Raw genomic sequence first — 57,671 nt, 5'->3', positions numbered from 1 at the left:
TTTGCAGGTTTTTAACATTAAATAAATTCCTGGAGCCCAATGTAACATCAAACCTGTTTTTAAAGAATGATTTTCTTACTGAGGCGTCCATCATGCTGTAAGCTTCAATTTCCGTGAGGAAAAAGCCTACATCACCACTATCAAGCGGCTCCTCCCTGAACTGCTGGAAGCGGCCGTTATATTTATAGTATAAAGAAAATACAGTATTCCATGATGGTACATTATAGGATATATTGGAATTTAGCTGGAAAGAGTATAAAAACCTGTCATCGGAAACCACGTTGGAAGCGGCCAAGTCTATTTTTTGGGAAATACCCACCAAAGCAGCACCTACCTTTGCTTCTATATTTTTATAGGCAAGCTGGTGGCTTGTTGAAATATTCCACATTTTATATTTATCAATATTCTGGTACCTGTATTGCAGGTTAGGCTCTGTAGCAGCAAGCACCTGGCTTATGCGGTCGTCCACATCCATATAGCTAATAATGAGATTATTACTAAGATTAAGCCCCGAGTCAAAAAAGGTTGATTTTTTTATACTTGCCTCATAGGATAAGCTGGTTTCGGGAACTAGGCTGGCATTACCCCTAAGGTCATGGTTGCTGTCAACAAAATAAGTGTAGAGTTCATCAAAATTAGGTGTTCGGTAGGATTTACCCACTGATGCCCTTGCCTCCAGCCCATAATTAAACAGATAGCGGAAACCTGCGGATATTGCATTCTGGTCGCTGAATTTAGACTGGAACGAATAACGGAAACCCGGGCGTATGGAAAACCTTTCGGTACATTTAATTTCTGCCGAGGCATAAACATCATAATTTTCAAGGGTTTGGTTTACATCCTGTGCATTGGCATCCTCATTCCTGAATGTGCCTGAATTGGCCGAGGCAAACCCTTTTTCATGCACAGCTTCATACCCTACCTGAAGGTCGAACCTTTGTGTATTGAAAAAGTTTGTAACGTTACCTGTAGAGTAAATAATTTCTTTAGACTGGTACGTTTGCCTGTCATTGTTAGTTTCGGTGTCTGATAATATCTGGTAAGTATATTTTTCTTCATCCCTGCGTTGCTTTTGATACGATGCAGAAACATTATATACCAGCTTAGAAAAAAGATGCCCGTATGAATTCAAATGGTGGTAGTACCTGTCGGTAATTATGCGCTTATCCTCCGATTTATAAGTATCGGGGAAAGGATAATTGTCAACAGGCGTTACAATAGGGTTATAAAAATCAATATTTTCGTTATAATAATCAAATTTGTAAAACAACCTGAAAATACCCTTATTGTAACCAATTATGGCATTTGTGGCAAACTGTTGCTTAGGCAGCCAGCTAAAGCCGCGCAAACCATCATTTTCTTTATATTCTTTGCCTTTCATGTTGTCATAAAACCCGGCAAAGTCATTGCGGTTGGCCCCTACTGATGCATACCAGTTATCAGTACCATGGGAAACTTTGAAGGATTGTATGTGCCTGCCTTTATCAAAAAATGCAAACTCCTTACCTACAGTTTCCTCTTGGGCAGTTGCCGATATTTCCCATTTATTTTTAGTGGTTTTTTTGGTTATGATATTTAGTATCCCGGTAACTGCATTGGCACCATGTGTAACCCCCATGGAGCCTTCAATTATCTCTATACGCTCAACATCATCAAGATTAATCTGTGTAAGGTCAATATTATTTCCAAGTCCGGTATCGCTTACAAGGGGTATGTTATCTAAAAGTATTTTAAAATACTGGGCATCAAGCCCAAACATAGAAACTGTAGAACGGCCATCGCTGCCATTAGGCCTAACCGTAATATTTAAATACTGGTTTAATACATCGGCAAGGTTATTAGCCGCCCTGCGCTGAATGTCTTCGCTCGTAATAACGCGAACGTTAAAAACTGATTTTTTTATGGATTGCGGTTCAAACTGGCCCGTTATAACTACCTCTTCCAGATTGGTTTTTATGGTGTCATTTTCGGTGTCCTGTGCCGATAGTGCTACAGTAGTGAATAAAAAAGTATATAAAAGCGATTTGGTAATAACCCGCATTACAATTGTTAGTTAGATTAATTCTAAATTGCAAAGCTATAGTTACCCTTCGAAATATGCAAATTATTTTTATTAATTCTAAATAAAAGAAAAAAGCAGGCTTAATAAGCCTGCTTTTTTCTTTTATTTATATTAGGATATTATAAGTCAAAACCGATGTTTACACCCAATTTAGCAGCTATAATTTTTGTTATCCTGTTTTTAAGTTCAGGTATTTTAATACTTTCAATCGCTTCATTAGAAAACGCATACATTAATAATGCTTTAGCCTCTTTTTGCGGGATGCCGCGCGACTGCATGTAAAACATTGCACTTTCGTCAAGCTGCCCAATTGTACAGCCGTGAGAGCATTTTACATCATCAGCAAAAATTTCAAGCTGGGGTTTAGCATTAACCGTAGCCTTTTCACTAAGTATTATATTATTATTATTCTGGAAGGCATCTGTTTTCTGCGCTTCCTTTTCAACATAAATCTTTCCGTTAAACACTCCGGTAGAACTTCCGTTAAAAATACCCTTGTAATTCTGGTGGCTCACGCAATTAGGCTCGGCATGGTTTACCAGTGTATGATGGTCAACAAGCTGCTTATCGTCAATAATCGTTATCCCCTTAAGTGTACTTTCCACATGCTCCCCCTGATGATAGAAATTAAGGTTATTCCTGGTTATATTGCCCCCAAAGGAAAAAGTATGTACAGAAGCTATACTATCCCTTTTCTGGGCTATATATGTATTATCTATAAGGTTTGCATTGTGCGAATCGTTCTGTATCTTGTAATAGTCGGCCATTGCCCGCTCATCGGTAAATATCTCGGTAACAGAATTGGTAAGTACAGGGTTGCTGTTTAGGCTTTGGTGTCGTTCAATAATCTGTACCTGTGCATTTTTACCAACAATTATAAGGCTGCGCGGCTGTACCATGAGTGCTGCCTCATTTCCTGTAGAAAGGTGTATAATCTCAACCGGCTTATCGGCTACCTTATTATTAGGAATATTAATGTAAGCTCCCTCAAATGCAAAGGCGGTGTTTAAGGAGGTAAGGCTATCATCCCTGTTGGCTATTCTATTAAAGTACTGGTCAATAACAGCTTTGTACTTAGGCTTTGTAAGTGCTGCCGACATGAGGCATACATCAAGCCCGTCATGTGTTGTGGAAGACAGGAAAGAACTGAATTTTCCATCAATAAATACTATTTTATAAGTATCTATTTCATGAAGGAAGTATTTTTTTACATCGGCATAACCCAGGGCGTTATCGTGTTTTGGAAACACACTGAAATCATTTTTCAGTACGCTGTTTAACGATGTATATTTCCAGGCTTCTTCTTTTTTGGTGGGGAAGCCTTTATTTTCAAAATTCTTTATGGCCTGTGTGCGTACATCGTGCAGGTCTGAATGAACATCAACACGCTCTTCAAAAGCCATGAAAGAAGATAATAATTTTTCTTTAAGATCCATTGTATGGTTTTTAAAGTTTGAATGTTGGAAGTTTTAAAGCCCGTATAAAGACTTTAAAACTTAGCAACTTTTAACTTTCTAACTCTGTTAATTTTGCGCTTTGATCCAGTCGTAGCCTTTTTCTTCAAGTTCATAGGCGAGTTCCTTGCCACCGGATTTTACAATTTTTCCATTGTAAAGCACGTGTACATAATCCGGCACAATATAATCCAGCAGCCTTTGGTAATGTGTAATAACAATAACAGCATTGTCTTTACTGCGAAGCTTGTTTACACCATTTGCAACAATACGTAAGGCGTCAATATCAAGCCCTGAATCCGTTTCATCAAGAATGGCAAGTTTTGGTTCCAGCATTGCCATCTGGAAAATCTCGTTACGTTTCTTTTCACCACCCGAAAAGCCTTCGTTTAATGACCGTGAAAGGAATTTACGGTCAATTTCCAGCAATTCGCTTTTTTCACGTATTAATTTCAGCATTTCATTGGCCGGCATTTCTTCAAGTCCTTTAGCCTTACGGCTTTCGTTAATGACCGTCTTCATAAAGTTGGTTACAGAAACGCCCGGTATCTCAACAGGATACTGAAAAGAAAGGAAAACACCTTTATGTGCCCTTTCCTCTGGTGCCAGTTCGCCAATATCTTCACCTTCAAGCACTATTTCCCCATCAGTAACCTCATAGTCTTCTTTCCCCGCAATTACCGAGGAAAGTGTACTTTTACCCGAACCGTTTGGTCCCATTATGGCGTGTACCTCACCTGCTTTCACTTCGAGGTTTATACCTTTTAAAATTTCTTTATCTTCAACACTTGCGTGCAGATTTTTTATTGATAACATGTTTATGCTTATATTAAATTCAAGATTATCCTACGCTTCCCTCAAGGCTTATTTCCAATAGCTTCTGCGCTTCAACGGCAAACTCCATAGGCAGTTTATTCAATACTTCCTTACTAAAGCCGTTTACAATTAATGCAATGGCCTTTTCGGTGGGTATGCCGCGCTGGTTGCAGTAAAACACTTGGTCTTCGCCAATTTTGCTTGTGGTTGCCTCGTGTTCTATTTTAGCCGTGGTATTTTTAGATTCTATGTAAGGAAATGTGTGTGCTCCACAGTTATTGCCCATAAGCAGCGAATCGCACTGGCTGAAATTACGTGCATTTTCTGCGCGGCCGCCTATTTGAACGAGTCCGCGGTAGCTGTTTTGGGATTTCCCTGCCGATATACCTTTAGAGATAATGGTACTTTTAGTATTTTTTCCCAAGTGTATCATTTTAGTACCTGTATCTGCCTGTTGGAAATTATTGGTTACAGCAATGGAATAAAATTCCCCAACCGAATTATCTCCTTTCAACACACAGCTTGGATACTTCCATGTAATGGCAGAGCCGGTTTCCACTTGCGTCCATGATATTTTAGCATTCTTTTCGCAAAGTCCGCGTTTGGTTACAAAGTTATACACGCCGCCTTTACCCTCTTTATTGCCGGGGAACCAGTTTTGCACTGTGCTGTATTTAATTTCGGCATCATCAAGAGCTATAAGCTCTACTACTGCGGCATGCAGCTGGTGCTCATCGCGGCTTGGTGCCGTACAGCCTTCAAGGTAGCTTACATAGCTGCCTTCGTCCGCTACCACCAGTGTACGTTCAAACTGTCCTGTTCCTGCCTGGTTGATACGGAAATAAGTACTTAACTCCATAGGGCAGCGCACCCCTTTAGGGATATAGCAAAAGGAGCCGTCACTAAACACTGCAGAATTAAGGGCAGCATAAAAGTTGTCTTTTTGCGGCACTACAGTACCCAGGTATTTACGCACCAGTTCCGGGTGCTCTTTAATCGCTTCGGATATAGAGCAGAAAATAATGCCTTTTTCAGCAAGTGTTTTTTTAAAGGTTGTTGCAACCGAAACAGAATCCATCACAATATCAACCGCAACACCCGCAAGTTTTTTTTGCTCGTCTAATGATATGCCCAGCTTTTTAAATGTATCTAAAAGTTCCGGGTCAACCTCATCAAGGCTGTTATATTTCGGTTTCTTTTTTGGTGCAGAGTAATAGGAAATAGCCTGAAAATCAGGTTTTGCATAATGAATATTAGCCCATTCCGGCTCAACCATCTGTTCCCATGCCCTGAAAGCTTCAAGGCGCCATTCCGTCATCCATTCCGGCTCTTCCTTTTTTGCAGAAAGCGCACGGATAATGTCCTCGTTAAGCCCTACCGGGAAGGTATCTGATTCTATATCTGTATAAAAGCCGTACGCGTATTCTTTATTCTCAAGTTCGACTTTTAATTCTTCTTCTGTATATTTACTCATCCCTTTTTATTTAAAGATTTTAAAATTTTAGATTTAAAAATCTCTCTCAATCTTAGATTTTAAATACTCTATAAATTTTGATAAATTCTTTGATATTTCTAAACTTAACATTGTTGCTTTTTTTGTATCATCGTCACTGCATAAATCTAGTGCTACAGCAAGCAACAGCATACTCCTTACTTCCGCACAACTCCCTTTAGCATGACTAAGAAAGCGTACAAACTGCTTGTTGTTATTGTACTCAGAGCCTTCTGCAATATTGTTACTTATAGAAACTACCGCTCTTTTAATCTGATCTTTAAAACCATACTCTCTTTCAAATTTTGAACTTTCCATTAAGCTAAAAACTTCTTTTGCAAGCAAAATCGCTTTTTGGTAAACTTCAAATTCTGTAAAGTTTTTCGTCATGGTTGTAAAAATCTTTTAATTTTTAAATCAACAATCATTCAATTTATAGCGAAAAACTTTCCCCGCAGCCGCATGTCCTGCTGGCATTAGGGTTGTTAAACACAAAGCCTTTGCCGTTAAGCCCGCCGGAATATTCCAGCGTAGTACCCACCAGGTATAAAAAGCTTTTTTTATCAACCGCAATTTTTATATTATTATCTTCAAATAATTTATCGTTTTCGCCCAGCGCTTTGTCAAATTTCAGTTCGTATGACAAGCCTGAACAACCTCCGCTCTTTACCCCTACCCTCACATAATCGGTAGCAGCATCAAAACCGTCATCCTCCATGAGGTTAACGATTTTCTTTCTCGCTGTATCAGACACTTTTATCATAATGAATTATCTTTAAATCTAAATTTACTGCAAAGATACCCACAATTTTAGAGATTGCAATAAAAGGCATCTTTATTTGCATTATACCTATATAAGCAATACTTATGCCAGCCCTTATATTATTATATATGCCCTAAATTTTATACCTTGGCACCTCTTTTAAATTTCAAAAAGATGAAATTATACCCTATTGAAGCCGGTAACTTTAAGCTTGACGGCGGTGCCATGTTTGGTGTAGTGCCCAAAACCATTTGGAACAGAACCAATCCGGCCGACAATAATAATCTAATTGACATAGCCGCAAGGTGCCTGCTAATTGAGGACGGCAACAGGCTTATACTTATAGATACTGGAATGGGAACTAAACAGTCCGATAAATTTTTTGGGTATTATTCCCTTTGGGGCGATCATTCTATTGATAAGTCGCTTGCAAAATATGGCTTTCACCGCGATGATATAACCGATGTTTTTATGACACACCTGCATTTTGACCATTGTGGCGGCAGTGTTCAATGGAATAAAAACCGCACGGGTTATGAGGTAGCGTTTAAAAATGCAAAATACTGGACAAACGAACGCCACTGGGAATGGGCTACCAAGCCAAATGCCCGTGAAAAGGCTTCGTTCCTGACTGAAAATATTATGCCTATGCAGGAAAGCGGGCAACTGCATTTTATTACACGACCCGAAAATGATTTCCTTGAGCAAAGCGAATTGGGCTTCGGAATTTTTTTTGCTGACGGGCATACTGAAAAGCAAATGATTCCGCATATTAATTATAAGGGTAAAACCATTGTATTCATGGCCGACCTTTTACCAACAGCAGGGCATATACCGCTGCCGTATGTTATGGGCTATGACACCCGCCCTTTGCTGACACTTGATGAAAAAGAAAAGTTTATGAATATGGCAGCCGACAAGGGCTATTACCTTTTCCTTGAGCATGATGCGCATAATGAGATTATAACCGTTCAGCATACTGAGAAAGGCGTAAGGCTTAAAGATGTTTATACGTGCAATGATTTACTAACGTAATGTTAATATTTCTGATTTATGTAACAAATCGAATAATTTTAGACCTATTTTTTATAAAATAAATATTTTACAATGAAATTCAGATCAATTTACCTGTCGGCCGCACTGGCACTTTTCCTTGCCGGTTGCAGCGCCACAAAAAGTATAAAGGCAGAACCTCTTGCCATTACCAAGCCGTTAACGGCTAAAAAAGCAGAACTTACTGAAAACCAGCTTGAGCGCTGGAGCCACCTTGACCTGTTGAGGGATACCATTCCGGGTATGAGTGTTGACAGGGCTTATGAGCTTTTAAAAGACCGCAAAAGCACTAAAGTGATTGTTGGTGTGGTAGATTCAGGTGTAGATATTGAGCACCCGGACCTGCAAGGTGTTATATGGACTAACAGCAAGGAAATTGCCGGAAACGGTATAGACGATGATAACAATGGCTATATTGATGATGTGCATGGATGGAATTTTTTAGGTGATGCCGAACATGAAAACATGGAGTTTGTGCGCATACTTAAAAAAGGCGATGACGGTTCGGATGTATATAAAAGAGCCAAAGCTGAATATGATGAAGAGTACGGCCAGGCTATGGCAGGAAAACGCCGTATTGAGTTCCTTATGAATGCTGACAAAGCCCTTAAAGAGCAGCTTAAAAAAGATAATTATACTGTAGAAGACCTTAAAGGCCTTACTACAGCAGACCCTAACCTGAATGCTGTTAAAAATAATTTTATACAAATATTGGGTGCCATTTCTAAAGAAGAACTGGACAGCGAGCTTCAACGAGCTAAAGAACACTATGACAGCAAGCTTAATTACCACCTTAACCTTAAATTTAACGGCCGTGAAATTGTAGGCGATAATCCTGAGGATATAAATGACAAGAGTTATGGTAACAACAATGTTACAGGGCCTGTTAAAGAAGGTGCAAAACATGGTACACACGTAGCAGGTATAATAGCGCAGGGCAGGAATAATGGTATTGGCGGTGACGGCGTTGCCAGCAATAATGTTTGGATTATGCCTGTTCGCGCAGTGCCGGACGGTGATGAGTATGATAAAGATGTGGCGCTGGGAATACGTTATGCTGTTGATAATGGTGCTAAAGTTATAAACGGAAGTTTCGGTAAATATTTCTCTACACACAGTGATTGGGTTTATGACGCAATAAAATATGCTGCCGAAAAAGACGTACTGATTGTATGTGCAGCCGGTAACGAAGGATTTAACCTTAATACTGACGATAAAGTTATGCCTCGTTATCCTAATGACAACCAACTAAGCATGACTGAAATATCAGACAACTTTTTAACTATTGGCGCACTTAATTATGAAATAGGGCCTGATATGATTGCCAGTTTTTCCAACTACGGAAAAAGCGATGTAGACATCTTTAGCCCGGGAGTTGAGATATATGCCACAACTCCAGATAATGAGTATGAGTTCCTACAGGGTACGTCAATGGCTTCGCCTAATGCTGCCGGTGTGGCTGCACTTATCCGTTCTTACTATCCTAACCTGAAAGCTTCGGAAGTAAAACAAATAATTATGCTTTCCGGCCTTCCTATAATGATTGATGTAGCGGCAGGTGGCAACAATAAAGAACTTAAGCCTTTTAGCGAATTATCGCGCACAGGTAAAATTGTAAATGCCTATAATGCCATAATAATGGCCGACAAAATGTCGAGGGCTAAATAAAATCAGCCTTTAAGCATATATAAAACCCGCAGCCTTTACAAAGTAGGGTATGCGGGTTTTTATTTGCCATTTAAAAATTATTATTTTTATAGCATGAAGAAATTATTTTTTATTGCCGTTTTATCCACCACCTTGCTTTTTGCCCAAAATAAACCCAATCCTGGTTATTGGCAGCAACACGCTGATTATAAAATGGAAGTGGCGATGGATGTAAAAAACTACCGCTATACCGGTAAACAGGAGCTGGTTTATACCAATAACTCGCCGGATACCTTAAAAAGGGTGTTTTACCATTTATATAATAATGCTTTCCAGCCGGGCAGCGAGATGGATGCCCGCCTGAAAACCATAGCCGACCCTGACAAGCGCATGGTAAAAAGCTTTAAGAACGGCAACAATACTATTACAGAAAGTCGTATCAGCACGCTCAAACCGGATGAAATTGGCTACCTGAATATCAGTAATATAAAACAGGATGGTGCAAGTGTAAACAATAACACCGTAGGTACTGTACTTGAAGTAAGCCTTGCCAAGCCATTACTGCCGGGGCAATCTACCACATTTACGCTTGACTTTGAAGGGCAGGTGCCGTTACAGGTACGCCGTTCAGGCAGGAACTCGGAAGAAGGTGTAGCACTTTCCATGACGCAGTGGTACCCTAAAATGGCTGAGTATGATTTTGAAGGATGGCATGCCGACCCTTATATAGGGCGTGAGTTTCATGGCGTGTGGGGCAATTTTGATGTAAAGATTACAATTGACAAGGATTATACAATAGGAAGCACAGGCTATCTGCAAAATAAAAATGAAATCGGCAAAGGATATCAGGATGAAGGCGTTAAGGTAAAATATCCCAGAAAAACAAAAACGCTTACCTGGCATTTTAAAGCACCAATGGTACATGATTTTGCATGGGGTGCCGATAAGGATTATATACATGATATGGTTATGGGGCCAAACAATGTTGAGCTCCACTTCTTTTACAAAGACAATAAAAAATATAACGAAAACTGGAAAAAACTACAGCCTAAAACTGTTGAGCTGCTGGAGTTTTACAATAAGTATATAGGGCCTTACCCTTACAGGCAATATTCTGTTATACAGGGCGGCGACGGCGGCATGGAATATGCTATGTGTACACTTATAACAGGCAACCGCAGCTATGGCAGCCTTGTAGGTGTTACTGCCCATGAGTTTGCGCACTCTTGGTTTCAGCATATTTTAGCAAGCAACGAATCAAAACACGAATGGATGGACGAGGGCTTTACTTCTTTTATATCTGACCTTGCTATGGAAGCTGTAATGCCTAATGATAAAAAAGAAGAACAGGTGCACCCTTTTGTTGACGCTTATGCCAACTATTTTTATATGGTAAAAACAGGAAAGGAACAGCCGCTTACCACCCATGCCGACAGATATGACCAAAATATGCTGTACGGAATATCCGCCTACAGTAAAGGAGAGATATTCCTGGCGCAATTAGGCTATGTAATCGGGCAGGAAAAATTGATGGAAACACTAAAGCGTTTTTACCATGACTTTAAGTTTACGCATCCTACACCGAATGATATAAAGCGTTCAGCGGAAAAAGTTACCGGTGCCGAGCTTGACTGGTACCTTATGGACTGGGCACAAACTACCAATACTATTGATTATAGCATAAAGGAAATTAAAGAAGAAAACGGAAAGGCTACCATTACACTGGAGCGCCTGGGCCGCATGCCTATGCCTATAGATATAATAGCGGTTTATGAAGACGGTACGCAGGAAAGTTTTTACATACCGCTGCAAATGATGTGGTATCAAAAAAGTAATCCGTACCCCAACCTTAAAAGAAATGTTTTAAAATCATGGGACTGGGCACATACAACTTATGAGTTTACTATAGACAAGCCTAAATCTGCTGTTAAGGTTATGGTTATAGACCCTTCAGAACTTATGGCAGACGTAAACAAGGAAAATAATGTTTACCAGGCACAATAATTATCTCCTTAATCAATTTTTAAACCGCCAACTGGCGGTTTTTTTATAAAAAAACCTCTGATAAATTTATCAGAGGTTTTTAAACAGATAAAAATAGAATGAAAAATCTGTTTAAGTATATATAGTGGCGCTAAAAAGTCTTCTCTTTAGCTGGGTTAGATTTGTATTATATAAACAACAAGTTCAATGCCAACAGATAAAAATAAATTATAATAAAATTAAACTTTTAATTATCAGGCATTTAAATACATTAAATGAAATCGAATAGCAATTTAACCAATGTGGATGTGTGGAAAAACTGTAGAATTATACTGTGGAAAATCTACTTTAACAAAAGATTGTAAAAGCTTTAATAAACCTTTTTCTAATCAGGTAATAACTTTGTTCTATCAAAAAGAAATAAAGGGGAAATAAACTAAATACTGAAACGGGATTTCTTAGTTACCGGCCTGTCAATTTATTGGCAGGCCTATTTCATTGCGTTCATCCTCACGCTTGCTTTAACTATGGCCAAAGCCCTTATCCTGCCTATTTCAATTTCCTTATCCTGGTAGTATTTATTTTCGCTGACCAATGTTATTGTATCATAACGGCTGCCTTTATGTACATATTTTACAGTAACATATTCTTCATCACCCATATCTACACCTAAAAGGTACATTTCCCCCCAAAAAATATTATTAGTTACATCCTGCACCTGTTTGTATAGTACAATATCGCCACTCTTTAGTAATGGATACATACTATCACCTGTAATATAAACGGCACCATCGCATTTTGGCAGGTTGGGAATAGAAATATAATCAATAGGGCGGGTAGCTTCGTTATTGCCCAAAAGCGGTACCAGCCCTGCAAAAGCTTCAATATCATAAAGGGGTATCTGCTGGTTCTCTATGCCATAATCTGTTTTTAGCCCGTAACTTTTTATTTTTGTATTACTTATAAGCATTTCCCCGCTTCCGGTCAGCAGCCATTCCGGGTTAAGGTCAGGGTAATGCAAAAGAATTTTTTCCAGCATGTTGGAACCAATGCTTTTACCCTCTTTTACCGCTTTGGAAATACTGCCCCTGCTTGCTTCAAGGCTGTTTTCAAAGGCATAATAGCTAATATTTTTTGCTTCTATATATTTACCTAATCTTTGTGATACCATTTTTATAAGCTATTTAAACACCAATATTAAGAAAATAATCTGACAATAATGCAGCTTTATCCAGTTTTTAAAAAAATGTACCTTTGCCGTAAATGGAAAACCGCCGCTATACATATCCAAAAAGTGAAAAGCTGAAAAGCAGGAATACCATCAGCCGTATGTTTGCTGAAGGTAAATCGGTTTCAAAATACCCTTTGCGCCTTGTATATGTACCGCTTGCAGATAACAGTGATACTATTATAAAAATGGGGGTTTCGGTTTCTAAAAAGCATTTTAAAAATGCGGTTGACCGAAATTACTTTAAGCGACTTCTGCGTGAATCCTACCGGATTAACAAACACCTGCTTACCGATAAGCTTGTAACCCCTTATGCGTTTATGTTTTTTTACCAAAGCAGGGACAGGCTTTCTTTTCAGGAAGTTAATATAAAAACCGTTGCGCTTTTTCAAAAATTCCTGGAGCAGGAAGGTTTATAACCTCTATTGCAATCAGTTATAATATTACTATGCTTCTTTACGTTTTTATCATTATTTTCGTAAAGTATTCTTCATGGCGCAGGATACACTCTAAACAAAGAAACTGATTAAATGATGTTTACCAGATTAAAGAAAAAATATGTTATCCCGGCAGTGGCAATTTGCTTTTTGCTTATAGGCACAAGCTTTAAAAGCGATTTTTTTGAAATTGCAAAGCAGATTGAAATATTTACCACATTGTTTAAAACCGTGAACGTAAATTATGTTGACGAAACCAACCCGGGGGAGTTAATGGACAAAGCCATAAAAAGCATGCTTGCCGACCTTGACCCCTATACCGTTTATTTTAACGAACAGGATGTGGCAAAGTTTAAAATAAACAACACCGGCGAATATACCGGAGTTGGGGCAATAATTACCCGCAAGGACGGAAAGCTTATAATAAAAGAACCATATAAAGATTACCCTGCCGATAAAGCGGGGCTTAAAGCAGGGGACGAAATAATACAGATAGGCGATATAAACCTTTCGGAGTTTAAAGAAGATGCAGGCGAATTGCTTAAAGGTTCCAAAAACACCAAAATAGCCATTAAATATATAAGGCAGGGTAAAACCTACTCTACTGAGCTGGTACTTACTGAGGTTGACGTAAAGGCAGTACCTTTTTTCAGTATGGTAAGTAAGGAAACAGGGTACATAGTATTGTCTCAGTTTAACTCTAAGGCTTCTGCCGAAACAAAGGATGCTCTTTTAAAATTAAAAGAGCAGGGTGCTAAAAATATTATACTGGACCTGCGCGGTAATCCCGGCGGCCTTCTTAATGAAGCCGTAAATATATGCAACCTGTTTGTACCGCAAAATGAGGTTATAGTTACCACAAAGTCTAAAAACGAAAAATATAACAATACCTACAGGACACAAAAGGCCCCTGTAGATACCGAAATACCGCTTGCCATACTTGTTGACGGTAAAAGTGCCTCGGCTTCCGAAATTGTTTCGGGGGCACTGCAGGATTTAGACAGGGCTGTTATTGTAGGCAGCAGGAGTTTCGGCAAGGGGCTTGTGCAACGCCCTATAGACCTAACTTATGGCACACAGGTAAAAGTTACCATTTCCCGATACTACACTCCGTCAGGGCGTGGCATACAGGCTTTGGATTATGCGCATAAAGATGCTGATGGAAAAGCCATCCGTATTGATAAAAAAGATTATAACGCCTTTAAAACCCGCAAAGGCAGGACTGTTTATGACGGGGGCGGTATTTTTCCAGATATTGAGCTTGAGGAGTCCAAACAAAGTGCCATAGCCGATGCGCTGGTAAGGAATGACGGCATATTTAATTATGTCACCAATTATTATTATAAAAACCCCAACCTGGGAACGGCAATACCCCAGCTTACCGATACTGATTATGAAGCCTTTAAGCAGTTCCTTAAAAAAGAAAACTTTGAATTTGATACTGAAACTGAAAAGGCACTGAAAGCAACCCTTGAAGTAGCTAAAAAAGAAAAGGTGGATGAAAGCATTGCTGCAGAATACAAACAGCTTTTAACCGCCCTGCAAAAAAGCGAGGAAAAAGAGCTTATAGCGCACAAGCAGGAAATTAAACAGCTTATTACAGATGAGCTTATTAAACGCTACCAGTATAAGGAAGGATTGTATAAGTACTATGCCACAAGCAACCCAGAAATACAAAAGGCGGCAGCTATTTTAAATAATACTGCACAGTACAATAAAATACTTTTAAAATAATTTAATGAAAGCCCTGCAACACTACAAGCAGGGCTTTTTTATGGTTAAATATTAAGGCGTTACATGCTTTTTTTGTAAAATCATATACATTTGCAGTTTAATTTAAATTATCGTGGGCAATAGTCACAAGCACCTTAACAAAGTAACCTTAGGAGGGCTTATTGTTACTTTGGGCATTATTTACGGGGATATAGGTACCTCACCGCTTTATGTAATGAGGGCTATTTTAGGTAAAACCGAAACCATAAGGGAAGAAATAATACTGGGTGCGCTTTCCTGTATTTTTTGGACACTGACACTGCAAACCACCATTAAATATGTGCTTATAACCCTAAAAGCCGATAACAAAGGCGAAGGAGGTATATTTTCACTTTATGCCCTGTTAAAGCGCTTTAAAAAGAAATGGATGATTGTTCCGGCAATCATAGGCGGAAGCTGCCTTATGGCTGATGGTTTTATAACACCCCCCATTTCTGTATCTTCTGCTATAGAGGGTTTAAGGGTTTACAACGAAAACCTGGATACTGTCAGCATAGTAGTCGCCATTCTTTTTGTCCTGTTTTCCATTCAACGTTTCGGTACTAAATTCCTGGGGCGTTTTTTTGGCCCCATGATGCTGATATGGTTTGGCATGCTCGCCGTACTGGGCATAATACAAATATCATCAAACTTTTCAATACTTAAAGCCCTGAACCCGTATTATATAACCTACCTTTTGGAAATGCACTCCGAAGGCTTTTATGTATTGGGTTTTGTATTTTTATGTACAACCGGTGCAGAAGCCTTATACAGCGATATGGGCCACTGTGGCAGGGCAAACATAAGGGTAAGCTGGATTTTTGTAAAAAGTGCATTAGTGCTTAACTATTTTGGGCAGGGCGCCTACCTTTTAGGGCACTCGGGTGGTACGTTAACAGACATAAGCGGCAATGTTGCTGACCCCGCCAATCCATTTTATTTAATAATGCCTGAATGGTTTCTGCCCATAGGAATTGCAGTGGCCACTTCAGCCGCAATAATTGCTTCACAGGCATTAATCAGCGGTTCATTTACTATGATAAGCGAGGCAATGAGGCTTAACTTCTGGCCAAAAGTTTCCGTTAAATACCCTACCGAACTTAAAGGGCAGTTATATATCCCTTCCGTAAACTGGATGCTGTTCCTGGGATGTACCTCTATAGTTTTATATTTCAGGGAATCCAGCGCAATGGAAGCTGCCTATGGTCTTGCTATAGTAATATGTATGCTTATGACAACTTCACTCCTGGGTATGTTTATGGCAACAAGGCGCTATCATCCAGTTATTATATTTACGGTAATTACGGTTTACCTGGTTATAGAAGGTGCGTTTTTTATGGCTAATATAGATAAGTTTCATAACGGTGGTTATGTATCTGTACTTATAACCGGTGTTTTAGGGGCTATAATGACTGTTTGGTATACCGCAAAACAAATACGCAGCGAATATACCGAGTTTGCAAAAATTGATAATTACAAAACTGTGCTTTCGGAATTGAGTAATGATACCTCGATACCCAAATATGCAACCCACCTGGTGTATATGACAAATGCACAATTTGCAGATGAAGTGGAGTCTAAAATTATTTACTCTATACTTCAAAAAAGGCCAAAACGCGCCGATATTTACTGGTTTGTTCATGTAAATGTGGTAGATGAGCCTTACAGGATGGAATACCGCGTTAGGGAAATAATGAAAGATGATGTTATACGTATAGATTTTTACCTTGGCTTTAGGGTAGCACCCCGAATTAACCTTATGTTTAAAAAAGTGGTAAAGGATATGGTGGCACATGGCGAGGTAGATATAACCAGCCGTTACGAATCATTAAACCGTAATAATGTAATCGGCGACTTTAAGTTTGTTATCATAGAAAAATTCCTTTCTTATGAAAACGAATTGCCTTGGTATGAAAGGATTATCCTCGACCTCTATTTTGTACTCAAAAAAGTAAGCCTTTCCGAAGGCAGGGCTTTCGGGCTGGACAGCAGTTCGGTTAAAGTTGAGAAATTCCCGATAGTTATCCATCCGCCGGAAGATTTAAACCTTACCCGCATAGAAGATTAACCGAAAAAAGCATTTAATGAAAAAGCTCCTGCATATTGTATTCTTTCTCCTTACAGCCAATATAGTAACACTGTATGCGCAGGAAGAAACGGTATATTCCATTTATTTTGAATATGACAAATACAATCTTGATGAAAAGCAGGGCAGTAATCTTCTAACCTTTGTACAGGCAATAGATACTACCCGAATTGAAGCCATACAGATATTCGGCTATTGTGATGACAGGGGAAAAGATGAATATAACTTTAAACTTTCAAATAACAGGGCAAATACCATTAAATCCTTTTTGGTAGATAAAGGCATAAAGAATAAAATTATAGTTACCATAGAGGGCAAAGGCCGTATTTTGCTGGAAGAAGATATTGATAATATATCGGAAGCCCGTTCCAAAAACAGGCGTGTTGACGTAGTTGTAAATTTCAGGCCGGTTCCGCCTCCGCCCATGGAGCCGGGCATGTACAACCAGCTTAAAAAAGACCATGTGGTGGGCGACCGCATTTATCTTGAAAATATACTTTTTGAGCGCGGGAGCAGCAAGCTTACCTATAAATCGAGGATGGAACTGGACAAAATTGCACGCCTTTTACACCGCTATAAAAACCTTGAGTTTGAAATACAGGGCCATGTGTGCTGCACGCCTTCCTTCCAGAAAGAAGCAATAGATAAGGACACTAAAAAACGGGAACTTTCAAAAAACAGGGCATATACTGTTTACAAGTACCTTGTGTTGAAAAAAATAAACGCCAAACGCATGACTTATAAAGGTTATGGTAATACACAACCCCTGGGTAAAGGCTCGGATTATGACAGGCGTGTAGAGCTTGTAATAACCAAAACAAAAGCTGATTAAGGTAATATAATCTGGGGTTTAGGGGGTTTTATGCATCTGTATATGCGGTATTCCATCTTCAGGATATACTTCGCCCTGCTGTACAAAACCGTGGCTTTCGTAAAAGTTTTTTAAATACAACTGTGCAGATATGGTAATAGGGACTTTGCCAAAATTACTATAAATGCCTTGTATTGCAGCCTGTATAAGGCTGTGCCCCCACTTCCTGTTTCTAAATTTCATAGCTATGGCTACCCTGCCTATAGAGGCATCATCAAAATAATAGCCTGGTGCAAAAAGGCGGCTGTAGCCAAAAATTTCATTATCATAAATCCCTAAAAGGTGTAAGGCTTTTTCATCTTTACCGTCAACATCCTGGTAAACGCAATTTTGTTCCACTACAAACACTTCCGAACGCAATTGCAATACTTTGTATAGTTCCTGCAAGGAAAGCTCGTTAAAACGCTTTATTTTAAATTCCGGGTTCATATAAAGCGGATTGATTTAATAATAGATTCCAGTTCTATTACTAAATCCCTTTTAGGTGAGGATGGGCTGTATATAAAGCCTTCAATAATCAGGTAGCTGCTGTTGGCATCGTCCCGAATGGCATAATTGATAAATGGGCCGTTCATAAAATCATTTTCCATTTCCCAGTTTCCGCGCATTTCAAAAGCCCTCCTGTCTTTAAAGCTTGTCATAAACAGGTATGGAGAGTAGGCTTCTTCCGTTACCATATAAGTTCCCTGCTCCTGCCCGTGTATATAGGCGCTGCCTATAGAGTCGCGCATGGCAATAATATTGCTTAAAATGGTCTTGTTTCTTTCAATAACAGTATAAGGCACCCTGTATATTAATATGTTGGTGTTGCCGCTGGGTATATCCTTTTTAAGCCATAAAAAACTGTCGTTTTCAACAGCATAACCATAAGTTGAAGGTATTTTTATCTCGATACCATACTGCCCGTTAAAGCGGGTTTGTGGCAAAAGCCCCAGCTTTTCGTTACGTTGCTGGTTTTCCTCTATTTCGGTCTGCTTAAATTTTCTTATAACCTCATCGGCATGCATATTAATAAGCTCCAGCATATCATCAATACTCTTTCCGGTAATGGTTACCACATTTTGTGGAGCGCAGTAGTTATTGCGCGTAAAGGAATATTCCCTTTTTGCTTTCTGGTCGATAACAATAATATTCCTTCCCCTTTTCAGGCTTCCGTCAAAAGTCTGCTCATGGTACTGGTTAAGTGTAAACAATGGCTCCTCCTGTGGCAGCCCCTCAACAGGTGCAGCCAGTTTTTTACGCAGGCTGTCGCCCACCTCGCCATTCCATAAAACGTCGCTTATAAAAATGGAAACCTCATTTATATTTCCATTGGAAGACATTTCATCCTGATGTTTATTGCGCCCGCAGGCAAATAAACAAAGAACAAAAACAAAACTTATTATTTGTTTTATTCTTCCCATATACAGGATTTAATATTAATTAATAGCTTTTACCTTAAGCTTCATGCCCGGCTGGATGCTCTCATCCTTTATTTTGTTCCAGCTTTTAAGGTTTTCAACAGTTACACCGGGGTGTTTCCTTGCTATACTGAATAGAGAATCTCCCTTTTGCACTATATAAAGGCGTTCCTCCTCATAAGTCGGCCTTGATTTTTTAGGCTCTTTAATAATAGTTGCCACCACAGCCGCTTCTTCTTCTTCTTCAGTACTATTTTGTCCTGCCTCATTTTCTCCAGCTTCCGGTTTTTCCTTTTCATCTGCCTGCGCCAAAGCCGTTTTACTATCGGTAACAGTATCTTTTTCTTTGGCTGCATCTTTTTTAGGAGTTTCCTTTTTCGGTTCTTTGGCAGCTATAGCTTCTTCCTTAGCGGGAACTTCAACTACGGTGCTTGTAACTATTTTTAGCCTTTGCCCTACTTTAATCATATTGCCCCTAAGCCTGTTCCACCTTTTAAGTTCTGCAACCGAAACTCCGTATTTATTGGATATTTCACCTAAATTATCCCCGCTCCTAACAACATACGTCTTGGTTTTGGTGATTGTTTTGGTATCGCCGGAAGCAGATACAACCTCCTGCCTTTGATTTACAAAATGTGGCTTTTCACGCTGATTGCTTTCATAATCTATGTAGGCATAAATAGCATTTTCATTTGAAGTGAACAAGCCTATTTTATCTTTAGGAAGCCTTAAATAGTGTGGCTTTTCAGTAGTATAAGGCACTACATCCAATTTATAAATAGGGTTAAGGAATTGTAATTGCTCTACCGGAACATCCAAAAGGCTGGCAATCTGGTTAAAGGACATTTGCCTTTTTACCATAACCGTGTCGGTTTCAAAATATGTAAGCGGTGCTTTCCTGCCATTGATTCCGTGTTCTTTGGCATATTCATAAATATACATAGTAGCCAGGAAAGCAGGTACATAACCCTGGGTTTCCCTTGGTAGTTTGTTCCTTATATTCCAGTAGTTCTGGTAACCGTTAGAACGGCGTATGGCTTTGGTAACATTACCCGGCCCTGCGTTATAGGACGCCAACACTAAATCCCAGTCACCAAAAATATTATAAAGGCTTGATAGATACTGGCATGCCGCCTCGGTAGCCTTAATAGGGTCGCAACGCTCATCAACATAAGAATTTACCTCAAGGTTAAATTGTTTGCCTGTAGGATACATAAACTGCCATAGCCCTGTTGCCCCTACCCTGCTTTTGGCGCGTGGGTTAAGTGCCGATTCTATTACCGCAAGATATTTTATCTCCATTGGCACGTTATACTTGGCAAGGTATTCCTCAAACATTGGAAAATAATATTCTGAAATAGCCATAAGCCTTTCGTAAGACCTCGGCCTGTTTTTCAGATATGATTTTATAATGTTTTCCAGCCCTTTGCTGTATTCAATATGAAACGGTGATTTTGCATCCATTTTGGCAAGCCTTTCCTGCAAAAGCGGCGTTGAAAGGCTATAGTCCACTTCTTCATCAGGATTTATTTTCTCAATATCCTCCTGCATTGCCTCAAATAAATCCTGGTTAGCCAGCTCATTCATCCAAAGGCTGTCTATACAGGCAAGGTTGCTGTAGCGTACAAAAGAGGATTTGACTGAATCCAGATAAGAGAGTTTAACCTGAGGTGCTGCAACAGCACTATCGGCACTTTCCTGTGCAAATGCAGCAATTGTAAAAATTGAAAATAGTAAGGACAATGTTCTTTTTTTATTCATAATTTCCGTTTTAACCGGTTAAATTACAACGTATTGCAAAGTAACAATGTATAGTAACTTTATTTAGTGATTAATAGTATAAATTTTAACATCCCTATTCCTGAATGGCAGCAATGCCGGGAAGGGTTTTACCTTCAAGCATTTCCAGCATGGCACCGCCACCTGTAGAAACATAGCTCATTTTTGGCTCTAGACCAAATTGTTTTACTGCCGCTACCGAATCGCCCCCGCCCACAAGAGAGAACGCGCCGTTTTGGGTAGCTTCGGCAATATATCCGCCCAATGCAATAGTACCTTTGGCAAAATTTTCCATTTCAAATACACCTAAAGGGCCATTCCATAAAATTGTTTTGGACGCAAGAATAACTTTTTTAAAGTTTTCCAATGACTCCGGGCCTGCATCAAGCCCCTGCCAACCGTTCGGAATTTGTTTTACATCAACAACTTTTGTATTTGCATCATTTTTAAAACCATCGGCAGCAACCACATCTACAGGTAAATGCACCTGTACATTATTGGCTTTTGCCTTATCCAGTATTTCAAGGGCAAGGGCCTGTTTGTCATCCTCACAAATAGAATCACCAATCTTTCCGCCCATAGCCTTAATAAATGTAAAGGTCATACCCCCTCCAATTATCAGGTGGTCAACCTTATCCAGTATATTCTCTATAACTGTAATTTTAGAAGACACTTTGCTGCCCCCCAAAATTGCCGTTACAGGCTTTTCACTGTTTCCTAATACTTTGTTAATGCTGTCTATCTCCTTTGCAAGAAGCGTTCCAAAAACTTTATTTTCGGGAAAAAATTTTGCAATTATAGTTGTCGAGGCATGTGCACGGTGTGCTGTACCAAAGGCATCATTAACATAAACATCGCCCAAAGCTGCCAGCTTTTTAGCAAAATCCTCGTCTCCCGCTTCCTCTTCTTTATAAAAACGCAGGTTTTCCAACAGTAAAACCTCACCCGGCTTTAGCTCCTTAGCTGCTTTCTCAACGTCGCTGCCAATACTGTCATTAACAAATTCCACATCTACCCCCAATATTTCAGACGTTTTTTTCACAATATGCTTTAGGGAATATTTTTCCTCTTTACCTTTCGGCCTTCCTAAATGGCTCATTAAAATAACACTACCGCCATCTTTCAGTATTTTATCAATAGTAGGCTTAGCGGCTTCAATACGGGTAGTATCAGTTATGTTGAAATTATCATCAAGCGGCACGTTGAAATCTACACGGATAATTGCTTTTTTACCTTTAAAATCAATGTCGGAAAGTGTTCTCATGAGTGTGAATTTTAGCTGTTTTTATTCAGGAAAAGCAAATATATATTTTTTAGTTAATACTTTATTAAATGACTGTTGAAAATTAACCCTTAAGCAGGCTATGCCAATTACACCACATCGTTTAATTTCTGTTATATTTGCCTATGCATTTTTCTGAAATTTTAGGGCAGGAACATATTAAAAACCATTTAACAACCAGTGCCGACGCAGGACGCATTCCGCACGCACAGCTTTTTGTTGGCCCTGAAGGATCTGGCACGCTGCCCATGGCCATTGCTTATGCCCAGTATATACTTTGCGGTAACACCAATGGAGAAAATGAAGCAGGCAATACAGCCTGCAATTTAAAATTCCAGAATTTTTCGCACCCTGACCTGCATTTTGTATTCCCGGTAGCAGCCAATACTGAAGTAAAAAACCATCCGGTTAGTACTAATTTCCTGAAATACTGGAGGGAATTTATAACAGAGACTCCCTATGGCAGCCTGTTTGACTGGTATAAAAAGATTGATATACAAAACAAACAGGGGCAGATAGGTGTTGACGAAGCGCATGAAATAGTTAAGGCGTTATCTTTAAAGGCTTATGAAGGCGGCCATAAGGTTATGATAATCTGGATGGCTGACAGGATGAATACTGCAACGGCTAATAAGTTGCTTAAACTTTTGGAAGAGCCTCCCCAAAAAACTATTTTTTTGCTGATTGCAGAAAGTGATGATGATATTTTACAGACTATATTATCACGCTGCCAGGTTTTGCATTTTGGCCCGCTAAGCGAGCAGGTAATTGCAGATGCCTTAGTTTCACGTGAAAATACCGATGCAGCAACTGCCTTAAAAACAGCACACCAGGCACAGGGCAATTATAACAAGGCCTTGCACCTCCTGAAAAAAACGGATGACGACCTGCCTTTTGAAGCGTGGTTTGTGCAATGGGTTCGCGCAGCATTCAGGGCAAAAGGCAATGCTGCGGCAATACAGGACTTAATAGCATGGAGTGAGCAAATAGCCGGTATAGGCCGCGAAGCACAAAAACAATTCCTTGATTTTTGTATCACCATGTTCCGCCAGGCTATGTTACTTAATTATAACGCTAAAGAACTGGTTTATCTTGAACCTACTGTTGCCAATTTTAAGCTGGAAAATTTTGCTCCTTTTGTAAATGGTAATAATATAAATGATATTTTTAAAGAACTTTCAGACGCAATATACCATATTGAACGTAATGGTAATGCTAAAATAATACTTACTGACCTTTCGATAAAACTGACACGTTTAATTCATAAAAAATAAAGTTATGACTTCATCGGCAATAATTATTACACTGCTTTTTTTTGCCATAACCTTTATACAATCAGGTTATGACAAAGTAATTGACTGGAAAGGAAACCTTGAGTGGCTAAAAGGGCACTTTTCGCAAACCTTTATAAGCAACCAGGTGCCACAGGCACTTTTTACAGTGCTGGTGCTGGAGGTACTGGCAGGTGCATTCTCTGTTATAGGTATTATAGAAATACTTGTAAATGACGGCACCGAATTTGCTTTTATAGCTGCTGTTTTATCTGCTATAACATTACTGCTGCTGCTTTTGGGCCAGCGCATTGCTAAGGATTATGACGGTGCCCGCACTATAGCTATTTATTTTATACCTGCTGTTTTATTACTCAACTGGTTATAAAAAAAAGCCCTGCAATTGCAGGGCTTTTTTATAGTTCCAACGGCTGTTTTATTTGGCTGCAGCAGTATCTTTTACTTCTTTGGCTTCGGTAGTTTCAGTTTTTGCCGATCCTGAATAATTGCTGTTCAGCTCCTTAAGTATTTCCTTTGTAATATCATAAGATTCCTTTGCATACAAAACGCTGGCAGCATCGCCTGTACCATAAATGTAATCATAGCCATTCTTCTTGCCATAGTCTTTTATATGCCTTCTCATCTGGTTCAATATGGTATCCCTTTTTACGCCAAACTCGTCCTGAAGTTCCTTAATCATGGATTCCTGCCTCATGCCCAGTTCCCTTTCCCTTTTTTGAAGCTCCTGTGCCTTTAGCTGAGCCCACTGCGGCCCTTTCGATTTTGCTTCGTTTTGGGCGCTTGCATAATCAAGCCTTAACTGCTGTGCGCTTTCGTCAAGTTCCCTACCCATTTCTTCGGTTTTTACTTTTCGCTTATCGTCAAGGTCTTTAAGCTCTTCGTAGCCCTCCATTAATTTTACAGTATCAATATAGGCTGTTTTAAATCCGGTAGCAGATTGTTCCTGGTTGCATGAAAATAATGTAACGGCCAAACCGATTATCAATAAAGATTTTTTCATTGTATAGAATTAGGTTATTTTAAAATTTCGATAAAAGTAACAATTGTTATTAAACTTCACAATAAGCAATTTACTGCCAAATCTGTTATTATAATTTTTAGTTATAGTCTGGAAAAAATTAATAAATAAAACAAATTAAAATAGGCTTAAAATTAAGCCGTAAAACGAATTATTACTTTTAAGCCAAGCCAAGAGCCTGCTTAAAAGAAAATAATGGCAGAAAAAGCTTTATTTTAATTTTTAGCTGTTTTTAATGATATAAATGTGGGATGAATATTCAAAATTGCGCCTGGCTTTATTATTTGACCGCATGCCAATTAAAAACCCTTTAAAAAAATTCATTCTGCCTGTTTTATATTTTTCTGATAAAAGGCTCACATAAAAACTGTCAAATTTCATGGGAGCAATTTTTATTACTTCCATTCCCTGTACTGCAAATAGCTTTCTTATTGCTGTTTTAGAAAAATGCCATAGGTGACGGGGCACATCATAAGCTGCCCAATAGCTGCCGTAATAGCCCGCATCATAGGATTTAAAGTTTGGTACAGCAACCACCACAATCCCGTCAGGTTTTAAAATACGCTTTAATTCGGCTATATGTTGCTCAACATCAGGTACATGCTCTAATACGTGCCACATGGTCACAACGTCAAAAGACTGATTTTCAACATCTTTTATTGCTTCAATAAATGTAATCCCTTTATTAATAGCAATTGATTTGGCTTTTTCATTGGGCTCAATCCCCTGGCAAACCCAGCCAGCACTTTTGGCAGCAACTAAAAAATCACCCGTACCGGCACCAATATCAAGCAGCTTTCCTTTTTGTGGCTTAAACCCATTAAGCAGTTTTACTTTATCCCGTAAAGCTTTTTGTTTTACGGCATGATACAGTTTTTCAAATAAGGAACGCTTTCCGTCAGTATGCGAAATATAATCCTCACTTTCATAATATTTGCCAAGTATATTTAAATCCGGTTGTGGATGTGTTTTTAAAAGCTGTAATTCATCATCCAGCAAAAGCATAAATTCTTCACCTGAAACCGAGTAATCTTTTACATTAATATAAACAGGCGCATTGGTAAAATCCATCAGTTAATGTATTCGTCCTTTAATTGTTTTAAATATTTTAGGGTAATATTCCTAAAGAGTGATTTTTCATCAAGGCAGTCTTCGTTATATGTATTGATCACTGATAAAGCTATAAATGGTGCCTTGGAGCCTATTATATTCATATCGGGTTCAATATTACTTATCATAAATTCTGAAGTATTAAAATATTTATTTATTTCAGCATTTTCATAAACAAATACTTTAAAGCGCATATTATCCAGCGTTACCCAGTATTCAATATCAGTATAGTTTGGCAGGTTATATTTATCACCAACAAATTGATGAAATGGTATTTTGCGTGGATTATTTTCAAAAACAAAAGCTGTAAGCCCTTTTTCCTTCCCTAATATTTCCTTACCATTTGGTAACAGTATATAATCATTAATTTGTACTGTATGGCGGGGCGTAATACATGCTGAAAATAAATTCATGCACAAAAACAGTAAAAGTCCTTTAAAAATAAGGGCTTTATTAATTCGTTCCACGTGAAACACTTTCATCGTCCCATGTGTATTAAAAGTACCGAAACATCACTTGGTGATACACCGCTAATGCGCGATGCCTGTGATATAGTAACCGGGCGTATCTTTTTCATTTTTTCCCTTGCTTCAAAGGAAAGTGATTTTATCCTGTCATAATCAAAGTTTTCAGGGATTTTTACATCTTCAAGGCGGTTTAGCTTATCAGCATTATTCTTTTCCTTTTCTATATAGCCGGAATATTTAACCTGAATTTCCGCCTGCTCTATTACTTCACGGTCAAGATTATGCTCAGCTATATATTCCTTAACCTTTTCAAATTTAAGGATATCATCCAAATCTATCTGTGGTCTTGAAAACACTTTGAACATTTTATCAGGCTGCGATATGGGTGATGATCCTTTTTCTTCCAGTATTGGGTTTGCTTCTGCTACTGTTACACTTGTTTCTTTAAAAAAGTTTACAAATGCATCGCTTTCATCACGCTTCTTTTCCATTCTTTTTAGCCTGTCTTCCTTAGCAAGGCCAATATCAAAGGAAAGCGGTGTAAGCCTGAAATCTGCATTATCCTGCCTTAGCAATGTCCTGTATTCTGCCCTTGAAGTAAACATCCTGTAAGGTTCTTCAGTCCCTTTGGTAATCAAATCGTCAATAAGAACCCCAATATAGGCTTCATTACGTTTAAGTATAAACGGTTCCTTTTCATGCACTTTTAAGTGGGCATTTATTCCCGCCATCAAACCCTGGGCCGCAGCCTCTTCATATCCTGTTGTACCATTTATCTGGCCGGCAAAATATAAATTATCCACCAATTTAGTTTCAAGTGTATGCTTTAACTGTGTTGGGGGGAAATAATCATATTCTATAGCATAACCGGGGCGGAAGAACTTTACATTCTCAAAACCTGCAACAGAACGGAGTGCCCTGAACTGTACATCTTCCGGTAAAGAAGTGGAAAATCCGTTTACATATACCTCAACAGTATTCCAGCCCTCCGGCTCTACAAATAGCTGGTGCCTGTCTTTATCGGCAAATCGGTTAATTTTATCCTCTATAGATGGGCAATACCTGGGGCCAAGGCTTTTTATACGGCCATTAAACATAGGAGAACGGTCAAATCCTTCACGAAGCAGCTCATGTACCTTATCTGAAGTATAAGTCATAAAGCATGACCTTTGCTGTTTCAAGGGTTGTGTAATATCTGAATAAGAAAACTTATCCGGGTTTTCATCACCGGGCTGCTCTATCATTTTAGAATAATCCAAAGAGCGTCCGTCAACCCTGGGAGGAGTTCCCGTTTTCATTCTTCCTGATTCGAAACCTGCCTTAACCAAATCCTCGGTAATACCGTAAGCAGCACCCTCACCTGCCCTTCCGCCTCCAAATTGTTTCTCACCAATGTGTATTAAGCCATTAAGAAAAGTACCATTGGTCAGCACAACCGATTTTGCTTTTATTACTACGCCGAGTGAAGTTTTAACTCCTGTTGCCTTACCATTTTCAATAACAATTCCCGATACCATTTCCTGGTAAAAATCAAGATTGGGCGTACTTTCAAGCATTAATCGCCACTCCTCTGCAAAACGCATCCTGTCGCTTTGGCAACGCGGGCTCCACATAGCGGGCCCTTTAGATTTATTCAGCATCCTGAACTGTATGGCTGTTTTGTCAGAAACAATTCCGCTGTATCCTCCTAAAGCATCTATTTCCCTAACAATTTGTCCTTTTGCGATGCCTCCCATTGCGGGATTGCACGACATTTGGGCAATATTTTGCAGGCTCATTGTAACCAGAAGTGTTTTCGAACCCATATTAGCAGCCGCAGCCGCAGCCTCGCTTCCTGCATGGCCGGCTCCAACAACTATCACATCATATACTTCGTTAAACATACTTTATATCAGATGTTCCACGTGGAACACCATTTATTAAATTTTAAAACTACTGTTCCACGTGGAACAGTTCAATTTTTTCTTCTTCTTTTGTACGCATTAAAGCTTCGTCTTTTTCTGACTTATCTTTATAACCACAATAATGCAAAACACCATGAACCATAACGCGCTTTAATTCATTTTCAAAAGCCACATTATATTCAGACGCATTTTCTTTAACCCTCTCAATAGAAATAAATACATCTCCACTGATAAGGTTTCCCATAGTATAATCAAAGCTAATAATATCCGTTAGCGTATCATGGTTTAAAAACTCTATGTTCTTTTGCAACAAATATTCATCATCACAAAATATATAGTTTATCTCGCCTTCCGTTTTACCTTCCGATTCTATTACGCGCGCTATCCAATCTTCATAAACAGCTTCATTTTCTATTGAAAAGTCTGTTTCATAATTAAAACTAATCATCCTTTCTAAAATAGGTTTGTACCCTTTGGTTAAAATTAGGGCGCAAAGGTAAGCTTTGTCTGTTTAATATTTCAACACTATTCATATATTCTTTCAAAGCTTCAGGAATCTGTTTTGTATTAGAATTGAACTCTTTACTATTGGTTTTAGACTGCCTTTTGTTTTCTTCGCCCTGCTGTTGTATGGCCTTATCAAGCTTAAGCAACTCATGCTTTAAATTCAGCATGCGCTGCATGGTTTCGTTCTTAAAGCCTTTATTCAGTATTTGCTTTTCAATTTCTTTCATTTGGCGGAGAGCATTCTGCCCATTGCCACCCATTCCTTCTTTTTGTAATGCCTTTTGTAGAGCCTCCCGCAACTGCTGTTGCTCCTTGTATATTTCCAGAAGTTTTTCTGCATCGCCTTCTCCTCCCATTCCGTCCTGGCCCTGTTGCTCACCTTCCTTCTTGCTGCCGTCCTTGCCAGGCTTGGGTTCGCCATCTTTACCTTTCATACCCTCTTTCATCTTTTCAGAAAGTCCCTGCTGCTTCTGTATAATATCCTGCAGCTGCATTTCCTGCCCCTGGCCTTGCCCTGGTTTTGGCTTGCCCATTCCGGATGCCTGCATTTGCATCTGCATTCCATTTAGCAGGTCGCTAAGCATATCGGCCAGTTTATTAGATGATGTTATAGCATATTGCTGGTTGGAAACTCCCCTGGAAACAAGATTTTCAGCAAGATCGGCTAAGGATTTGTCAATGTAATAATGCACATTACCTACCTCTTTTGTTATTTCTTCGGTAATCTTGGGGTTACGGAGCGACATGGCAAACAGGCTGTCATCAACATGGCGGAACTGCTGTTTTAAATCCTGCTGCTTTTTAAGATGCTTTGCAAAAGATGCATTTCTTGTACTTGAACCTCTAAACTGATTCATTACATCTTCCTGGGAAAATGAATAGGCTAAAAGATTATCCAAAATCTGGCGCAGCATTTTTATATCTTCCTCAAGCATTTCCATATCACCATTAGCCATCATCTGCATCATGTTGCCACCCATTTGTTTCATTTTCTGGCCGGCAGACTTTTGCTTTGGCTTGGCCTTGCCGGAGTTTTGTTTCTGCAATTCCTCCTTAGCCTGCTGCATATCCTGCTCTATACTTTTCTCTTCCTGCTTATCAGAAGGTATGTCCATAGGCTTCTTCAGTTCCTCATTTTGCTTTTCAAGCTCCCTTAACTCTTCCTGTAGTTTATCAAATTCCTTATCTATTTCCTCCTGCTTTTGGGCAGTATTATCTTTACTGTCTGAAAGTTTTTCCTGCTTATCACCCAGTTTATTCAACTTGTCTGCAAGCTGCTCCGCTTTTTTCTCTACATAAAAACGCTTGGTCAGTTCAACCAACTGCTCAAGGTTCTTTACATTATTCTTGGTGTTTTGTTTAAACTTGTCAACCTTATCAAACAACTCTTCCTCTTTCAACTTATTGGTAAGGTCCTTCAGTTCATCCAGCAGCTTTTGATTGTTTTCAGCTTCTTTTTCATTCTTTTCAAGGCGCTTCATCAGTTCCTCCTTAAACTCATCTTTTTTCTCCGGATTAAACTCTTCAAGGTTTTCCTTCATTTTTTTGGAAAACTCTTTCATCATCTCATCCTGCCTTTTCTGCCTGTTTATAAAATCCTGAACCTTTTTCTGGTCTTTAAAATCCATTTGGGTCTTTTCCTTACCCATGCGCTGGAGTTTATCAAGTTCGCTAATTTGCTTATCCTGATTTTTAATGGACTTCTCAAGGCTGTTTATAGTACTGTTTTGTTCCTGTAATATATTTTCCTGCTTTTCATCAGCAGTAAGCTCCCTGTGGGAAAATACTGAGGAGCGTGTGCTTTTGTAGTTATGCACAGCATCGTTATCAAACACTTCAAAGTAATATTCATAAGCAATGCCAGGCTTTAATTGCAAACCCTCAGGGAAAGTGTAAAAAAACCTGTCATAAGCCTGCTTTTTTACATTAAGGTTATATTTGGCTACTGCATCGGGATTATCCTGTGGATAATAAACCAGTTGCAGTTTGGTAAGCCCGTAATCATCTGAAACCTGGCCAACCAATATATCCTGTTTTAATTTCAGGCTGTCGGGTGCTGAGCCCACACTGATTGTGGGGTACTGGTCTTTTATAGTATTAATCTGGTACTGCAGCTTTTCATACCGTTTAACATTATCATTTGAAGTAAATATTTGATAATCTGTATTTTGCATAATACTTTTAGTTAAACTGAAAGTATTGTCATTTTTATTAAAAACTGTGGTATTGCCATTACTACTCCATTCCATTTTAGAAGTGGCAACAGCATTAATCTTCCATGTTATTTTTGTACCCTCGGGCACTACAGCGTTACCTGTTCCACGTATAAATTCAGGAGCTTTACCAACATATGCGGGATAAGTTAAGGCTATTTCAAAATTGGCAATGGTAGGCACCGCAACAACAGAAAGCGTGTACGGCTGTGAGTCCACGTCATTCGCCTTTAAAGTAAAATCAATATCTTGATTTGGCTTTTCAAACCTGTATTCAAAAATACCGGGCTTAACATTTTCAAGATAATAATTTTCATTGCCTATACTAATCATGGCATTTTCAGGAGTAATATTTCCTTGTGTTTTAACCTGCAATATAAAATCACTGCCTTGTTGCGCTGTAAGCGAATTATTAAGCACTACAAACTCAAATGGTGCCGGCGGGGTGTAATGCTTGTTGTAATTAACCACCCTGCTGAAACTTTGTGTAATAACCTGAGAATTGCCACTTGCCATAAAAACTATAATCAGCAGTATAGGGACAATAGCATAAGGTATATATTTTAAATTTCGCTTTAAATTAATTGCATTGGCAAAAGGTACAGGCTCAAGGCTGTTTGCCTTCTGCTCTATTGATGCTGCTAATAATTCCGACTGGTGCGACTGACCTGATAACTGAAGGAAATTGGTAAGCTTATCGCTAACCTCGGCAAAATGGCTGCCAATAATAGAAGAAGCCTGGTTATAGTCAATACCTTTTTGCAGCTTGAAAAGTTTAAACAACGGGAAGAGTATAAACCTAAGCAACAGGAAAACCTCTACAGCAATAAAAATCCAGAAAAGCAAAGTCCTTCCTACTGACGGAAGCCAAAGGAAATATTCCACGAGCAGTGTAAATATAAAGTACAGCAGGCCCAGCCCTAAAAAAAATATACTGCCCCTTATAAGCTCATTGGTGTAATACTTCTTTGTAAAGCTTTCAAGCTTTTGATATATAATGTTTTTTGAATTCAAAATACTCACAATTGTTAATAACCGATAAAATTACAATTTATATTATAACTGTAAACGCCAAATACAGGTTTATATCATGTTTAAAATTGTAAACTATTTACACTGATAATTAATAAACTACCCTTATAAACAGAAATAACTATGCCAAATACTGGATTCAGGTTTTACTATAATTGTACCTTTGCAGCAAAAAATTATCAACAATGCCAAAACAAGTCCGTGTGCGTTTTGCACCAAGCCCCACAGGGCCACTGCATATTGGTGGTGTCAGGACAGCCCTGTTTAATTTCCTGTTTGCCAAAAAAAATAATGGTGTTTTTTATTTAAGGATAGAAGATACCGACCAAAACCGTTATGTGCCGGGAGCCGAAGAATATATAGTGGAAGCATTAAACTGGTGTGGTATCCCTTTTGATGAGGGCATTGGAAAAGAAGGTAATTACGGGCCTTACAGGCAAAGTGAGCGTAAAGATATATATAAGCACTATGCGCAGCAGTTAATTGACAGCGGTTGGGCTTATTATGCCTTTGATACTGCCGAGAAACTGGATGAGCTACGCAAAGAGGAAGAAGCACAGGGTAAAACTTTTATATACAACCATTCCAACAGGGATAAAATGGATAATTCCCTACGCCTTACTAATGAAGAAACACAAAAGAGGATTGAAGCGGGAGAAGATTTTGTTATACGCTTTAAAATACCTGTTGGCGAAACACTTTTCCTAAAAGATATTATACGCGGCGATGTAAAGTTTGAAACTAACCTGCTTGATGATAAGGTATTATTTAAAAGTGATGGTATGCCTACCTACCACCTAGCCAATATAGTGGATGACCATCTTATGGAAACATCCCACGTGATACGTGGCGAGGAATGGCTGCCTTCCCTCCCACTACACGTTTTGTTATACAGGGCTTTTGGTTGGGAAGCGCCTGAATTTGCCCACCTGCCGTTAATACTAAAACCTGTAGGTAATGGTAAGTTATCCAAAAGGGATGGTGATAAACTGGGCTTCCCAGTATTCCCTTTGGAATGGAAAGACCCTAAATCCGGTGAAATATCTTCCGGTTACAGGGAAAAAGGTTACCTTCCGGAAGCTGTGGTTAACTTCCTTGCACTTTTAGGATGGAACCCGGGCACCGACCAGGAACTTTTTACACTGGATGAACTGGTACAGTTGTTTGAACTGGAAAAGGTACATAAGGCGGGGGCAAAATTTGACCCTGAAAAAAATAAATGGTTTAACCACCAGTACCTGCAAAGGCAGGATAATGCAGAAATAGCCACGCAGTTTAGCCATACGCTTTTAGAAAAAGGTATAAATAAACCTGCAGGATTTGTAGCTGAAGTAGTAAGGCTGGTAAAGGAGCGTGCTAATTTTGTGAGTGAACTATGGGATTTATCCGATTTCTTTTTTACTGCGCCCGAAAGTTATGATGAAAAAGCGGCCAAAAACTGGAAAGAAGATACAGGTGCACTTTTAACTGAAGCCAGCGATGTTTTATATAATACACTGGATTTTACATCCGAAAACCTTGAAACAACATTAAAAGCATGGATTGAAGAAAAAGGCATTGGTATGGGTAAAGTAATGCAGCCTTTACGTTTAAGCCTTGTAGGCTCTTTAAAAGGCCCCCACCTTTTTGATATAATGGCATTGATAGGTAAAGAGGAAACAGTAAACAGGATTAAAAAAGCTGTAACAATTTTATAAAAAAAGCCTCCAATATAAAGGAGGCATTTTTTATCCGTTAATAATCGTATCTTAACCAATATAAATTTATATAATTATGGAAAACATTTTCTTGTATGTGCTGCTGTTTTTTGCACTTATTATTTTTCTTTCATCCTTTTTTACCGTTAAGCAGCAAACGGCTGTTATTGTAGAACGTTTTGGTAAATTTCAAAGCATACGCCATGCAGGCCTGCATTTAAAAATACCTATTATAGACAGGATTGCCGGACGTGTAAACCTTAAAATACAACAGCTTGATGTTATAATTGAAACCAAAACCAAAGAAAACGTATTTGTAAAAATGAAGGTTTCGGTTCAGTTTAAGGTAATACAGGAAAAAGTATTCGAGGCTTTTTATAAGCTGGAATATCCGCACGACCAGATAACATCGTATGTATTTGATGTTGTACGCGCCGAAGTACCTAAGCTTAAGCTTGATGATGTTTTTGAGCGCAAAGACGATATAGCCATAGCTGTTAAAAGAGAGCTTAACGATGCCATGACCACTTATGGTTATGATATAATAAATACCCTAATTACTGATATTGACCCTGATATACAGGTAAAAAATGCTATGAACCGTATTAATGCTGCCGACAGGGAGAAATCGGCTGCGGAATATGAAGCTGAAGCACAAAGGATTAGGATTGTAGCTAAAGCTAAAGCAGAAGCTGAAAGCAAAAGGCTGCAGGGACAGGGTATTGCCGACCAAAGGCGCGAGATTGCACGCGGCCTTGTAGAAAGCGTGGATGTACTGAACAGGGTTGGTATAAATTCCCAGGAGGCTTCAGCACTTATAGTTGTAACACAGCATTATGATACTTTACAGGCCATAGGCTCTGATACCAATTCTAACCTGATACTGCTTCCCAATTCACCACAGGCAGGAAGCGAAATGCTTAATAATATGGTAGCTTCGTTTACTGCCTCTAACCAGGTAGGCGAAGCCATGAAAAAAGCAAGCAGAAAAAATGATGGCTATAAAAAGGTTACTGAAATTGAAATTCCAAGAACCGAAAACAAGCCTGATAATGAAGATGAGAATGACGATAAAAAAGATAAAAGCGAATAATAAAAAAGCTGCCGGTTGGCAGCTTTTTTATTTAAAATATCTTTTTAAAAAGATAGGTAAGCACTACACTTTTTATTGGGCCCGAAAGCATGCCAAGCATGCCTAAAATCTTTTTTGGTGTTTTGCCTAAAAGGTTTTTCATTTCAAGGCTTTCTTTGGTTTCATCCAGTTCCCTTAAAAACTTTTGGTAGGCAAGGTCTTTTTCAACCTTCATTATTTCAAGGTCTTTATTTATCTGGTCGAAGGTTGAATATTCTTTATAATTCATGTCCTAATACTTTTTTAAAAAAATCCTTGAAAATTTAGCCAGCAGCGGCCCTTCCACAATTTTATCCTGCGCATAATAAACTATTATGGCAATTAAAAGGTAAATAGCCCCTACTATTAAAAAACCATACACAAAGTTATCAAGCGCATAGCCAATACCTAAAGCTGCGGCAATAGAAAAGAAAATGGTAACTATAACCAGCATCATGGCCAGTAAAACCATTTTAAGCATTAAAGCCGTGGTTTTGGCAAATATCTTAAACCCCCAAAGCTTATAATACCTTATGTTGGTATCTAAAAGTTCCTGAGCCTGCTTTTTAAGCTCATCCACATTTTCTTTTACTTCTTCAAATGCCATATAAATTTTATTTATTAGCTGATGCTGATTTAGCAGAAGATGATTTTAATTCTTCAAGCTTTCTTTCCAGTGTTGCTATAATATCATCTTTTTTTTCCTCAACGTTGGCTACAAGATGGTCTAATCCTGATTCAAGGTCAGCTTTAGCATTGCCAAACCTGCTTTTTACCTGTTCGGTAAGTTCGCTTATTTTATCTTTAAGCTCATCTTTTTTAGAATCGTAGCCTTCCCTTATTTTTCTTCTTGTTTTAGTTCCTTCGTCCGGAGCAAATAAAATACCTATTACTGCACCAACTGCTGCACCTGCAAGTACAGCTGCTATAGTTCCTGTTTTACCAGCCATAATCTTTAAATTTAAATTATTAATATTATTTCTTATATAAAGGTAGCAGTTTTAACATTTGTAAGATGTTAAGGTGTAGTTAATAGATGCTAAAGTATGTGAAAGCTAATTTAAGCTGATTTAATGTATTTTTTAACCATTAACCCTGCTGACTTATTCCTACAAAAAAATATTATAATATAAAGCCTGTATGCAAGCCATTATTAATAGCCTGGAATTATAGAAAACATATATAATATCAGTAAACTCAATAATAGAAAAACCCCGGTATAATACCGGGGTTTCATTATTAAAATTTATACTGCTATTCTTTACTTTCAATCTTTGCCCAGGTATCGCGCAGCCCAACCGTTTTATTAAAAACAAGTTTTCCGGCTGTTGAGTCAGGGTCAACACAAAAATATCCCAGCCTCTGGAACTGGAACCTCTCCCCTGCTATTGCATCTTTAAGGCTTGGCTCAAGGTATCCATTGATTATTTGCAATGAATCGGGATTGATATATTGTTTAAAATCAACATCCTTATCGCCGTCAGGGTTTTCATGTGTAAACAGCCTGTCATACACCCTAATTTCTGCTTCTAAGGCATGCTCAATAGATACCCAGTGTATTGTTCCTTTTATTTTACGCATACTTGCTTCGGTGCCGCTTCCGCTGCGGCTGTCAGCATCATAAGTACAATGAATTTCGGTAATGTTGCCTTCAGCGTCCTTTACAACACTCTCACCTTTAATAATGTAAGCATTTTTAAGGCGCACTTCCTTACCTAAAGTTAAACGGAAGTATTTGCTGTTGGCATTTTCCATAAAATCATCCCTTTCAATGTATAACTCTTTGGAAAAAGGCACTTTCCTGAAACCTGCCGCTTCATCTTCAGGATTATTTTCAGCATCAAGCCATTCAACTTTACCTTCAGGATAATTGTCAATAACCAATTTCACAGGGTCAAGCACTGCCATAACCCGCGGGGCGGTTTTATTCAGGTCTTCCCTTACACAAAATTCAAGAAGTGAAACATCAATTAGGTTTGTCCTTTTAGCAATACCAATTGTGTCGGCAAAATTCCTGATTGATGCAGGTGTATAACCCCTGCGCCTTAAACCTGATATGGTTGACATTCGGGGGTCATCCCAACCTGAAACATACCCTTCCTGAACCAATTGCAGTAACTTCCTTTTACTTACTACAGTATGGCTAAGGTTCCTGCGTGCAAATTCACGCTGTTTAGGGCGCACAAGGCTGCTGTCATATATCTGGTCTAAAAACCAGTCATACAATTCCCTGTGCATGGCAAACTCCAGGGTACATAAAGAGTGTGAAACCTGCTCCAGGTAATCGCTTTCGCCATGTGCCCAGTCATACATTGGGTATATATGCCAATTATCACCGGTACGGTGGTGGTGTTTATGTAAAACCCTGTACATAATAGGGTCGCGCATCAGCATGTTGGATGATGCCATATTAATTTTTGCGCGCAGTACATGGCTTCCTTCCGGAAACCCGCCATTCTTCATTTTTTCAAATAGCTCCAGGTTTTCCTCAACAGGCCTGTCCCTGTAAGGGCTGTTGGTTCCCGGTTGTGTCGGGGTTCCTTTCTGCTTTGCCATTTCTTCAGATGACTGACTGTCAACATAGGCAAGCCCCCTTTTTATAAAATCAATAGCCCATTCATATAATTCCTGGAAATAATCTGATGCATACAGTTCTTTATCCCATTGAAAGCCCAGCCATTCCACATCGCGCTTAATGGCATCTACATATTCCTGTTCTTCCTTGGCAGGGTTGGTATCATCAAAACGCAGGTTTACAGGTGCATTATACCTTAGCCCAAGCCCAAAATTAAGGCATATGGAACTGGCATGCCCAATATGCAGGTAACCGTTAGGCTCCGGCGGGAAACGGAAGCGCAATGCTTCCTTAGGCATTCCTTTTGCCAGGTCTTCTTCTATAATAAGTTCAATGAAATTGAGTGATCGCTCTTCGTTAGACATATTACTGTAAATAAATGAAGTGCAAAGGTATTTAAAAAGTTGCAGATTAAATTATGCCATTTCATATTAATTAAAACAGGCTAAAACGTATTTATTGCTTAATTTTACAGTAATATCCAAACAACCATTATGGGAATTATAAAATTAAAAAACATACGTACTTTTTCCTATCACGGCTGCCTTGAAGAAGAAGCAAAGATAGGATCTGATTATAGTGTTGACCTTGAAATAAAAACCGACCTGAGAAAAGCAAGACATAGTGATGAACTTGCCGATACTGTTGATTATGTGCATTTAAACAGTATTGTAACCGGTGAAATGGCTATACGTGCCAAACTTTTGGAGCATGTGGCCGAGCGCATTATTAAAAGGATATTTGATGAGATACCTGCCGTATCGCGCATACAGGTTGCCGTATCAAAGCTTAATCCGCCAATTGGTGGCGATGTAGAGGCTGTAACTGTACAGATTGAAGAATACAGGACATAAAAAAAGGAAGCGTTACTGCTTCCTTTTTTTATTATCCAGCCTGTATTTTCCTTTTTTATATAAATCTGATGCTGCTATTACATGGGCAAGTGCATCTTTAGCCAGTTCTTTGTTAACCGCTTCGGGTACTAAAACAGTATCATTTTTCATCCTGAACTGCTGCGGCTTTTTATTGGGCTGCATGATAACTACCTTATCCCCTACCCTGAACGCATTGGTGTTGTGAAACTGCATTATGGCGCGCCCTTTTAAGTTTTTTCTTTTATCAAACAAATTACGGCCCGGCATAGGGGTTTCAGCTACAACATCCGCTAACTCCAGCAAAGTAGGCGGAATATCAATCTGGCTGCACAGCCCGGTATATTTTTCACCCTTTGGTATTCCCGGGCCTATTACAAGCGCAGGTATATGGAACTTATTTATTGGCACAAGGTTTTTACCGTAAGTTCTTGTATTATGGTCGGCTATAACAAGGAAAATAGTATTTTTAAAATATGCTTCCTTACGTGCAAGGTCAAAAAACTTACCAATAGAAAAATCTGCATATTTCATGGCATTCTTAACTGTTTTTTTTGGCTGCTCATATAGCTTTATCCTGTTATCGGGAAATTCGAAAGGTTCATGGTTTGAGGTTGAAAACATTAAAGAAAAGAAAGGTTTATCCCCCTGTTTTTTAAAGTAATCATTGGCTTTAACGGCAAGGTCCTCATCACTGTAACCCCATGTGCCTTTAAGGGCATATTTTTTGCCGTCCTCTTCAAAATCCTCTTCATCTATGATATTGCTGAAACCGTTACCGTTAAAAAAGGATGCCATATTATCAAAATTAGACATACCCCCATATATAAAGCTGGTTTCATAGCCTTTGCTTTTCATTAAATCTGCCAGTGTAAAAAATCCTGATTGCGATTTACTGAGCTTAACAACACTTTCTGAAGGTGAAGGCAGGAAACCTGTTACCACAGCCTCTATACCCCTCACACTCCGCGTACCGGTACAATACAGGTTTGTAAAAAGCAACCCCTGTTTTGCAAGTGTATCAAGTTCAGGGGTTAAAGGATAACCGCCAAGGCAGCCTACATATTCCGCACCAAGGCTTTCCTGTAAAAAAATTACAATATTATATTTCTTATCGGCTATGCTATCTGGTTTTTGTATATGAAGCAGCGGCAGTTCAGGATTGGTAAAGTCCTGCGGCAGGGCTGTCATATATTTTTTTACCCTGGCATAAGCCTCTTCCGTATCCATTTTGCCATACATTTTAGCTGCATTGTCCTCATGCTTTAAGGAATAGGCAGCAAATGCAACAGTATATAACGAGTTTAACCCTATACAATTAGTTAGCTGGTCGTATGAAAAAACAGCATTACTGGCGTTTATAGGCCTTTTGGATACAAGGCTTGACCTGGCACCAAAAAATAATAAAAAGCCGGCTACAGGAAACATTAAAAGCCTTGTTTTATAATATACCGGGAATGGCCTGAATAGCTTTTTCCTGAATTTTACAAGCATAGCTATAAAGCCCGCCATTATAACTATAGTAGCAATTATAGAAGGTAGATAACTTTTAAATAAAGTTCCTGCTACTTCTTTAGGGTAAATAAGGTAATCAAGAAACAAACGGTTGGGCCTTGTATCATACTGCCTGATAAAATCAGGGCTGGAAAGCTCCATTAATAGCAATAGTGAGAGTAAAAGGATAAAGTAAAAATTTGTAAAAGGTGTAATGCACTTAATAAACCTGTCGGGCAGGAAAGTAAACAGCAGGAAAGGCAAAAAAGATAGATAGCATAAAAGTATAATATCAAACCTTAACCCAATAGGAAATATATGCCAGTAGTTATCTGTATCATTTATCCTGTCCTGAAAAATAAACAAAAGTACCAGCCTGCTAAATGTGGTTATTATTAAACCTGCTATAATGAAATTTAATATTGGCTTTAAATGCTTTATCTTTCTCATGTTAAATTAAAGTTAAAAAAACGCTAACAAAAATATGAAGAGAATGATATGAAATAATAATTTTGCAAATAATTTTCTTGCGTTACTGCAAAATATATGTAAATTTGCCAACCTAACTTAACAGGGCATCGTGGCCGAGTGGCTAGGCAGAGGTCTGCAAAACCTCGTACAGCGGTTCGAATCCGCTCGATGCCTCATAAAAAAAAGCACCTTTAATAAGGTGCTTTTTTATTTTTATCTTTTATACTTAGTTATTCATTTTCAAGTTTTTCAATAGCCGATTGTACAAGCTTTCCTTCTTTTGGAAACCAGCCCTGTATAAGTAACGCTATACCGAAAATTATAAGGATGATACTTATACCCTTTTTTATTTTCATTATATTCCTTACCGTCAGTTTGCTTCTTAACTGCTTAGCCAGCATTATTTTACAGATATCCAGCAATATGTAGGTAACAATAATAGCGGTAAAAAATATAAATATCCTGGAAGGTTCCAAATCAAGCTGCGGCCCCCATGTAATTACTATTGCCAGCCAAAAGCCCAATACACCTATATTTATAAAATTAAGCAGGAAACCTTTAATAAAAAGGCTTAAATAATCTTTACGGATAATATCTTTAGAGGCATCATCAACAATTTCATTTTTTGTGGTACGGCTAAGCTTAAATAAGGATATAATGCCATACATAAGCATTATTATACCACCAAATATAAACAATGCCGGCTCATCCTTAATTTTTTCAAGCAATTGGTAACTGCTGAAATAGGCAATAAGTATAAATATAATATCCGATAAAATGGCGCCAAGGTCAAAAGCAAGGGCAGCCTTAAAACCTTTTATAACACTGGTTTCCAACAGTACAAAAAAAACTGCACCAGGCATTATACTAAGTATAAAACCTATGGGTACAGCTGCAAAAATATCGTCAATCATCAATTCCTGTTAAGAAATTGCAAGTTATCATTTATATTTTTATTATAAAAAAGGCTATTTGATTATGTTTATATTACCACCTATTACAGTTTTTTTATTTACCTGTTCAGGATTGCCATAAATGTTTATAGTACCCCCGGCAGTAGTTTTAGCATCTGCAAATTCAGTTGCATAAACACTGGCTTCACCACCGGCACTAATATTAATTTCGGTTTGTGTTGTAACAAGCTCCTGAGCCTTTAATGAGCCACCCGAATTAACTTTTGCAGTATGGTTATCAGCTTTACCATTTACTATAACTTCGGCACCGGAAGATACCTTTGATTTAAGCCTGCCTGCCTGTAGGTTAAGTTTAATATGTGCTGCTTCCTTGGCATTAATTTCAAAAGCTACTGCCTTAAAAGTATCTTCAGAAGATACATAAGCACCTTCACTTGCCTCTACCCTTTCAAGGTCTTTATTGCAGTACAGTGTAACGCTAACATCTTCACCCTGAAGAAGCTTGGTAAACTTCATCCTTATTTTAAGCTCATCGCTTTTTTGTACTACTTCAACATCCTGAGCCCTTGAACCTTTTATTTCTATCCTGTTTTCATTAGATTTTACTATCAGTACCTCAATCTGGTCAAAAACCCTTACAGCCCTGAAATCACCAAGTTTTTGGGTAACATCCTGTGCAATGGACAGCTGGCATAATAGCACAAAAGCTATAAAAAAAACTTTCTTCATAATACTCTGATTTTAGTTTTAAATAATTATACCATTAACTAAATACTATTGTTCTTTATTATCGGCTTTGCCTAAAAAGGTAAAATCAAGCTGTTTTTTAACCAGGTCGGCATTTTTAACCTTTACATATACTTCGTCTCCAAGCTGTAATATATTGTGCGTTACCTCGCCTACAAGGGCATATTGCTTTTCATCAAACGTGTAGTAATCATCTTTAATTTCCCTGATTCGGCACATACCTTCGCATTTGTTGGAAACTATTTCCACATATATACCCCATTCAGTAACACCGGAAATCACCCCAAGGAATTCCTCATCCTGATGGTCAATCATATATTTAACCTGCATATATTTTATACTGTCCCTTTCAGCCTGTGCTGCCATATATTCCATATCCGATGAATGGGCGCATTTTTCTTCATACGTTTCTTCGTCGGCAGATTTTCCTCCATCAAGATAATGCTGCAGCAAGCGGTGGGCCATTACATCGGGATAACGCCTGATAGGCGATGTAAAGTGAGAATAATAATCAAAAGCAAGCCCGTAATGCCCTATATTCTGGGTAGAGTAGCGTGCTTTGCTCATACTGCGGATAGTAAGCGTATCAACAAGGTTTTGCTCTTTCTTGCCATGCACCTCATTCATAAGATTATTAAGGGATTTTGATATACTGTCCTTATTCCTGAAATTAAGGCTGTAGCCAAATTTGGATATTACAGATTGCAGGTTCATAAGTTTATCCATATCCGGTTCCTCATGTATACGATACACAAAGGTTTTATTTTGCTTACCTATAAACTCTGCCACCTTACGGTTGGCAAGAAGCATAAATTCTTCTATAAGGTGGTTGGAATCTTTCGCTTCCTTAAAATACACGCCCACAGGTTCTGCCTGCTCATTAAGTACAAATTTTACCTCTACCTTATCAAAAAAAATTGCACCGTTGGCAAGCCTTTTACGGCGCATTATTTTTGCCAGTTCATCTAATTTTAATACTGCATCCTTCAGTTCATTGCCCACAGTATATTCATTGCCTGTTAATGATATTTCAGCAGGTATTGAATTACCTTTTGATTCTATAATATGCTGCGCTTCCTCATAAGCAAAACGCTGGTCAGAATAAATAACGGTGCGGCCAAACCATTTGTTTACCACATCTGCTTTGTCATTCAGCTCAAATACAGCCGAAAAAGTATATTTTTCCTCCTGTGGCCTTAGCGAACAGGCAAAATTGGAAAGCACTTCAGGAAGCATAGGCACTACCCTGTCCACCAAGTAAACGGAAGTTGCCCTGTTATAGGCTTCCTCATCCAGTATGGTGCCCTCCTGCACATAATGCGAAACATCGGCAATATGTATCCCTATTTCATAATGGCCGTTTTCCAGCTTCTTGAAAGATAAGGCATCGTCAAAATCTTTAGCGTCGCGGGGGTCAATGGTAAATGTAAGTACATCCCTCATATCCCTGCGCCTTGCAATTTCATCTTCCTGAATGCTTGTATCCAGCTTTTGTGCAAATACTTCAACATCCACCGGGAAATCATATGGAAGTCCATATTCGGCGAGTATGGCGTGCATTTCGGTATCATGCTCGCCGGGCCTGCCCAGCACCCGCAGCACTTCACCAAAAGGGCTGTCAGCTTTGGCCGGCCAGTCTTCAATTTTAACCAGTACCACATCGCCGTTCTGGGCATTGCCCATTTTATCCTTAGGGATAAAAATATCGGTATACATTTTAGGGTTGGCTGTAGATACAAAAGCAAAATTCTTTTGTATATCTATCACGCCAACAAAATCTGTTTTAGCCCTTTCCAGTATTTCAACAACTTCACCTTCGGGCCTTCTCCCCCTCCTGCGGTTATATATATATATTTTAACCTTATCGCCATCCAGGGCCTTATTAAGATTTCCGGTAGGTATAAAAATATCATCCTCCAACTCATTCGAAACAAAATAAGCTGTTTTACGGCTGGTCATATCAATAGTACCTTCCACATAATCTGCTTTGGCTATAACCCTGTATTTACCCCTGTCTGTTTCTTCAATCTTTTCCTTTGAGGCAAGGTATTTCAGTTCCTTAATTATTTCGTTACGGCTTTGTGTATCAGTAAGTTCTAATGCTGCCGCTATCTGCTTATAATTAAAGGATTTATTTGGGTCTTTGGAAAGTATCTTGAATATTTTTTTAGAAAAATCTTTGTCTTTCTTCGCTTTCGGTTTCCCGTTTCTTTTACTCATAAATCTATTTTTCAATATAATATCGCTGAAAATTACGAATAACTCCTTGAATAAATCTGTATTTTAAATAAATAATAACTTTTCTTACATAAACTTTACACACTGCATCATCTGTAAATTTGCTATCTTTATGACTATAAGCGTATAAACATGGAAAAATTTGTTACTGCTGCCGTATTTAATTACCCGCATGAAATAACAATTTTAAAGCACCTGCTGGAAGGCACGGGGCTGCGTTTTTACTTTGAAAACGAAACTATAACATCGGTAGCTCCTATGTACTCGCTGGCACTGGGAGGCATAAAACTGAAAGTACACCAAAATGACCTGGAAACAGTACAGGAAATACTACGTAATTTCCAGGAGGAAAATAACCTCAAAATTGTTTAAGCACCATAAAGTTTTTCAACATTGTTAAAAACATAAAAAGAAGATTTTTTAAAAATTTAAATTTATGATGATGATTATGGCGTGTTAATAATGCGGATAACTTTTAAAGATAAATTTCATATCTCTGTTTATACAATTTTATACAATGTAGTTAACAATGTTAAATAAATGTAAACATTTGTTTTTGAGTTATATCAGGTATTTAATGTATAGGTTATTAACATTGGTTAATTATGCAAATTGCAGTGGTTTATTTGATAAATAGTAATGTTAATAGTTGTTAATAACCCTTGTTAAAGGTTTCATAAATTCAAAACAAATTCAACAAAAAAATTGTTGCATATTTCATTCCTGTTTCTGTATGTAAAAAAATTGTTACCTCCATCAAAAAATTTTACTTTTTAGTTGCGTAATTATTAACAATAAGTGTCAATTTGTAAACCCTTTATTTTTAACACAGTTTAAAATTTATAAACATTGCTGTATTTTAACATTTATATTGCTATATTATAAAGCCATTAATAGGTAAAAAACTGGAAATAAGGCAATAACATCACGCACAAGGCAGAATCATTTTTGCTGCTTTTGCATTACCTTTGCCGGCACAACAACATAACATTACTATCATGAAAATTTCTATAGGCAACGACCACGCAGGCCCGGATTATAAAAAAGCAATAGTTAAATACCTTGAGGACAAAGGACATGAGGTTATCAATCACGGAACCGACACTTTTGACAGTGTGGACTACCCTGATTTTGCTCACCCTGTGGCGAAGGATATTGAAACCGGAAACGCCGATTTTGGTATTGTAATATGCGGAAGCGGCAACGGTGTTGCCATTACTGTTAACAAGCACCAGAAAGTGCGAGCAGCGCTTTGCTGGACAAAAGAAATTTCGGCGCTGGCGCGCCAGCATAATAATGCTAATATTATAAGCATCCCCGCCCGTTTTACGGCTATACAGCAGGCGGTTGATATGGTAGATATTTTTTTAAATACCGAATTTGAAGGCGGCCGCCACCAAAACAGGGTGGATAAGATACCATGCTGATATCTTTATTGAGGATTTACTTTACCAATGATTCCGATTAATTATGCAGGATTAAATTTTTTACCTGAAATACCTTTATTTAAAGTACTTAGGCACAAATGCCGTAAAAATGCCGTAGCAAAACCGCTATCATAAGCTGTACAGCAGGGGTAATTTTGTACCTATAATCTTAAAACAAAAAAGTATGGAGACTATTGGTAAAAAAATTATGGAAATCAGGAAACAAAAAGGGCTTACACAGGAGGCAGTAGCTGAAACCGCAGGCATAAACCTGCGTACCCTGCAACGCATAGAAAAGGATGAAACCGAACCACGAGGTAATTCGTTAAATGGTATTTGTACTGCATTAGGTATAAATATAGAGGATATACTTAATTATGGAAAAACCGAAGACAAAAGCTACCTTATGTTCCTGCATCTTTCAGTTATAAGCTTTTGCGTAGTGCCGTTAGGTAACATTATATTACCACTAATACTATGGCTTAATAAGAGGGATAAAATACTTTTGGTACAGCAGCAGGGCCGCAACATTATTAATTTCCAAATAATTTATACCATACTAACCTACGGAATATTGCTTGTGGCAGTATTTGGCAAGATAATGCATTATAGTATTCCGTTTAATGAAATGCTGTTGGGACTGTTGGGTATAAGCATCCTTAATTTTATTTACCCTATAATTACAGCCATACGCATCAATAAAGGCACCATTAAAAACTTTTATCCTGTACTATTCAGGATTGTGAAGTAATAAAAAATCCGCTTGAAAGAGCGGATTTTTAGCTTCACATCAGTTTTTATAATATGGGATTAATATAGTTTTCAATGTAAAGTTTAGCCTCTTTTTTTATAAAATCCTCAATAGTATCTATAGTTACTTCGCGATATTCGTAACTATAACTTTGTCCGTAGTCAAAATCCATCCATGCATATGATAAGCTATAAAAAGCATTGAATTTAACTTCGTAACCACTTGTAAGATATAAACTTTCTAAAAATGAAAGATTTTTTCTAATAGACCTGTTTTCTAAAATTTCATTAACATATAACCAACCCAAAATGGTTTCGCCGTTATCAATGTTAGTTTTTTCATTTAACCCTACTGCTTTTAAGGCCCTGTTAATATAGGGTTTAATTTCAAACTTGTTAATAGGTTCAGAAAATGAGGCAAGCATTAGTATATCGTCATGAATATTGCCTTGCTCAACAAGGTTAAGCGCCCATTCAATAACGTGACTGTAGTCAAAATAATCTATTGCATCGTGATATTGTGTGAGCTGAGTAAGTATTTTCTGCCTGGTCATGATTATTAATTTACTTACAAAGAAAATATTTTTCTAATATCCGTACCAAAATATCCCATTATCTTTGTAAACTATAATTACAAAGCATGACTCAAACCCAATATATAGCCGAACAGGTTTCGGCGTCAGTTAAAAGTATCGATAATACTCTTCAACTTCTTAATGAAGATTGTACCATACCTTTCATAGCGCGCTACCGTAAAGACCGCACCGGCAATCTGGATGAGGTAGTTATAGAGCAGATTGCAAAACTTGCACAGGCTTATGAGGCTATTGTAAAACGTAAGGAAGCCATTATAAAAAGCATAGAGGAACAAAATGCGCTGTCGCCTGAGCTGGAGGAAAAAATAAACCGCAGCTTTAGCCTTAATGAACTGGAAGACCTTTACCTGCCCTTTAAAAAACGCAGGAAAACAAAGGCCGACACCGCACGCGAAAACGGGCTGGAGCCACTGGCGAAAATAATAATGGCTCAAAATGCCGATGATATTGATTTTATAGCATCCAAATACCTGAATGATAAGGTAGCCAATGAGGATGAGGCTTTGCAGGGCGCACGCGATATAGTAGCTGAATGGATAAATGAAAATGCATACATCCGTAAAACGCTGCGGAAAATTTTTGGCCGCAAAGCGGCCATTACTACCAAAGCAGTAAAAGCCGCAGACCCGGAAAAGGCAAAAAAATTTGAGCAGTACCTGGACTGGAGCGAAAACTTAACCAAGGCTCCTTCCCACCGCCTTTTGGCCATGCTGCGTGCCGAAAACGAGGGCATAATTAAAATAAAAGTTGAGATTGATGCAGATGAAGCGATTGATTTTATAGAAAATTCGGTTATAAAAAATAACAGGGAAACTGCAATACACCTTAAAAAAGCGATTGATGACAGCTATAAAAGGCTGCTTTACCCTGCCCTTTCCAACGAGGTTTTGCAGGAAGCCAAAGCCAAAGCTGATGCTGTGGCCATACAGGTATTTGCAGCAAACCTGCAGCAGTTATTGCTTGCCCCTCCGCTGGGCGAAAAACGAATACTTGCTATTGACCCCGGTTACCGAACCGGCTGTAAAATTGTTTGCCTTGATGAAAAAGGCGACCTGCTATATAATGAAACCATTTTTCCGCACCCGCCGCAAAACGAGCAGGGTATAGCCATGAAAAAAATACGTTCTATGGTAAATGCCTATAAAATAGAGGCTATTTCCATAGGCAACGGTACTGCCAGCCGGGAAACCGAAGCCTTTATAAAAAAGATAGCTTTTGATAAGCCGGTACAGGTATTTGTAGTAAGCGAGGCAGGGGCTTCGGTATATTCGGCATCAAAAATTGCCAGGGAGGAATTCGCTAATTATGATGTTACGGTGCGTGGCACGGTATCAATAGGTCGCAGGCTTAGCGACCCTTTGGCTGAGCTGGTAAAAATTGAACCCAGGGCAATAGGGGTAGGGCAGTACCAGCATGATGTTGACCAGAATATGCTAAAGGATGAACTGGACACAGTGGTTATGCGTTGCGTAAACTCTGTTGGTGTAAATATTAATACGGCAAGCAAATCCCTGCTGGGGTATGTATCAGGAATAGGGGAGAAGCTGGCAGAGAATATTATTTCCTACCGCAGTGAAAACGGCCCTTTTGAAGACCGTAAGCAATTGAAAAATGTACCAAGACTGGGGGAGAAGGCCTACCAGCAGGCGGCTGCTTTTATACGCATACCCAATGCCGTAAACCCTTTGGATAACACCGCGGTGCACCCGGAAGCCTATCCTGTAATTGAAAAAATGGCAAAAAGCCTTGGGCTAAAACCCGCAGGGCTTATTTCCAATAAAGAGGCCATAGCCAAGATAAACATTGATGACTATGTTACTCCTGATGTAGGCAGACTTGCACTGCAGGATATACTGAAAGAACTTGAAAAACCGGGTATTGACCCAAGGAAGTCGGCAAAGGTTTTTGAATTTGACCCTAATGTAAAGTCAATGTCCGATTTAAGGGCAGGTATGGTTTTGCCGGGCATAGTAAATAACATTACCAATTTTGGCTGCTTTGTGGATATAGGCATTAAGGAAAGCGGGCTGGTTCATATATCGCAGTTAAAGGAAGGCTTTGTAAGCGATGTAAACGAAGTGGTAAAAATGCACCAGCATGTTACCGTAAAGGTGGTTGAGGTTGACGAAGCCCGTAAAAGGATAGGGCTCAGCATGATAATCGGTTAGTAATATCAGCATGATAATCGGTTAGTAATAAAAAAGCCTCTGTATAACAGAGGCTTTACATAATACACTATTATAATTTATTATCTTCCTGTGTCTGCTTTTTTGAAGTAGCGGTGTTGTCATCCTTTGCGGCATTTTTAAATTCCTTAATCCCGGAGCCAAGGCCTTTCATCATTTCAGGAATCTTTTTACCTCCGAAAAGAAGTAAAATAACAACAACAATCAAAATTATTTCGAAGGTACCGAATTTTTGAAACATAACGATTGTATTTAAATTAGTAAAATAAGTTTCAGAAAGCAAAGGTAACTATAAATTAAATTACCATGCATTATTTACGGCAATTATTTGTATATGGTTTGCGTTAAATAAAAATTATTGCATACTATTTAAACTGTCGGGCACAGGTAACACGGTAGTATAATAATGGCAGTATTAGTATATTTGTCAACTAAACATTTACAATGTCAAAGAAAAGGCTTAAAAGGCAGGTTATCAAAAAGAAGCTGTTTAACAAGAACCGCCTTGTTATATTGAACGAAGATACTTTTGATGAGATTTTTTCACTCAGGCTTAACCTTATGAATGTTTTTGTGGGCCTTACCACGGTAAGTATAGTCATGATTGCCCTTACTACCTATATTATAGCATTTACACCCTTGCGGGAATATATACCCGGCTATGCTTCCACAAAGTTAAAAAGGGAAGCTACAGATAACGCAATAAAGTCTGACTCTTTACAGAGGGAACTGGAAGCAAACCAGGCGTACCTTGCCTCAATAAAAAAAGTACTTACAGGCGACCTGGAAACCACAAGGCTTAGCAGGGACAGTATTTATGCTGGGCAGCAACAGGATGCTTCGTCGGTGGATTTGAGCCCTTCGGAAGCGGATTTAAAATTGAGGGAGGAGGTTGCGCTTGAGGATAAATATAACCTTTTGGAAAAAGCGCAGCCCAAAGTAAGCCTTGTGCTTTTTGCCCCGGTAAAGGGCCATATTACAGAGCAGTATAACCCCAGGGAAAAACATTATGCGGTTGATGTTGCCGTGGCAAAGGACACGCCAATTAAAACCATAGCAGCCGGTACAGTTTTATTTGCCGACTGGACACCAACAAACGGGAATGTTATTATAGTGCGCCACAGCGATGGTATTATATCGGTTTATAAACATGCTGCATCCTTAACCAAGTCACAGGGAGATGTTGTAAAATCGGGGGAGGTTATAGCCATGGCCGGAACCACAGGAACGCAAAGCACCGGCATACACCTGCACTTTGAGCTTTGGAAAGACGGTTATCCTATAAACCCAACGCAATACATAGATTTTGAATAGCATGGAATATCTTGTTAACCTGCCGCTGTTATCCGGATTGCTATTATTGGCAGCATCTTTTATACAATACAGGTGGCCGCCAAAAAAAATAAACGATTTATACGGATACAGGACTAAAGCATCAAAAAGCTCCCAGGAAAGATGGGATTTTGCGCAGCAGTATTCAACACGTAAAATGTGTTGGGCGGGAATAGCCCTTAGCATTATTGGCGCAATACTTACAATGCTTGATACAAGCTATGCTTTTATGGTGGCTACAGGCCTTGCACTACTGGTAATTTCCTGTATTTACCTGATCGTATCTACAGAAAGAGCACTAAAAAATAAATTTGAAAAATAATAAACGTTTAATGTCATTAAAAGCATTAGTAGCAAAATTATTTGCCGCAATAATTTATAACAAAACCCAAAAGTGGGCTAAAAACCCTGTAGAAACCCAACAAAAGGTTTTCCGCTCACTTGTAGAGAGGGCTTCTGCCACCGCCTTTGGGAAAGACCACGGTTTTGATGGGATTAAAACCTTTGCTGATTTTGCAGAGAAAGTACCCGTAAGGGATTACGAAGAACTCCGTCCCTATATTGAAAAGGTAGTTAAGGGGCAGGAGGATATTTTATGGCCCGGCAAGCCGTTGTATTTTGCAAAAACATCAGGCACTACTTCCGGGGCTAAATATATACCGCTTACGCAGGACTCAATGCCCTACCACATAAAGGCGGCACGAAATGCCATATTAAGCTATATACACGAAACAGGAAATGCCGGATTTGTTGACGGCAAAATGATATTCCTGCAGGGCAGCCCTGAGCTTGACGAGAAAAACGGGGTGAAATTCGGGCGTTTGTCAGGTATAGTGGCGCATTATGTTCCGGGTTACCTGCAGCGCAACCGCATGCCAAGCTGGGAAACTAATACTATTGATGATTGGGAAACCAAAGTTGATGCTATAGTTGAGGAAACCTATAAGGAAGATATGACTGTAATTTCAGGCATACCCTCATGGGTACAGATGTATTTTGAGAAATTACAGCAAAAAGAAGGAAAGCTAATTGGCGACATCTTTAAAAATTTCAGCCTGTTTATTTATGGCGGAGTAAATTATGAGCCATATAGGGCTAAATTTGAAAGCCTGATTGGGCGCAAAGTTGACAGTATTGAGCTTTTTCCTGCTTCAGAAGGCTTTTTTGCCTACCAGGATTCGCAAAAGGAAAAGGGGATGCTGTTGCTGCTGGATGCAGGCATATTCTATGAATTTATAAAAGCAGATGAATTTTTTGCTGAAAACCCCAAAAGGTACACTATTGGCGAAGTGGAACTGGGCGTAAATTATGCACTTATTATTTCTACAAATGCAGGGCTGTGGGCCTACAATATAGGCGATACGGTACAGTTTACATCGTTAAGCCCATACAGGGTTATAGTTTCGGGCAGGATAAAGCATTATATATCGGCATTTGGCGAGCATGTAATTGGCAAGGAAGTGGAACTTGCACTAAAGGAAGCAGTGGAAGGTACAGGGGTAGTAGTGAATGAATTTACGGTAGCACCACAGATTAACCCGGCCAATGGGCTGCCTTACCATGAGTGGTTTATAGAGTTTGACAAAGCACCGGAAAACATTACTGATTTTGCATTAAGGCTGGATAAAGCCATGCGTACCCAGAATGTATATTATGACGACCTAATTGCAGGTAACATTCTGCGCACCGCTGTGTTAACCCCTGTGGTAAAAAATGGCTTTGCGGGATATATGAAATCAATCGGTAAACTGGGCGGGCAAAACAAACTGCCACGCCTTAGCAATGACAGGAAGATAGCGGAAATACTTGAAAAGGAAAACCTGATAAAATCGTAAAAGACTTAACTATATTTAACTAAAAAAATAAATCCTACATTTGCGGGGAGTAAAAGAAAAGAAGAAAAATGCAGAGAATTAAAAATATAACACGCACAAGGGCACAGGAATCGTCTGCTGCCATTGAGCGTTTATACATAACAATGAGGCACCTGTTTAACAGGGGCTTTTACAAGCCAATGGGTGTTTCGGGAGAAACGCTAAGGGAGGCACTACTGTCACTACGCCCGGAAATATACGGCTCTATAGCCGAAGAAAAAGCCGAACTTAACGGGCTTTTATATGTTATTGAACGTTTGCCCATCGGTATTGAAGAGTGCCGTTTTATAAACCTTACGTCAGACGAGGGATATTCAAAATCGCATTTTAAGGCTATAATACCACCTAAAAGAAGGCGTAACTGCTACCGTATTGATGAGGAGCAGATGAATGTTGAAATTACCCGTGGCCGCTCGGATATTTATGATATACTTACCCACCTTACCTTTATTTTTATTGAATCGCATAAAATTAAAAACAGGGTGCTGGTGGATGACAGCGGTGAACTTACCCGCGACTGGATAAAGCTTGAGCAGGTTATACTGCAAGGCAAAAAGCTGAACCTTGTTGAGAGGGAAAAGGCAATTTCGCACGTATCTAATATCTTAGGGCGCACATTTGCCGAGGTAACCGATATTTATGATGCTTTTGCCACACAGGAAGCGCCGGACAGGTTCCTGCATGTAATTTACTGGCTGGGCAAACTGGCCATTGAAGAAGCACTTGGTGGGCCAAAAAGAGCCATTACCTTTAGCCCTATATTAAGGGAGAGGCTCGGGCACCATATTCACGGTGAAATTTGGGCTGATAATATAAAGGCTGTTTTAAAACAAAACGGCTTACTGCAAAGGCCAATACACATTATAAGTGCCAATATGCACAGTGTAATGAACTCGATATATGCACCCTATGTGCATAAAGCAAAATATAAAGATAAAGCAGATTTTATTATTTATGAAGACCTAAGCAAGTCAGGTAATAACGAAATACGCAACAAGGTTGAGGAATATGCACTTAAAAACGGCATGATTGCCATGCCTGATACATCAGGTACCAATATTGATGTGCAGATTTTTGATTCGGCAAAAATTGATTTTGCAAAAAGTGCCTTTCCTACAGCAAACCTTAAGGATGATAACAAACCTGTTATTATTGTAATGGACTATGCTTTTGGGGAGCAGGCTTATGAAACAATTGATGAGCTCTTGAAGCCTTACAAGGAAAGCGGTACAAAAACATTTGTTAATGTAGAATCGGTTTCTATTATGGGTAAAGCCGGTATACTTGAAGGCAATAAGGGGGATATTATGATTCCTTCTGCACACATAAATGAGGGTACAGGCGATAATTATCCTTTTGAAAATGAGCTTAAGCCCGAAATGTTTGAAGGACAGGGAATACCTGTTTACAGTGGCCCAATGGTTACTGTTTTGGGTACATCATTGCAAAATAAGGATTTGCTTAAATTCTTTAACCAATCAACCTGGGGAGTTATAGGCCTTGAAATGGAGGGAGCTTATTACCAGAAAGCGGTACAGTCGGCATCTAAAATAAGAAAAAGCATCAATCCTGATGTAAAGGTGCGTTATGCGTATTATGCCTCTGATAACCCGTTGGAAACGGGTAGTACGTTAGCTTCGGGAGGCCTTGGTACCACGGGTGTAAAACCTACCTACCTTATAACAATAAAAATTCTGGAACAAATATTTAATATTAAATAGCGATATAATAATTATAAAAACATAAATGTATTATGAAAATAATGCATACCCATCTTGAAGGATGCCTTTTAATTGAGCCGAAAGTTATTTATGATGACAGGGGCTATTTTATGGAAAGCTTTAATGAAAGGCAATTCCACAATGAAACAGGTATTGATGTGCATTTTGTTCAGGATAACAGGTCATACTCAACTAAGGGTGTTTTGCGGGGGCTTCATTACCAAACAGGAGAATTTGCACAGGCTAAACTGGTTTCTGTTTTGGATGGAGAAATACTGGATGTAGCAGTTGATATCCGTCCCGAATCAAAAACATATGGGCAATACAGCTCAGTAATACTATCAGGCGACAATAAAAGACAATTTTTTATACCGCGTGGCTTTGCCCACGGATTTGTGGTAGTAAGTGATACTGCCACGGTTTTTTATAAATGCGACAATTATTACAATAAGGAGCATGAAACAGGAATATTATTTAGTGACCAAATGCTTAACATAAACTGGCAAATTCCTGTAGAGCAGCTTATAATATCAGAAAAGGATAAAAATCAGCCTGAATTTTCCAAAGCCTTAAAAATATGGTAAAAGTACTTGTAACAGGAGCTGACGGACAGTTAGGCCAAGCAATTAAATCTGTAGCAGGGAATTACAATAGTTTTATAATATATTATGCAGCGAGGACAGAAGCTGATATTACCAATATTGATCAAATTGAAAAGTTATTTGAGAAGATTAAACCGGATTACTGTATAAATACAGCAGCCTATACGGCTGTTGACAGGGCAGAGGTAGAGGCGGATAAAGCCTATGCAGTTAATGCTGTTGGCGCAGGCAATATTGCCGCCATTTGTAAAAAGCACAATACAGTGTTACTTCATATTTCAACAGATTTTGTTTTTGACGGGCTTAATACCACACCGTACAAGGAAATGGATGTTCCTAATCCGTTAAATGTATATGGTAAAACAAAACTGGATGGCGAAATAAAAATAGCTGCGGAAATGAGGAATTATTATATAATAAGGACTTCATGGCTTTATTCGGATTTTGGCAATAATTTTATGAAAACAATGCTAAGGCTTGCTCATGAAAAAAATGAAATTAATGTAGTTAATGATCAAACCGGGACACCTACCAACGCTATTGACCTTGCCTTTGTACTTCTGCATATTATAACGCATGATAACTCAAAGTTTGGAATTTATAATTTCAGTAATGAAGGGAAGGCTTCCTGGTATGATTTTGCAAAAAAAATATTTGAGATTAATGAAATTAATATAGCTTTACACCCTATACCTGCATCATCTTATCCTACGCCAGCAAAAAGGCCTGCTTACAGTGTTTTAGATAAGAATAAGATTATAAATAATTTTGGTATAAAAATTAATGACTGGGCACAAAGCTTAAAGCCTATTAAAATAATATAAATATAAAATAATATGAGTGCAAATACTCCGAATGATGTTAAAGACCAGGAGATTGATCTTTCTCAAATTTCTAAAAAGGCGGGGCAGGCATATAATGGCTTCCTTAACTGGTTGTACAGGGTTCTTGTTTTTATAAAAAAAAATATTGCAGCCTTAATTATATTATTTGTATTAGGAGCCGGTTTAGGCTTATTATTAGATAAAAAAATAAAAGTTTATGACCATGAAGTGATGGTAATTCCAAATTTTGGAATTACTGAATATGTTTACTCTAAAGTAAATCTGCTCAATTCAAAACTTAAAGAGAATGATGACGAGTTTTTTAAAGCTATAGGTATAAAGGACTCAACATTACTTGTAGAAATTGAAATAGAGCCTGTTAACGATATTTACGGCTTTATTAGCGGTGATGAACAGAACTTTGAACTTATAAAGTTAATGGCTGAAGATGGCGATATAAATAAAATTATTGAGGATGAAGTAACCAGCATTAATTATACAATGCATAAAATTAAAATTACTACATCTAAAGCAGCCAGGAGGGATAAATTTATAGATCCTATTTTAAAATATATTAATCAGAGCGAATATTACACCAAGATTAAAGAAGCATCTATACAAAATGTGAAGAATAAGATTGTAAATTCCACCAAGATGATTACCCAGATTGATTCTCTGATTTCAAAATATTCAAAATCGATGGCACAAAATAAAAATGCTGTTGTAAATATTAATGAAAGCACAGAAATTAATGATATTATTACCACCAAACAATTACTGTTGCAAACAGTTGCTGAAAGTAAAATAGGTTTAATAAATATTGATAGCCTGGTGAAAGAAAGCAGTGTAGTGCTGAATATTAAAAATACTAAAGGTATTAATGGCAAATTGAAATTTATTTTACCAATACTATTTATACTATTATACTTTATGGTTGTATTCCTGATAAAATTTTACAAAAGAGAGAAATTAAAGGAAACAGAACAACAGTAAATAAAAAAGCCTTGTAATTTACAAGGCTTTTTTATTTACTGTTGTATTATTTTGCTGATACCAACCTATGAATGTCATTAAAATAAGGCTGAAATAAAACAGGCCGTAATGCCGGTAAAAAAAATCTTCGGTGAGGCAAACCAGAAAAACATTAACCAGCATGACATAAAGAAGAAAACGATTGATAGCAATAGATTTCCTTACTACTATAAAACAATAATATATAAAGGCGAGCAGCCCGAATATACCGGTTGTTATCAGTATATAGAAAAAATAATTATGAGTTAGGTATTTTTTATTTTTATAAAACCCTGCATCATAATTACTGCTTTGGCATTCATGTAGCGTATTTAAAATGTCTGAAAACCCTATACCGGTAATAAAATTTTCTTTTGCCACTTCCAAATTGCACTTTATAAGTGCTATTCGAATATTTGTAGAATCATAAGCTAAGCCTTTGGGAGGGTTATTATAACTGGTATATATTTCCCTGAATCTATGCTTTATTCCGGGAACAGTTAATGCAAGTGTTATTATTACTATAAAAAGAGTACTGACACTTACTACTTTTGTCCTAAAGCTAAAGTTATTACGAAATATAAGCATGTAAATTAACAAAAGCCCAAGAAAAATAATATTGAGTTTAGACAGTACCATAAAAGTGATAAAGGTTAAAGGCAATATGTATAAAAGTTCGGAGTATTTTTTTTCGGATAAAATTTTATCCATTGAAAATGCAATGATAAATACTACTATAGATGTATAATAAGTAGGATGAATTTTAAAGAATGTAATTTCATTATATACAAAATCCCTGAACTTGGGGATGTCATATTTATACACAAAAAAGTCCTTATAATCATATTTCATCAGGAATAGAATAACAAATCCTCCGGCAATAATTAAACACGATATTTTTAGTATTGAAAAATATAAATTAAGCTTTTCTGCAGTAAAATACGTTTTGGGTATTAATGAAAATACTATAGGGAAAAATAAAAATAATAATCCGTGGTTTAATGAATTTCCAAAGTGGGATGAATCGTAGTAAATCAATGAAAACAGCAGTATAATCCAAAAAGGTATAGTTAAAAAAATAACTTTACCGCTTATATTTTGATAATTTTTAGTGAGCACTGCATACAAAAAAGTGTTTAAACCAGTTGCTATTAATAATATGCTTGATATATTTTCTTTAAATAAAGGAAAAGTAAATAGTGCCGGAAGTAAAAATAAAAACAGCTTCTCTAAAATTTTTTTCATAAACAATTGAAAACCAGTTGTTTTTTATTAAAGGTTAATTTTAATAACAAAGATATATTTTTTTAAAATCAGGGAATTTGAAATTCACTTAATTTATTTTGAAATATTAAATTTTATGATACATTTGCTTCAAAAAAAAGTACTAAAAATGAAGTCAAAAGTATTATTCCTATTTCTTATTGCTGGCTTGGTTTCCTGCGGTGGAGATAAACCTAAAAATGCTGAAGCTGTGGAGGCAAACAAGGAAACTCCAAACAACTTTGTAGTTGAGATTGATGCTATTTATGAAAAAAATGACAGCCTGGTTTTTTATTATGAGGTTGATGGTACTGTAAA

The 57,671-nt window shown here is 38.2% G+C and carries 52 protein-coding genes and 1 tRNA gene (2 of these 53 cut by a window edge); 25 read left to right on the top strand and 28 right to left on the bottom strand.

The genetic code is table 11. The features are described 5' to 3' along the window. The 6 genes from GSF09_RS11365 to GSF09_RS11340 form a co-directional block, all read right to left on the bottom strand. Positions 1-2,041: the 5' portion of a TonB-dependent siderophore receptor gene (locus tag GSF09_RS11365; RefSeq protein WP_159801482.1), read on the bottom strand. It extends 107 nt beyond the left edge of the window; 2,041 of the gene's 2,148 nt are visible here — the first part of the coding sequence; its start codon is at positions 2,039-2,041; the stop codon falls past the left edge of the window. Between the two features lie 140 nt (positions 2,042-2,181). Then, the gene (sufD, locus tag GSF09_RS11360) at positions 2,182-3,498 is read right to left on the bottom strand and encodes a Fe-S cluster assembly protein SufD (RefSeq protein WP_159801480.1); all 1,317 of its coding nucleotides are present in this window, start codon (positions 3,496-3,498) and stop codon (positions 2,182-2,184) included. Between the two features lie 87 nt (positions 3,499-3,585). Beyond that, complete coding sequence (gene sufC / locus GSF09_RS11355; protein WP_159801478.1) at positions 3,586-4,332, bottom strand: Fe-S cluster assembly ATPase SufC; 747 nt, start codon at positions 4,330-4,332, stop codon at positions 3,586-3,588. 25 nt (positions 4,333-4,357) lie between these two features. Then, positions 4,358-5,806, bottom strand: a complete 1,449-nt coding sequence (sufB, locus tag GSF09_RS11350; RefSeq protein ID WP_159801476.1) for a Fe-S cluster assembly protein SufB — start codon at positions 5,804-5,806, stop codon at positions 4,358-4,360. A gap of 33 nt (positions 5,807-5,839) precedes the next feature. Further along, positions 5,840-6,214 (bottom strand): four helix bundle protein, encoded by a 375-nt coding sequence (locus tag GSF09_RS11345; RefSeq protein ID WP_159801474.1) that lies wholly within the window; start codon positions 6,212-6,214, stop codon positions 5,840-5,842. A 43-nt stretch (positions 6,215-6,257) separates the two neighbouring features. Then, positions 6,258-6,587, bottom strand: a complete 330-nt coding sequence (locus tag GSF09_RS11340; protein WP_159801472.1) for an iron-sulfur cluster assembly accessory protein — start codon at positions 6,585-6,587, stop codon at positions 6,258-6,260. Positions 6,588-6,761: 174 nt separating this feature from the next. Between GSF09_RS11340 and GSF09_RS11335 the strand changes: the two genes are divergently transcribed. The 3 genes from GSF09_RS11335 (at position 6,762) to GSF09_RS11325 (ending at position 11,291) form a co-directional block, all read left to right on the top strand. Then, complete coding sequence (locus GSF09_RS11335; protein WP_159801470.1) at positions 6,762-7,622, top strand: MBL fold metallo-hydrolase; 861 nt, start codon at positions 6,762-6,764, stop codon at positions 7,620-7,622. A 72-nt stretch (positions 7,623-7,694) separates the two neighbouring features. Next, a complete protein-coding gene (locus GSF09_RS11330; protein WP_159801468.1) occupies positions 7,695-9,308 on the top strand; it encodes a S8 family peptidase in 1,614 nt (537 codons plus the stop codon). 93 nt (positions 9,309-9,401) lie between these two features. Further along, positions 9,402-11,291 (top strand): M1 family metallopeptidase, encoded by a 1,890-nt coding sequence (locus tag GSF09_RS11325; protein ID WP_159801466.1) that lies wholly within the window; start codon positions 9,402-9,404, stop codon positions 11,289-11,291. A 469-nt stretch (positions 11,292-11,760) separates the two neighbouring features. On the opposite strand, the gene GSF09_RS11320 is transcribed toward GSF09_RS11325, so the two are convergent. Continuing rightward, positions 11,761-12,441, bottom strand: coding sequence for a S24 family peptidase (locus tag GSF09_RS11320; protein WP_159801464.1), 681 nt, complete (start codon positions 12,439-12,441; stop codon positions 11,761-11,763). A gap of 92 nt (positions 12,442-12,533) precedes the next feature. Here GSF09_RS11320 and rnpA point away from each other — a divergent pair, with 92 nt between their 5' ends. From rnpA to GSF09_RS11300, 4 genes are all read left to right on the top strand, one after another. Next, on the top strand, positions 12,534-12,917 hold the full coding sequence (rnpA, locus tag GSF09_RS11315) for a ribonuclease P protein component (protein ID WP_159801462.1): 384 nt from the start codon (positions 12,534-12,536) through the stop codon (positions 12,915-12,917). 114 nt (positions 12,918-13,031) lie between these two features. After that, complete coding sequence (locus tag GSF09_RS11310) at positions 13,032-14,669, top strand: S41 family peptidase (protein ID WP_159801512.1); 1,638 nt, start codon at positions 13,032-13,034, stop codon at positions 14,667-14,669. 112 nt (positions 14,670-14,781) lie between these two features. Then, positions 14,782-16,755, top strand: a complete 1,974-nt coding sequence (locus GSF09_RS11305) for a KUP/HAK/KT family potassium transporter (protein ID WP_201309353.1) — start codon at positions 14,782-14,784, stop codon at positions 16,753-16,755. A gap of 16 nt (positions 16,756-16,771) precedes the next feature. Beyond that, the gene (locus GSF09_RS11300; RefSeq protein WP_159801460.1) at positions 16,772-17,605 is read left to right on the top strand and encodes an OmpA family protein; all 834 of its coding nucleotides are present in this window, start codon (positions 16,772-16,774) and stop codon (positions 17,603-17,605) included. A gap of 18 nt (positions 17,606-17,623) precedes the next feature. Here GSF09_RS11300 and GSF09_RS11295 read toward each other — a convergent pair whose 3' ends face one another. The 4 genes from GSF09_RS11295 to pgk all read right to left on the bottom strand — a co-directional run bounded on the left by GSF09_RS11295 (position 17,624) and on the right by pgk (position 22,087). Further along, a complete protein-coding gene (locus GSF09_RS11295) occupies positions 17,624-18,073 on the bottom strand; it encodes a GNAT family N-acetyltransferase (protein WP_159801458.1) in 450 nt (149 codons plus the stop codon). Beyond that, positions 18,070-19,047, bottom strand: a complete 978-nt coding sequence (locus tag GSF09_RS11290) for a DUF4837 family protein (protein ID WP_159801456.1) — start codon at positions 19,045-19,047, stop codon at positions 18,070-18,072. The genes GSF09_RS11295 and GSF09_RS11290 overlap by 4 nt, the downstream gene beginning before the upstream one ends. A gap of 15 nt (positions 19,048-19,062) precedes the next feature. After that, positions 19,063-20,805, bottom strand: a complete 1,743-nt coding sequence (locus GSF09_RS11285) for a lytic transglycosylase domain-containing protein (RefSeq protein WP_159801454.1) — start codon at positions 20,803-20,805, stop codon at positions 19,063-19,065. 94 nt (positions 20,806-20,899) lie between these two features. Further along, positions 20,900-22,087 (bottom strand): phosphoglycerate kinase, encoded by a 1,188-nt coding sequence (gene pgk, locus GSF09_RS11280; protein ID WP_159801452.1) that lies wholly within the window; start codon positions 22,085-22,087, stop codon positions 20,900-20,902. A 143-nt stretch (positions 22,088-22,230) separates the two neighbouring features. Here pgk and GSF09_RS11275 point away from each other — a divergent pair, with 143 nt between their 5' ends. After that, positions 22,231-23,379 carry a DNA polymerase III subunit delta' gene (locus GSF09_RS11275; RefSeq protein WP_159801450.1) on the top strand — a complete coding sequence of 383 codons (1,149 nt, stop codon included), beginning with the start codon at positions 22,231-22,233 and terminating at the stop codon, positions 23,377-23,379. 4 nt (positions 23,380-23,383) lie between these two features. Continuing rightward, positions 23,384-23,764, top strand: coding sequence for a DoxX family protein (locus tag GSF09_RS11270; RefSeq protein ID WP_159801448.1), 381 nt, complete (start codon positions 23,384-23,386; stop codon positions 23,762-23,764). A gap of 48 nt (positions 23,765-23,812) precedes the next feature. Here GSF09_RS11270 and GSF09_RS11265 read toward each other — a convergent pair whose 3' ends face one another. From GSF09_RS11265 to GSF09_RS11240, 6 genes are all read right to left on the bottom strand, one after another. Further along, positions 23,813-24,397 carry an OmpH family outer membrane protein gene (locus tag GSF09_RS11265; RefSeq protein ID WP_159801446.1) on the bottom strand — a complete coding sequence of 195 codons (585 nt, stop codon included), beginning with the start codon at positions 24,395-24,397 and terminating at the stop codon, positions 23,813-23,815. Between the two features lie 240 nt (positions 24,398-24,637). Next, positions 24,638-25,486: a bifunctional 2-polyprenyl-6-hydroxyphenol methylase/3-demethylubiquinol 3-O-methyltransferase UbiG gene (locus tag GSF09_RS11260; RefSeq protein ID WP_159801444.1), complete on the bottom strand. Its 849-nt coding sequence runs from the start codon at positions 25,484-25,486 to the stop codon at positions 24,638-24,640. Beyond that, the gene (locus GSF09_RS11255; RefSeq protein ID WP_159801442.1) at positions 25,486-25,938 is read right to left on the bottom strand and encodes a hypothetical protein; all 453 of its coding nucleotides are present in this window, start codon (positions 25,936-25,938) and stop codon (positions 25,486-25,488) included. The genes GSF09_RS11260 and GSF09_RS11255 overlap by 1 nt, the downstream gene beginning before the upstream one ends. Positions 25,939-26,003: 65 nt before the next feature. Then, positions 26,004-27,875 (bottom strand): tRNA uridine-5-carboxymethylaminomethyl(34) synthesis enzyme MnmG, encoded by a 1,872-nt coding sequence (gene mnmG / locus GSF09_RS11250; RefSeq protein ID WP_159801440.1) that lies wholly within the window; start codon positions 27,873-27,875, stop codon positions 26,004-26,006. A gap of 49 nt (positions 27,876-27,924) precedes the next feature. Beyond that, on the bottom strand, positions 27,925-28,344 hold the full coding sequence (ybeY, locus tag GSF09_RS11245; RefSeq protein WP_159801438.1) for an rRNA maturation RNase YbeY: 420 nt from the start codon (positions 28,342-28,344) through the stop codon (positions 27,925-27,927). Continuing rightward, positions 28,337-31,639: a DUF4175 family protein gene (locus GSF09_RS11240; protein WP_370515997.1), complete on the bottom strand. Its 3,303-nt coding sequence runs from the start codon at positions 31,637-31,639 to the stop codon at positions 28,337-28,339. Before GSF09_RS11240 ends, ybeY begins: the two co-directional genes overlap by 8 nt. Before the next feature lie 194 nt (positions 31,640-31,833). Here GSF09_RS11240 and gltX point away from each other — a divergent pair, with 194 nt between their 5' ends. Continuing rightward, positions 31,834-33,345, top strand: coding sequence for a glutamate--tRNA ligase (gltX, locus tag GSF09_RS11235; RefSeq protein WP_159801424.1), 1,512 nt, complete (start codon positions 31,834-31,836; stop codon positions 33,343-33,345). 76 nt (positions 33,346-33,421) lie between these two features. Continuing rightward, on the top strand, positions 33,422-34,438 hold the full coding sequence (locus tag GSF09_RS11230; RefSeq protein ID WP_159801422.1) for an SPFH domain-containing protein: 1,017 nt from the start codon (positions 33,422-33,424) through the stop codon (positions 34,436-34,438). A 31-nt stretch (positions 34,439-34,469) separates the two neighbouring features. Here GSF09_RS11230 and GSF09_RS11225 read toward each other — a convergent pair whose 3' ends face one another. The 4 genes from GSF09_RS11225 to GSF09_RS11210 all read right to left on the bottom strand — a co-directional run bounded on the left by GSF09_RS11225 (position 34,470) and on the right by GSF09_RS11210 (position 37,396). Beyond that, positions 34,470-34,706, bottom strand: a complete 237-nt coding sequence (locus GSF09_RS11225) for a DUF6327 family protein (RefSeq protein ID WP_159801420.1) — start codon at positions 34,704-34,706, stop codon at positions 34,470-34,472. Positions 34,707-34,709: 3 nt separating this feature from the next. Then, positions 34,710-35,063 carry a phage holin family protein gene (locus GSF09_RS11220; protein WP_159801418.1) on the bottom strand — a complete coding sequence of 118 codons (354 nt, stop codon included), beginning with the start codon at positions 35,061-35,063 and terminating at the stop codon, positions 34,710-34,712. A gap of 7 nt (positions 35,064-35,070) precedes the next feature. Next, entirely contained in the window at positions 35,071-35,406 is a 336-nt protein-coding gene (locus GSF09_RS11215) for a YtxH domain-containing protein (protein WP_159801416.1), read from the bottom strand. A gap of 304 nt (positions 35,407-35,710) precedes the next feature. Then, positions 35,711-37,396, bottom strand: a complete 1,686-nt coding sequence (locus GSF09_RS11210) for a glutamine--tRNA ligase/YqeY domain fusion protein (protein WP_159801414.1) — start codon at positions 37,394-37,396, stop codon at positions 35,711-35,713. Positions 37,397-37,525: 129 nt separating this feature from the next. Here GSF09_RS11210 and folB point away from each other — a divergent pair, with 129 nt between their 5' ends. Beyond that, complete coding sequence (folB, locus tag GSF09_RS11205; RefSeq protein WP_159801412.1) at positions 37,526-37,885, top strand: dihydroneopterin aldolase; 360 nt, start codon at positions 37,526-37,528, stop codon at positions 37,883-37,885. Positions 37,886-37,897: 12 nt separating this feature from the next. Here folB and GSF09_RS11200 read toward each other — a convergent pair whose 3' ends face one another. After that, positions 37,898-39,847: an LTA synthase family protein gene (locus tag GSF09_RS11200; RefSeq protein ID WP_159801410.1), complete on the bottom strand. Its 1,950-nt coding sequence runs from the start codon at positions 39,845-39,847 to the stop codon at positions 37,898-37,900. A 124-nt stretch (positions 39,848-39,971) separates the two neighbouring features. On the opposite strand from GSF09_RS11200, the gene GSF09_RS11195 reads away from it, so the two are divergent. After that, positions 39,972-40,042: transfer RNA gene (locus GSF09_RS11195), tRNA-Cys, on the top strand. Between the two features lie 56 nt (positions 40,043-40,098). Here GSF09_RS11195 and GSF09_RS11190 read toward each other — a convergent pair. Genes GSF09_RS11190 through rnr form a run of 3 tightly spaced genes read right to left on the bottom strand, consistent with a single transcriptional unit; the run spans position 40,099 to position 43,749 of the window. Next, complete coding sequence (locus GSF09_RS11190; RefSeq protein ID WP_159801408.1) at positions 40,099-40,782, bottom strand: LysE family translocator; 684 nt, start codon at positions 40,780-40,782, stop codon at positions 40,099-40,101. A 54-nt stretch (positions 40,783-40,836) separates the two neighbouring features. Further along, positions 40,837-41,511, bottom strand: a complete 675-nt coding sequence (locus GSF09_RS11185) for a head GIN domain-containing protein (protein ID WP_159801406.1) — start codon at positions 41,509-41,511, stop codon at positions 40,837-40,839. Positions 41,512-41,556: 45 nt separating this feature from the next. After that, the gene (gene rnr, locus GSF09_RS11180; RefSeq protein ID WP_159801404.1) at positions 41,557-43,749 is read right to left on the bottom strand and encodes a ribonuclease R; all 2,193 of its coding nucleotides are present in this window, start codon (positions 43,747-43,749) and stop codon (positions 41,557-41,559) included. 150 nt (positions 43,750-43,899) lie between these two features. Between rnr and GSF09_RS11175 the strand changes: the two genes are divergently transcribed. The 3 genes from GSF09_RS11175 (at position 43,900) to GSF09_RS11165 (ending at position 45,945) form a co-directional block, all read left to right on the top strand. Further along, positions 43,900-44,139 carry a DUF2007 domain-containing protein gene (locus GSF09_RS11175; protein WP_159801402.1) on the top strand — a complete coding sequence of 80 codons (240 nt, stop codon included), beginning with the start codon at positions 43,900-43,902 and terminating at the stop codon, positions 44,137-44,139. A 626-nt stretch (positions 44,140-44,765) separates the two neighbouring features. Then, positions 44,766-45,194 (top strand): ribose 5-phosphate isomerase B, encoded by a 429-nt coding sequence (rpiB, locus tag GSF09_RS11170; RefSeq protein ID WP_159801400.1) that lies wholly within the window; start codon positions 44,766-44,768, stop codon positions 45,192-45,194. Positions 45,195-45,378: 184 nt separating this feature from the next. After that, positions 45,379-45,945 carry a helix-turn-helix domain-containing protein gene (locus GSF09_RS11165; protein ID WP_159801398.1) on the top strand — a complete coding sequence of 189 codons (567 nt, stop codon included), beginning with the start codon at positions 45,379-45,381 and terminating at the stop codon, positions 45,943-45,945. A gap of 46 nt (positions 45,946-45,991) precedes the next feature. On the opposite strand, the gene GSF09_RS11160 is transcribed toward GSF09_RS11165, so the two are convergent. Further along, a complete protein-coding gene (locus tag GSF09_RS11160; protein WP_159801396.1) occupies positions 45,992-46,498 on the bottom strand; it encodes a hypothetical protein in 507 nt (168 codons plus the stop codon). An 86-nt stretch (positions 46,499-46,584) separates the two neighbouring features. Between GSF09_RS11160 and GSF09_RS11155 the strand changes: the two genes are divergently transcribed. Then, positions 46,585-48,708: a Tex family protein gene (locus GSF09_RS11155; RefSeq protein ID WP_159801394.1), complete on the top strand. Its 2,124-nt coding sequence runs from the start codon at positions 46,585-46,587 to the stop codon at positions 48,706-48,708. 70 nt (positions 48,709-48,778) lie between these two features. On the opposite strand, the gene GSF09_RS11150 is transcribed toward GSF09_RS11155, so the two are convergent. Next, positions 48,779-48,967 (bottom strand): twin-arginine translocase TatA/TatE family subunit, encoded by a 189-nt coding sequence (locus GSF09_RS11150; protein WP_159801392.1) that lies wholly within the window; start codon positions 48,965-48,967, stop codon positions 48,779-48,781. 203 nt (positions 48,968-49,170) lie between these two features. On the opposite strand from GSF09_RS11150, the gene GSF09_RS11145 reads away from it, so the two are divergent. The 7 genes from GSF09_RS11145 to GSF09_RS11115 all read left to right on the top strand — a co-directional run bounded on the left by GSF09_RS11145 (position 49,171) and on the right by GSF09_RS11115 (position 56,072). After that, positions 49,171-50,040 carry a M23 family metallopeptidase gene (locus GSF09_RS11145; protein ID WP_159801390.1) on the top strand — a complete coding sequence of 290 codons (870 nt, stop codon included), beginning with the start codon at positions 49,171-49,173 and terminating at the stop codon, positions 50,038-50,040. A gap of 1 nt (position 50,041) precedes the next feature. Beyond that, positions 50,042-50,380, top strand: a complete 339-nt coding sequence (locus GSF09_RS11140) for an SdpI family protein (protein WP_159801388.1) — start codon at positions 50,042-50,044, stop codon at positions 50,378-50,380. 10 nt (positions 50,381-50,390) lie between these two features. After that, positions 50,391-51,893, top strand: a complete 1,503-nt coding sequence (locus GSF09_RS11135; protein WP_159801386.1) for a GH3 auxin-responsive promoter family protein — start codon at positions 50,391-50,393, stop codon at positions 51,891-51,893. Positions 51,894-51,961: 68 nt separating this feature from the next. After that, entirely contained in the window at positions 51,962-53,653 is a 1,692-nt protein-coding gene (locus GSF09_RS11130) for a hypothetical protein (RefSeq protein WP_159801384.1), read from the top strand. Positions 53,654-53,685: 32 nt separating this feature from the next. Continuing rightward, positions 53,686-54,237 (top strand): dTDP-4-dehydrorhamnose 3,5-epimerase, encoded by a 552-nt coding sequence (rfbC, locus tag GSF09_RS11125; protein ID WP_159801382.1) that lies wholly within the window; start codon positions 53,686-53,688, stop codon positions 54,235-54,237. Next, a complete protein-coding gene (rfbD, locus tag GSF09_RS11120; RefSeq protein ID WP_159801380.1) occupies positions 54,231-55,079 on the top strand; it encodes a dTDP-4-dehydrorhamnose reductase in 849 nt (282 codons plus the stop codon). Before rfbC ends, rfbD begins: the two co-directional genes overlap by 7 nt. A gap of 12 nt (positions 55,080-55,091) precedes the next feature. Further along, positions 55,092-56,072, top strand: coding sequence for a hypothetical protein (locus tag GSF09_RS11115; protein ID WP_159801378.1), 981 nt, complete (start codon positions 55,092-55,094; stop codon positions 56,070-56,072). Between the two features lie 18 nt (positions 56,073-56,090). Here GSF09_RS11115 and GSF09_RS11110 read toward each other — a convergent pair whose 3' ends face one another. Then, positions 56,091-56,942 (bottom strand): O-antigen ligase, encoded by an 852-nt coding sequence (locus tag GSF09_RS11110; RefSeq protein WP_159801376.1) that lies wholly within the window; start codon positions 56,940-56,942, stop codon positions 56,091-56,093. Between the two features lie 541 nt (positions 56,943-57,483). Here GSF09_RS11110 and GSF09_RS11105 point away from each other — a divergent pair. After that, positions 57,484-57,671 carry the start of a hypothetical protein gene (locus GSF09_RS11105; RefSeq protein ID WP_159801374.1) on the top strand. The gene runs 337 nt beyond the window's last position, so only the first 188 of its 525 coding nucleotides appear in the window; its start codon is at positions 57,484-57,486; the stop codon falls past the right edge of the window.

Source organism: Flavobacterium sp. MK4S-17 (assembly GCF_009848495.1).
Taxonomy (GTDB): domain Bacteria; phylum Bacteroidota; class Bacteroidia; order Flavobacteriales; family Flavobacteriaceae; genus Flavobacterium.
This window is presented reverse-complemented; position numbering and strand designations above follow the sequence as displayed.

What these genes read in the sequence shown, in the direction of transcription:
- sufD (WP_159801480.1), bottom strand. Translation starts at nt 3,498, where the DNA reads ATGGATCTTAAAGAAAAATTATTATCTTCTTTCATGGCTTTTGAAGAG.
- sufC (WP_159801478.1), bottom strand. Translation starts at nt 4,332, where the DNA reads ATGTTATCAATAAAAAATCTGCACGCAAGTGTTGAAGATAAAGAAATT.
- sufB (WP_159801476.1), bottom strand. Translation starts at nt 5,806, where the DNA reads ATGAGTAAATATACAGAAGAAGAATTAAAAGTCGAACTTGAGAATAAA.
- GSF09_RS11345 (WP_159801474.1), bottom strand. Translation starts at nt 6,214, where the DNA reads ATGACGAAAAACTTTACAGAATTTGAAGTTTACCAAAAAGCGATTTTG.
- GSF09_RS11340 (WP_159801472.1), bottom strand. Translation starts at nt 6,587, where the DNA reads ATGATAAAAGTGTCTGATACAGCGAGAAAGAAAATCGTTAACCTCATG.
- GSF09_RS11335 (WP_159801470.1), top strand. Translation starts at nt 6,762, where the DNA reads ATGAAATTATACCCTATTGAAGCCGGTAACTTTAAGCTTGACGGCGGT.
- GSF09_RS11330 (WP_159801468.1), top strand. Translation starts at nt 7,695, where the DNA reads ATGAAATTCAGATCAATTTACCTGTCGGCCGCACTGGCACTTTTCCTT.
- GSF09_RS11325 (WP_159801466.1), top strand. Translation starts at nt 9,402, where the DNA reads ATGAAGAAATTATTTTTTATTGCCGTTTTATCCACCACCTTGCTTTTT.
- GSF09_RS11320 (WP_159801464.1), bottom strand. Translation starts at nt 12,441, where the DNA reads ATGGTATCACAAAGATTAGGTAAATATATAGAAGCAAAAAATATTAGC.
- rnpA (WP_159801462.1), top strand. Translation starts at nt 12,534, where the DNA reads ATGGAAAACCGCCGCTATACATATCCAAAAAGTGAAAAGCTGAAAAGC.
- GSF09_RS11310 (WP_159801512.1), top strand. Translation starts at nt 13,032, where the DNA reads ATGTTTACCAGATTAAAGAAAAAATATGTTATCCCGGCAGTGGCAATT.
- GSF09_RS11300 (WP_159801460.1), top strand. Translation starts at nt 16,772, where the DNA reads ATGAAAAAGCTCCTGCATATTGTATTCTTTCTCCTTACAGCCAATATA.
- GSF09_RS11295 (WP_159801458.1), bottom strand. Translation starts at nt 18,073, where the DNA reads ATGAACCCGGAATTTAAAATAAAGCGTTTTAACGAGCTTTCCTTGCAG.
- GSF09_RS11290 (WP_159801456.1), bottom strand. Translation starts at nt 19,047, where the DNA reads ATGGGAAGAATAAAACAAATAATAAGTTTTGTTTTTGTTCTTTGTTTA.
- GSF09_RS11285 (WP_159801454.1), bottom strand. Translation starts at nt 20,805, where the DNA reads ATGAATAAAAAAAGAACATTGTCCTTACTATTTTCAATTTTTACAATT.
- pgk (WP_159801452.1), bottom strand. Translation starts at nt 22,087, where the DNA reads ATGAGAACACTTTCCGACATTGATTTTAAAGGTAAAAAAGCAATTATC.
- GSF09_RS11275 (WP_159801450.1), top strand. Translation starts at nt 22,231, where the DNA reads ATGCATTTTTCTGAAATTTTAGGGCAGGAACATATTAAAAACCATTTA.
- GSF09_RS11270 (WP_159801448.1), top strand. Translation starts at nt 23,384, where the DNA reads ATGACTTCATCGGCAATAATTATTACACTGCTTTTTTTTGCCATAACC.
- GSF09_RS11265 (WP_159801446.1), bottom strand. Translation starts at nt 24,397, where the DNA reads ATGAAAAAATCTTTATTGATAATCGGTTTGGCCGTTACATTATTTTCA.
- GSF09_RS11260 (WP_159801444.1), bottom strand. Translation starts at nt 25,486, where the DNA reads ATGGATTTTACCAATGCGCCTGTTTATATTAATGTAAAAGATTACTCG.
- GSF09_RS11255 (WP_159801442.1), bottom strand. Translation starts at nt 25,938, where the DNA reads ATGAATTTATTTTCAGCATGTATTACGCCCCGCCATACAGTACAAATT.
- mnmG (WP_159801440.1), bottom strand. Translation starts at nt 27,875, where the DNA reads ATGTTTAACGAAGTATATGATGTGATAGTTGTTGGAGCCGGCCATGCA.
- ybeY (WP_159801438.1), bottom strand. Translation starts at nt 28,344, where the DNA reads ATGATTAGTTTTAATTATGAAACAGACTTTTCAATAGAAAATGAAGCT.
- gltX (WP_159801424.1), top strand. Translation starts at nt 31,834, where the DNA reads ATGCCAAAACAAGTCCGTGTGCGTTTTGCACCAAGCCCCACAGGGCCA.
- GSF09_RS11230 (WP_159801422.1), top strand. Translation starts at nt 33,422, where the DNA reads ATGGAAAACATTTTCTTGTATGTGCTGCTGTTTTTTGCACTTATTATT.
- GSF09_RS11225 (WP_159801420.1), bottom strand. Translation starts at nt 34,706, where the DNA reads ATGAATTATAAAGAATATTCAACCTTCGACCAGATAAATAAAGACCTT.
- GSF09_RS11220 (WP_159801418.1), bottom strand. Translation starts at nt 35,063, where the DNA reads ATGGCATTTGAAGAAGTAAAAGAAAATGTGGATGAGCTTAAAAAGCAG.
- GSF09_RS11215 (WP_159801416.1), bottom strand. Translation starts at nt 35,406, where the DNA reads ATGGCTGGTAAAACAGGAACTATAGCAGCTGTACTTGCAGGTGCAGCA.
- GSF09_RS11210 (WP_159801414.1), bottom strand. Translation starts at nt 37,396, where the DNA reads ATGTCTAACGAAGAGCGATCACTCAATTTCATTGAACTTATTATAGAA.
- folB (WP_159801412.1), top strand. Translation starts at nt 37,526, where the DNA reads ATGGGAATTATAAAATTAAAAAACATACGTACTTTTTCCTATCACGGC.
- GSF09_RS11200 (WP_159801410.1), bottom strand. Translation starts at nt 39,847, where the DNA reads ATGAGAAAGATAAAGCATTTAAAGCCAATATTAAATTTCATTATAGCA.
- GSF09_RS11190 (WP_159801408.1), bottom strand. Translation starts at nt 40,782, where the DNA reads ATGATTGACGATATTTTTGCAGCTGTACCCATAGGTTTTATACTTAGT.
- GSF09_RS11185 (WP_159801406.1), bottom strand. Translation starts at nt 41,511, where the DNA reads ATGAAGAAAGTTTTTTTTATAGCTTTTGTGCTATTATGCCAGCTGTCC.
- rnr (WP_159801404.1), bottom strand. Translation starts at nt 43,749, where the DNA reads ATGAGTAAAAGAAACGGGAAACCGAAAGCGAAGAAAGACAAAGATTTT.
- GSF09_RS11175 (WP_159801402.1), top strand. Translation starts at nt 43,900, where the DNA reads ATGGAAAAATTTGTTACTGCTGCCGTATTTAATTACCCGCATGAAATA.
- rpiB (WP_159801400.1), top strand. Translation starts at nt 44,766, where the DNA reads ATGAAAATTTCTATAGGCAACGACCACGCAGGCCCGGATTATAAAAAA.
- GSF09_RS11165 (WP_159801398.1), top strand. Translation starts at nt 45,379, where the DNA reads ATGGAGACTATTGGTAAAAAAATTATGGAAATCAGGAAACAAAAAGGG.
- GSF09_RS11160 (WP_159801396.1), bottom strand. Translation starts at nt 46,498, where the DNA reads ATGACCAGGCAGAAAATACTTACTCAGCTCACACAATATCACGATGCA.
- GSF09_RS11155 (WP_159801394.1), top strand. Translation starts at nt 46,585, where the DNA reads ATGACTCAAACCCAATATATAGCCGAACAGGTTTCGGCGTCAGTTAAA.
- GSF09_RS11150 (WP_159801392.1), bottom strand. Translation starts at nt 48,967, where the DNA reads ATGTTTCAAAAATTCGGTACCTTCGAAATAATTTTGATTGTTGTTGTT.
- GSF09_RS11145 (WP_159801390.1), top strand. Translation starts at nt 49,171, where the DNA reads ATGTCAAAGAAAAGGCTTAAAAGGCAGGTTATCAAAAAGAAGCTGTTT.
- GSF09_RS11140 (WP_159801388.1), top strand. Translation starts at nt 50,042, where the DNA reads ATGGAATATCTTGTTAACCTGCCGCTGTTATCCGGATTGCTATTATTG.
- GSF09_RS11135 (WP_159801386.1), top strand. Translation starts at nt 50,391, where the DNA reads ATGTCATTAAAAGCATTAGTAGCAAAATTATTTGCCGCAATAATTTAT.
- GSF09_RS11130 (WP_159801384.1), top strand. Translation starts at nt 51,962, where the DNA reads ATGCAGAGAATTAAAAATATAACACGCACAAGGGCACAGGAATCGTCT.
- rfbC (WP_159801382.1), top strand. Translation starts at nt 53,686, where the DNA reads ATGAAAATAATGCATACCCATCTTGAAGGATGCCTTTTAATTGAGCCG.
- rfbD (WP_159801380.1), top strand. Translation starts at nt 54,231, where the DNA reads ATGGTAAAAGTACTTGTAACAGGAGCTGACGGACAGTTAGGCCAAGCA.
- GSF09_RS11115 (WP_159801378.1), top strand. Translation starts at nt 55,092, where the DNA reads ATGAGTGCAAATACTCCGAATGATGTTAAAGACCAGGAGATTGATCTT.
- GSF09_RS11110 (WP_159801376.1), bottom strand. Translation starts at nt 56,942, where the DNA reads ATGAAATATGATTATAAGGACTTTTTTGTGTATAAATATGACATCCCC.